This window comes from Paenibacillus sp. XY044 (assembly GCF_002257645.1).
GTDB lineage: Bacteria > Bacillota > Bacilli > Paenibacillales > Paenibacillaceae > Paenibacillus_AQ.
This window is the reverse complement of the sequence record NZ_NQMO01000001.1, coordinates 1,037,414-1,095,084: the sequence shown is the minus strand read 5'-3', so window position 1 is coordinate 1,095,084 and position 57,671 is coordinate 1,037,414. Positions and strand designations below refer to the sequence as shown.

General features: G+C 53.6%; 42 protein-coding genes and 1 other annotated feature (2 of these 43 running past the window's edge). Of the genes, 5 read left to right on the top strand and 37 right to left on the bottom strand.

Features of this window, described 5'->3' with window-relative positions; translation table 11 throughout:
* The 14 genes from CJP46_RS05160 to CJP46_RS05095 form a co-directional block, all read right to left on the bottom strand.
* Nucleotides 1–854, bottom strand: the 5' portion of a protein-coding gene (locus tag CJP46_RS05160; protein WP_094594496.1) for a zinc-dependent alcohol dehydrogenase. It extends 148 nt beyond the left edge of the window; only the first 854 of its 1,002 coding nucleotides appear in the window; the start codon lies at nucleotides 852–854; its stop codon lies beyond the left edge, outside the window.
* Between the two features lie 18 nt (nucleotides 855–872).
* Entirely contained in the window at nucleotides 873–3,140 is a 2,268-nt protein-coding gene (locus CJP46_RS05155; RefSeq protein WP_094594495.1) for a helix-turn-helix transcriptional regulator, read from the bottom strand.
* A gap of 43 nt (nucleotides 3,141–3,183) precedes the next feature.
* Nucleotides 3,184–4,047 (bottom strand): carbohydrate ABC transporter permease, encoded by an 864-nt coding sequence (locus CJP46_RS05150; RefSeq protein WP_094594494.1) that lies wholly within the window; start codon nucleotides 4,045–4,047, stop codon nucleotides 3,184–3,186.
* Entirely contained in the window at nucleotides 4,041–4,970 is a 930-nt protein-coding gene (locus CJP46_RS05145) for an ABC transporter permease (RefSeq protein ID WP_094594493.1), read from the bottom strand. The genes CJP46_RS05150 and CJP46_RS05145 overlap by 7 nt, the downstream gene beginning before the upstream one ends.
* Nucleotides 4,971–4,992: 22 nt before the next feature.
* Nucleotides 4,993–6,615 (bottom strand): extracellular solute-binding protein, encoded by a 1,623-nt coding sequence (locus CJP46_RS05140; RefSeq protein WP_094594492.1) that lies wholly within the window; start codon nucleotides 6,613–6,615, stop codon nucleotides 4,993–4,995.
* A 263-nt stretch (nucleotides 6,616–6,878) separates the two neighbouring features.
* Nucleotides 6,879–7,967 carry a dihydrodipicolinate synthase family protein gene (locus tag CJP46_RS05135; RefSeq protein ID WP_094594491.1) on the bottom strand — a complete coding sequence of 363 codons (1,089 nt, stop codon included), beginning with the start codon at nucleotides 7,965–7,967 and terminating at the stop codon, nucleotides 6,879–6,881.
* Nucleotide 7,968: 1 nt separating this feature from the next.
* A complete protein-coding gene (locus tag CJP46_RS05130; protein ID WP_094594490.1) occupies nucleotides 7,969–8,985 on the bottom strand; it encodes an NAD-dependent epimerase/dehydratase family protein in 1,017 nt (338 codons plus the stop codon).
* 420 nt (nucleotides 8,986–9,405) lie between these two features.
* On the bottom strand, nucleotides 9,406–10,770 hold the full coding sequence (locus tag CJP46_RS05125) for a helix-turn-helix domain-containing protein (protein WP_094595076.1): 1,365 nt from the start codon (nucleotides 10,768–10,770) through the stop codon (nucleotides 9,406–9,408).
* Between the two features lie 23 nt (nucleotides 10,771–10,793).
* Complete coding sequence (locus CJP46_RS05120) at nucleotides 10,794–12,998, bottom strand: DEAD/DEAH box helicase (RefSeq protein ID WP_094594489.1); 2,205 nt, start codon at nucleotides 12,996–12,998, stop codon at nucleotides 10,794–10,796.
* Entirely contained in the window at nucleotides 12,995–14,314 is a 1,320-nt protein-coding gene (locus tag CJP46_RS05115; RefSeq protein ID WP_094594488.1) for an ATP-binding protein, read from the bottom strand. Before CJP46_RS05115 ends, CJP46_RS05120 begins: the two co-directional genes overlap by 4 nt.
* Before the next feature lie 5 nt (nucleotides 14,315–14,319).
* The gene (locus tag CJP46_RS05110; RefSeq protein WP_094594487.1) at nucleotides 14,320–15,990 is read right to left on the bottom strand and encodes a TerB N-terminal domain-containing protein; all 1,671 of its coding nucleotides are present in this window, start codon (nucleotides 15,988–15,990) and stop codon (nucleotides 14,320–14,322) included.
* A 426-nt stretch (nucleotides 15,991–16,416) separates the two neighbouring features.
* The gene (locus CJP46_RS05105; protein WP_179281035.1) at nucleotides 16,417–22,668 is read right to left on the bottom strand and encodes an S-layer homology domain-containing protein; all 6,252 of its coding nucleotides are present in this window, start codon (nucleotides 22,666–22,668) and stop codon (nucleotides 16,417–16,419) included.
* Between the two features lie 277 nt (nucleotides 22,669–22,945).
* Nucleotides 22,946–24,004 carry a Gfo/Idh/MocA family protein gene (locus CJP46_RS05100; RefSeq protein WP_094594485.1) on the bottom strand — a complete coding sequence of 353 codons (1,059 nt, stop codon included), beginning with the start codon at nucleotides 24,002–24,004 and terminating at the stop codon, nucleotides 22,946–22,948.
* Between the two features lie 12 nt (nucleotides 24,005–24,016).
* Nucleotides 24,017–24,907 carry a sugar phosphate isomerase/epimerase family protein gene (locus CJP46_RS05095; RefSeq protein WP_094594484.1) on the bottom strand — a complete coding sequence of 297 codons (891 nt, stop codon included), beginning with the start codon at nucleotides 24,905–24,907 and terminating at the stop codon, nucleotides 24,017–24,019.
* A gap of 121 nt (nucleotides 24,908–25,028) precedes the next feature.
* Here CJP46_RS05095 and CJP46_RS05090 point away from each other — a divergent pair, with 121 nt between their 5' ends.
* The gene (locus CJP46_RS05090) at nucleotides 25,029–25,916 is read left to right on the top strand and encodes a helix-turn-helix transcriptional regulator (RefSeq protein WP_094594483.1); all 888 of its coding nucleotides are present in this window, start codon (nucleotides 25,029–25,031) and stop codon (nucleotides 25,914–25,916) included.
* 159 nt (nucleotides 25,917–26,075) lie between these two features.
* Here the strand turns inward: CJP46_RS05090 and CJP46_RS05085 are convergent, their stop codons facing one another.
* The 5 genes from CJP46_RS05085 to CJP46_RS05065 all read right to left on the bottom strand — a co-directional run bounded on the left by CJP46_RS05085 (nucleotide 26,076) and on the right by CJP46_RS05065 (nucleotide 30,583).
* Nucleotides 26,076–26,189: a sporulation protein YjcZ gene (locus CJP46_RS05085; protein ID WP_094594482.1), complete on the bottom strand. Its 114-nt coding sequence runs from the start codon at nucleotides 26,187–26,189 to the stop codon at nucleotides 26,076–26,078.
* A gap of 114 nt (nucleotides 26,190–26,303) precedes the next feature.
* A complete protein-coding gene (locus CJP46_RS05080; RefSeq protein ID WP_094594481.1) occupies nucleotides 26,304–27,029 on the bottom strand; it encodes a ThuA domain-containing protein in 726 nt (241 codons plus the stop codon).
* Nucleotides 27,030–27,080: 51 nt separating this feature from the next.
* Nucleotides 27,081–28,685 carry an extracellular solute-binding protein gene (locus CJP46_RS05075; protein ID WP_094594480.1) on the bottom strand — a complete coding sequence of 535 codons (1,605 nt, stop codon included), beginning with the start codon at nucleotides 28,683–28,685 and terminating at the stop codon, nucleotides 27,081–27,083.
* A 40-nt stretch (nucleotides 28,686–28,725) separates the two neighbouring features.
* Entirely contained in the window at nucleotides 28,726–29,643 is a 918-nt protein-coding gene (locus tag CJP46_RS05070; RefSeq protein WP_256992190.1) for a carbohydrate ABC transporter permease, read from the bottom strand.
* Nucleotides 29,644–29,659: 16 nt separating this feature from the next.
* A complete protein-coding gene (locus CJP46_RS05065; protein WP_094594479.1) occupies nucleotides 29,660–30,583 on the bottom strand; it encodes an ABC transporter permease in 924 nt (307 codons plus the stop codon).
* A gap of 280 nt (nucleotides 30,584–30,863) precedes the next feature.
* Here CJP46_RS05065 and CJP46_RS05060 point away from each other — a divergent pair, with 280 nt between their 5' ends.
* A complete protein-coding gene (locus CJP46_RS05060) occupies nucleotides 30,864–32,588 on the top strand; it encodes a cache domain-containing sensor histidine kinase (RefSeq protein WP_094594478.1) in 1,725 nt (574 codons plus the stop codon).
* Nucleotides 32,589–32,602: 14 nt separating this feature from the next.
* Complete coding sequence (locus CJP46_RS05055) at nucleotides 32,603–34,207, top strand: response regulator transcription factor (RefSeq protein ID WP_094594477.1); 1,605 nt, start codon at nucleotides 32,603–32,605, stop codon at nucleotides 34,205–34,207.
* Between the two features lie 17 nt (nucleotides 34,208–34,224).
* Here the strand turns inward: CJP46_RS05055 and CJP46_RS05050 are convergent, their stop codons facing one another.
* From CJP46_RS05050 to CJP46_RS05015, 7 genes are all read right to left on the bottom strand, one after another.
* A complete protein-coding gene (locus CJP46_RS05050; RefSeq protein WP_094594476.1) occupies nucleotides 34,225–34,554 on the bottom strand; it encodes a hypothetical protein in 330 nt (109 codons plus the stop codon).
* Between the two features lie 270 nt (nucleotides 34,555–34,824).
* Nucleotides 34,825–35,406: a restriction endonuclease gene (locus CJP46_RS05040; RefSeq protein WP_256992189.1), complete on the bottom strand. Its 582-nt coding sequence runs from the start codon at nucleotides 35,404–35,406 to the stop codon at nucleotides 34,825–34,827.
* 177 nt (nucleotides 35,407–35,583) lie between these two features.
* Nucleotides 35,584–36,489 carry an RNA polymerase sigma factor RpoD gene (gene rpoD / locus CJP46_RS05035; RefSeq protein ID WP_373557971.1) on the bottom strand — a complete coding sequence of 302 codons (906 nt, stop codon included), beginning with the start codon at nucleotides 36,487–36,489 and terminating at the stop codon, nucleotides 35,584–35,586.
* A 392-nt stretch (nucleotides 36,490–36,881) separates the two neighbouring features.
* Nucleotides 36,882–37,835, bottom strand: a complete 954-nt coding sequence (locus tag CJP46_RS05030) for a LacI family DNA-binding transcriptional regulator (protein WP_094594473.1) — start codon at nucleotides 37,833–37,835, stop codon at nucleotides 36,882–36,884.
* A gap of 91 nt (nucleotides 37,836–37,926) precedes the next feature.
* Complete coding sequence (locus CJP46_RS05025; protein ID WP_094594472.1) at nucleotides 37,927–38,604, bottom strand: VOC family protein; 678 nt, start codon at nucleotides 38,602–38,604, stop codon at nucleotides 37,927–37,929.
* 14 nt (nucleotides 38,605–38,618) lie between these two features.
* Nucleotides 38,619–40,295, bottom strand: coding sequence for a glutamine--tRNA ligase/YqeY domain fusion protein (locus CJP46_RS05020; RefSeq protein WP_094594471.1), 1,677 nt, complete (start codon nucleotides 40,293–40,295; stop codon nucleotides 38,619–38,621).
* A gap of 69 nt (nucleotides 40,296–40,364) precedes the next feature.
* Nucleotides 40,365–40,629: a binding site (T-box leader), on the bottom strand.
* An 85-nt stretch (nucleotides 40,630–40,714) separates the two neighbouring features.
* Nucleotides 40,715–41,797, bottom strand: coding sequence for a glycoside hydrolase family 172 protein (locus CJP46_RS05015; protein ID WP_094594470.1), 1,083 nt, complete (start codon nucleotides 41,795–41,797; stop codon nucleotides 40,715–40,717).
* A gap of 196 nt (nucleotides 41,798–41,993) precedes the next feature.
* Between CJP46_RS05015 and CJP46_RS05010 the strand changes: the two genes are divergently transcribed.
* Nucleotides 41,994–42,896: a helix-turn-helix transcriptional regulator gene (locus tag CJP46_RS05010; protein ID WP_094594469.1), complete on the top strand. Its 903-nt coding sequence runs from the start codon at nucleotides 41,994–41,996 to the stop codon at nucleotides 42,894–42,896.
* A gap of 36 nt (nucleotides 42,897–42,932) precedes the next feature.
* Here the strand turns inward: CJP46_RS05010 and CJP46_RS05005 are convergent, their stop codons facing one another.
* From CJP46_RS05005 to CJP46_RS04965, 9 genes are all read right to left on the bottom strand, one after another.
* Nucleotides 42,933–44,012 (bottom strand): glycosyl hydrolase family 18 protein, encoded by a 1,080-nt coding sequence (locus CJP46_RS05005; protein WP_256992188.1) that lies wholly within the window; start codon nucleotides 44,010–44,012, stop codon nucleotides 42,933–42,935.
* 42 nt (nucleotides 44,013–44,054) lie between these two features.
* Entirely contained in the window at nucleotides 44,055–45,824 is a 1,770-nt protein-coding gene (locus CJP46_RS05000; protein ID WP_094594468.1) for a polysaccharide deacetylase family protein, read from the bottom strand.
* Nucleotides 45,825–45,860: 36 nt separating this feature from the next.
* Nucleotides 45,861–47,738 carry a glycosyltransferase family 2 protein gene (locus CJP46_RS04995; RefSeq protein WP_094594467.1) on the bottom strand — a complete coding sequence of 626 codons (1,878 nt, stop codon included), beginning with the start codon at nucleotides 47,736–47,738 and terminating at the stop codon, nucleotides 45,861–45,863.
* Between the two features lie 9 nt (nucleotides 47,739–47,747).
* Nucleotides 47,748–49,070, bottom strand: coding sequence for a nucleotide sugar dehydrogenase (locus CJP46_RS04990; protein WP_094594466.1), 1,323 nt, complete (start codon nucleotides 49,068–49,070; stop codon nucleotides 47,748–47,750).
* A gap of 40 nt (nucleotides 49,071–49,110) precedes the next feature.
* Nucleotides 49,111–50,562, bottom strand: coding sequence for a polysaccharide deacetylase family protein (locus CJP46_RS04985; protein WP_094594465.1), 1,452 nt, complete (start codon nucleotides 50,560–50,562; stop codon nucleotides 49,111–49,113).
* A 102-nt stretch (nucleotides 50,563–50,664) separates the two neighbouring features.
* A complete protein-coding gene (locus tag CJP46_RS04980) occupies nucleotides 50,665–50,847 on the bottom strand; it encodes a hypothetical protein (RefSeq protein ID WP_094594464.1) in 183 nt (60 codons plus the stop codon).
* A 275-nt stretch (nucleotides 50,848–51,122) separates the two neighbouring features.
* Nucleotides 51,123–52,838, bottom strand: a complete 1,716-nt coding sequence (locus CJP46_RS04975; protein ID WP_094594463.1) for an alpha-keto acid decarboxylase family protein — start codon at nucleotides 52,836–52,838, stop codon at nucleotides 51,123–51,125.
* A gap of 178 nt (nucleotides 52,839–53,016) precedes the next feature.
* Entirely contained in the window at nucleotides 53,017–53,796 is a 780-nt protein-coding gene (locus tag CJP46_RS04970) for an alpha/beta hydrolase (RefSeq protein ID WP_094594462.1), read from the bottom strand.
* Between the two features lie 165 nt (nucleotides 53,797–53,961).
* Entirely contained in the window at nucleotides 53,962–55,380 is a 1,419-nt protein-coding gene (locus CJP46_RS04965) for an aminotransferase-like domain-containing protein (protein ID WP_256992187.1), read from the bottom strand.
* 131 nt (nucleotides 55,381–55,511) lie between these two features.
* On the opposite strand from CJP46_RS04965, the gene CJP46_RS04960 reads away from it, so the two are divergent.
* Complete coding sequence (locus CJP46_RS04960; protein ID WP_094594460.1) at nucleotides 55,512–56,444, top strand: DMT family transporter; 933 nt, start codon at nucleotides 55,512–55,514, stop codon at nucleotides 56,442–56,444.
* A 122-nt stretch (nucleotides 56,445–56,566) separates the two neighbouring features.
* On the opposite strand, the gene CJP46_RS04955 is transcribed toward CJP46_RS04960, so the two are convergent.
* Both CJP46_RS04955 and CJP46_RS04950 read right to left on the bottom strand, forming a co-directional pair.
* A complete protein-coding gene (locus CJP46_RS04955; RefSeq protein WP_094594459.1) occupies nucleotides 56,567–57,157 on the bottom strand; it encodes a TetR/AcrR family transcriptional regulator in 591 nt (196 codons plus the stop codon).
* 65 nt (nucleotides 57,158–57,222) lie between these two features.
* On the bottom strand, nucleotides 57,223–57,671 hold the 3' end of the coding sequence (locus CJP46_RS04950; RefSeq protein ID WP_256992186.1) for an alpha/beta fold hydrolase. The gene runs 595 nt beyond the window's last position; 449 of the gene's 1,044 nt are visible here — the last part of the coding sequence; the start codon falls outside the window, past its right edge — the gene reads right to left on this strand; the stop codon is at nucleotides 57,223–57,225.

The following is a 57,671-nucleotide window of genomic DNA, read 5'->3' as shown; positions in this document are numbered from 1 at the left end:
GCAACATTTCTGCCCTCGGTCCACCGCACATAACCGATCGGATAATCCCGGTTATCCTTCTCGTATCCGCTGTCATATCTGCCGGGTCCGCCGGCCCGGGAGATAAGCACCTGCGCCTCCTTGCCGAACATCTGCCCACGGGAAAACGTGGTGGTCAAGTCGCCGACGACCACGATATTGCCGCGGTCGCGGATCCAGTTGAGCGACCGGTTGATCAGTTCCTCACCGGGCCCTCCTGCGCACAGGACGACGCTGTCCGCCCCATGGCCTCCCGTGAGTAACAGCAGCTGCTCCTCGAGCTCTTCATGCCGGGTATACGCATGACGGACTCCTTGCTCCTGCAGCATCTCCACACGCTGCGCGTTCAAATCGAGCGCTGCGACGCGGAATGCCGCTGCCGAGGCGATCTGGGCAATAATCTGGCCCAAAATGCCGAGGCCCACAACCACCGCCGACTCCCCGAACCGAAGATCTGCCGTTCGCAGAGCATGAATCGCAATCGCTCCAAGGCCCGCGAAAGCAGCTTCCTCCAGCAGCACGTGATCCGGTACCGCGGCCACCAAATTGGACGGAACCGTGAGCCGTTCCGCATGCCGGACGTAAGGAGCTCCATAGCAGGCCACCCTTTGTCCTGGCAGCAGGCCGGTCACGCCTTCGCCGATTTCCTCAACGATGCCGGCCGCGCTGTACCCGAGCAGGGACGGCTGATCTCCTCCCTTTTTTAGAAAAGACAGCTCCGTGCCGGGACTAATGGCAGAATACACGGTCCGGATCCGGACATGCCCCTTCTCCAAGGGCAGGTCTTCCGTATCCGTGATTACAATGCTTCCTTGTAAAGCCGCAACGGCTTTCATGATGATCGTTCGCTCCTTCTACCCCTCCCCCGCCATTTTCCGGTATTCGCTGGGGGAGATGCCGTAGTATTTTTTGAACGTGGTGGTAAAGGTTGACGCATTCATGTACCCCGTCTTTTCCCCGATTTCCGATATGTTGTAATCGGAGTTCTTCAGAAATTCACGGGCATGCGCCAGCCGTACCTTGTTCAGGTATTCGACGTAGTTGATCCCGAACGTTTTCTTGAAATAATTCGAAAAGTATTTCGGGCTCGTGTCCAGCACCTCCGCCATATGGTCGAGGTACAGATTGTTCATATAATGAAGTTCGATGTACTGTGAGATGAAAGCCGGATTCAGCTTGCTCTTCGGCTCGCCGCCGCGGCTGCCGGCAACCCGCTCCACTACTTCAAGGAGCGCCTCCGTCATTTCGCCGTGATCATAAGCCTGCTCTACTCGCTGGATGAACCGGGACTCCAGCTGCATCAGCTCCTGGTCGCCTTCGGCCGTTGCTCTGGCCGGCTTGATCAGATAGAGGAACATGCTTTTGACCACATGGGCCAGATGGTAATGATGAATGTTCCGGCGTGCATTCTCTTGAATAATGTCCTTCGCGATTTGAATGCTCTCCCCGGTCAATCCGGCCGTCAGGCAGCGGGCCAAATGATCCATTTTTTCCAGAGGAAAATAAACGTCACCCACATACTGCACAGCTTCAATATCGATAACAGACTGCGCTTCGTCCTGTACGCTCCGGTAGAGCATTCCGTTCATGATATCCTGGTAAGCGGAATGGAGATTCGGGACATGAGCCTCATAGAACTTACTGACATAGGAGCGGAGCGCATATCCAGAGAGCACATCCTGGCTCGCTTCCTGAATTAAGGCAGCCCAGTAGGACATCACCGTCTGCCGGTCTCCGCCCTCCGGTATGCCCAGCAGGACAAGAAAACTCATTTCCCGCTTGTGAAACACCGCCGTATAACCAGTCCCCGCCATACTGCCAAGGCCCTTGCGAAGCACATCGATGATGTGCCGGGGTTCTATAGACGCATGGGAACGATCCCCCTTCTTGGAAAGCCTTATATCTAGGGATGCCATCACGAAGCAGCGGTCCCGAAAGAAATACGGCTCGTATTTCAGGACCTCCCGCTCGATGTCGCTTGAGCGCTCGCGTTTTTCCAGCACTTGCAAGAAGGCGTTCCTGCACATATCGACCTCAGCTCTCTCCATCCGCTGCTTGAGCGTTTCATTTTCGCGCTGGACTTTGACAATGCCGCTGTGGATTTTCCGGAAGTCGTTACCTTTTACGCGGCCCTCTCCGAACAGCTGAAGAATGCCTTTTACCGGCAGGTACAGATAGACGCTGAGCAGCCCCGACAGCAGCACCGCGCTGACAATGGCGATAACCATAATGAACCGGCTGCCGCTGGCCACCGTATCGATATTCTGGAATTGATAAGGCATTTTATCAATGTAAATGAAATCGTTATAATCCGACTGGTACACATGATACTCGAAGTCACCGCGGGTCAGCGAGTCTTCCTGAGACTGGTTAAAATAGACGTCGTTCAGCACTTCCACCAGGTCCCAATTTTTTTCCGTGCTGAGCACGATTTTCCGGTCGCCGTCCAGCACGATCATCGACGATCCTGGGATCATGGAGGACATGTTCACATGCTGCAGCAGCTTTTCCGCATTGATCAGAATAATCACGTTCTTATCCGACAGCTTGTATTTGTTGCCGTCCATGACGGCGATCAGCTGCCTGCTTTGCGGTTTGGAGCCTTCCGTTTGCATCATATAATCGGCAGCGGGAAATACCGTAAACGGACGTTTGGATTTGGAAAAGCTGCGCCAATACGAGGCATTGTACGTGTCGTGCCTGTACTTGTTCTGGAAGAGCAGCTTCATGTCGCTCGTTCCATTGGCCGTAATGGCCAGATCCTGGTTATCGTAAAAAACGATGACGTCTTCGATATAATCGACGGAAGAAATCAGCGACGCCAAATTATCCTGCAGATTATAGACCTGTGCCATGTCCATGCGGCCGCCGTCGCCGGATTTGACAGGATCAAAGGGCAGTCCATGGATCGTAAAAATCAGATTATTGACCGTCGTAAAGCCGCTGTCGAACGCCTGGATGATATTTTTAACGACGAGCCGATTGTTTTGCGTGACTTTGTCATAGATGCCGGAAATGGATTTTTTGTAAACGACATAGCTTGATGCCGACATGATCATGATGACTAACAGCAGAGAGCAGAAGATTTGCAGTAGTCCCCGGTTCGCAAGCAGCCGATTCATTGGCGTCACCTCTCATGATGACAACTATTCCACATCCGTCCGCTTAACCCTTCTCGGAACCTAACATGACCCCTTTGGCAAAATACTTTTGCGCAAAAGGATAGATCAGCAGCACCGGAATCATTGACAGCACGATTGTGGCGTTCTTGACCGCCTGCGGCGCGAGGGCCGCCCGGTCCACGAGTCCGGCATCGTTTTCGCTGTTGAAAATGAGCATGTCGCGCAAGACGACCTGAAGCGGATACATCTCCTTGTCGTTCAAATAAATGAGCGGAAGGAAGAAGCTGTTCCAGTGGCCCATGAAAAAGAACAGGCCGATGGATGCCAGCGCCGGCTTGGAGAGCGGGATGACGATACGGAACAGAATCCGCGTCTCCGATGCGCCGTCGATGAGCGCCGCCTCCCGGATCTGCGACGACATGTTTTCATAAAAGCTCTTCAAAATGATCAGCTCCATCGTCCAGATCGCATTCGGCAGCACGAGCGACCAGACCGTATCCGTCAGACCCAGCTTCTGAACGACGATGTACGTGGGGATAATGCCGGGATTCAGGAACATCGTGACAATGATCCCCAGCATGAACACCCTCCGCCCGAAGAAATTGGGCTGCGACAGCGGATACGCGGCCACCGCCGTAAACAACAGATTGATGAAGGTACCCAAAGCCGTATAGTAGATGGAATTCAGATAAGCCCTGGGGATCGTGTTGTTGCTCAGCACTTCTTTATAGGCATCAAGATTAAAGCCTTTTGGAAACAGGAACACTTTGCCCTGAATGACCGAAGCCGTGTCGCTGAACGAAATGACCGTGATGTAGAGCACCGGATAGAGCGTCGCAATCGCGATGCAGGCCAGGATCAGGGCGTTGACGATGCCGAAAATCGATGTTTTGCGTTCTCCTACCATAGCCCTTTCCCTCCGATCTTCCGGCTGATCGAGTTCGCGCCAAGGAGCATCGTCATGGCCACCAGCGCTTCAAACATGCCGACCGCGGCGGCATAGCTGTAATTGGATTCGAGCAGCCCCTTCCGGTATACGTACGTCGAGAACACGTCGGCCACGTTGTAGGTCATCGGATTGTACAGCAGCAGCACCTTCTCGTAGCCGATTCGGATCATCGAGCCTGTTTTCAGGATAAACATAATGAGCATTGTCGGCATGAGCCCGGGAATCGTGATGTGCCGGATCATATGAAACCGGGATGCGCCGTCAACGCGGGCCGCTTCATACAGCGTCGGATTGATTCCCGCGATCGCGGCCAGGTAGATGATCGACTCGTAGCCAATTGTGCCCCAGATCTCTGAAATAACGTAAACCGGACGGAACCAGCCGGGATCGACGAGGAAGTACTTCTTCTCAAAGCCGAACGCGGCCAGCAGTTGATTGAGCAGCCCGTTCGTCGGCGACAGGAAGTCAATGATCATGCTGCTGATAATAACGACCGACAGAAACGCCGGCAGGTAACTGAGCGTCTGCACCGATTTCTTGAACCACTTGGTCCGGACTTCGTTCAGAAGGATCGCCAGCATAATTGGAAACGGAAAGCCGAAGATCAGCGTGTAAAATCCAAGCAGCAGTGTATTTCGGAAAAGCATCCAGAAATCCTGATTGCTGAAAAATTTGATAAAATGCTTCAGTCCGACCCAGTCGCTGCCCATTACGCCGGTAAATACGCTGTAATCCTTAAAGGCGATAATCAAGCCATACAGGGGACCGTAACGGAAAATGATATAAAAGAGGATACACGGAATAAAGAGCAGCAGCAGTTCACGGTCCCGCCGGATATGCTTTAGCGTTCCGGTCAAACGTCCCTTGTTCGGTTTCTTCATAGGTCTTCAAATCCTCATTGATTTATTTCGCCGCGTCATAACGTTTTTGGGCATCGTTATAAATCTTGATCAGATCGTCCAAGCCCTGCTTGGCGATTTGCTTCTTGAAATTTTCGAACTGCGCGTCGCCATAAGATTTATCCAAAATGTATTTGGCGTTGAATTCCTCGGACGCTTTCTGGAGCGACGTTTGCAGCTCCGCAAGCGTCGAAATTTCGTCGTCCGTAAAGTTCAGGATCGGATCCATCGGCTCTCTCTTGTCTTCCTTCATGATTTTATCCTGGGCTTCCTGCTCTTTTTCGGAGAACTTATAGTACACGCTGCGCTTATCCGGTCTGAGGTAAGCTCCTTCCAGCCACATGCCGTAGCGGTCTTCCAGTACGCCGATGTCGACGAGCGGGAGATCTTTGAGCTCAGGATATACCGGGCGGCCGTCCTGCCCCCATTCGAAGTTGACCCCTTCCACGCCGACAGTCATCAGTTCACCGCCCGAAGGACTGGTGAGGTAATCCAGCAATTTCAGCGCCACTTCCTTGTTCTTGTTGTTGGCGACCGCAATACTGAAATCGGAAACCTTCGGCAGGGTTCTGACGTTTCCTGTAGGCCCAATCGGGTTTGCGTATCTCAAGTCGTATTCCGGATTTTTATCCTTTACCTGGTTGTAGAACAAGTCGAGTCTGCCGATCCAATCCCAGGTGACAAACGATTTGTCGGTCGTCATCTTCGTCGTCCAGGAATCCTGAGTATCCGTCAGGAACTCGGGGTCCATCAGCCCTTCGTTGTACAGCTTTTTCATAAAATCAAGCATATCCTTGTGCTCCGGCTGAACCGTCGCATATTTCCACGTTCCGTCCTTTTCGTCGTAATACGCCGGATAGTTGTCTCCATTGCCAATGCCCCAGCCGAAGGACCAGTCTCTGAAGATATTGGCCAGACCTTTGGAAGCATACGGATAAGAATCCGGGTAAACCTCTTTGAGCTTCTTCAGCGCCTGGTAAAATTCTTCCGTATTCGTCCATTCCTTGATGCCGTTCTTGTCAAAAATGTCTTTGCGGTACAGGAAGCCGTGATTCACTTCCCGGTTGAGGTCATAAATCGGCCAGGTGTAAATATTGCCGTTCTCGTCGCCAAACGATTTAACGACCCAATTGTTTTCCTGCAAATACAATTTGGAGAAGTTCGGCAGCATGTCGGCATATTCATTGATCGCGACCACGCCTTTTTGCTGGCCGATTTTTTTCAGCTCCGCCGGCTTCAGCCCGATGAAGATGTCCGGAAGTTTGCCGGAAGCCACCACAACCTTTAATTTGTCCTGGTACGTTTGCGGGGAATAAGTTTGAAACTCGACCTTGATCCCCGTACGCTTCTCCAATTCCTGGACGATCAGCTTGTCGTCGCCGATTTTGGCCGAGTTGCTCGATAACATAAATTTAATCGTCGTCGGCTTATCGACCAGCGGCAGCTTTAATCCGCCCGTATCGCCATACTGCTCGGTGCTGCTTCCGGCTCCGGCGCCTCCCGTTGGTGCAGGTTCCGCTGCCGGTGCTGCTCCTTCATTGGAAGTTTTGCTTCCACCGCTGCAAGCGCTGAGTACGAAGATGAGCATCGTGACTGCCGCAACCATACTGATCCACTTTTTTGCCATACCCTTTCCTCCTTCATGTTTTGGGGCTCATCCTGGGAGAGTGATGAATTTCGGTGTTCATGATTCACCGGTAATCCCATCATAAAAACGCTTCCACTTGCGGTAAACAGCGTGATTTCCTTGAGCTTGGAATTTACCGAACCATGAGCACCGAAATGGCTAAAAATGCTGCTGCATCAAGCTTTTGAGCGGTGTGGAAAATGCTAAATCGGTAGAAATATATCAAATTCTCCGCTTTCGGGATGTCAGGTTTTTATCATTTTCTACGCTTGATTGGATTTGGCTTCCAGCCACATCTTCAGATGCTCACGGACAAAATCGTCGTCGTGTAGATGGGGATAATCCCGGTAAATCCGGTCGATCTCTCCCTCTTGCCCTGGAGAAAGCGTCTCCTCTGGATTCAGGCACCAGATCCCTCGCATTAATCCCTGCCTGCGCAGCACTTCGTGAATGCCCGGGATGCAGCCGGCGAAATGGTGGGCCGGATCGAAAAACGCCGCGTTGGCGTCGGTCACCTCCACATTCCGGCTGAGCCATTCTTCGGGGAGGGTGCCTCCGCTGCGAACCCGCTTGATTTCCTCCAGCAGCTCTACGGCTTTTTGCGTCCAAACTGCCCAGTGCCCGAGCAATCCGCCGACAACCTTTTTCTCCACCAGTTCACCGTCTACTCGGAACCGGTATGTCGTGAGAAGATCATTGATAATGTTATCGTCATTGCCCGTGTAGAGGGCAATTTCGTCGCGGCGGCTGGAATAACAGACGGCCCGGGCAACGTCGAGGGTCTGATACCGGTTGAACGGTGCCATCTTTATCGCGATGACGTTCGGGATCTCGGCGAATTCCCGCCAGAATTCGAAGCTGAAGATTCGCCCGCCCACGGAAGGCTGAAGATAAAATCCGATGACGGGTATCCTTTGAGCCACTTCCCGTGTGCGCTGCAGCAGCTCTCCCTCACTCAGGCCCATAAGTCCACCCATGCTGAGCAGACCCGCATCGTAGCCGAGATTTCGGGCGATTTCCGCTTCCTTGAGCGCTTGGTCTGTTGGGCCGCAGATGCCAGCCACCAAAATGAAGGGGCGCTGCAGCTGTGCGCTCTGGACCTCCTCGGCCGCCAGCCGCAGGACAGGCTCGAACAAATCCACGCCGGGGTCCCGGATTTCAAACTGGGTGGAATGAACGCCTACGGCGATTCCCCCGGCGCCCGATGCCATATAGTAACGCGTCAATGCCCGCTGATGCCGCTCATCCAGCTTCCGGTTTTCATCCAGTGCCAGCGGGTGGGCAGGGATGACCAGCCCTTCATGCAGTGCTGCGATCTGCTCTGCGGTTAACACGTGCTCCGGCTTATTCATATCAAAACTTCCCCTTTCGTTCCTGAAAATGCGTAGGTTTACTCCAGGTCGTGCCGCCCTGCTGGACCCAGTCCGCGACCCAGTCGATCATTTGTAAAAGGGTTACCCGCGGATAGCCGAACAGCTGATGGGACTTCGACGCGTTGCTGAGCAGCGCATTATCCGCTTCCGTCCCGGTAAATACCACTTCTTTGCCTAAACGGCGCGCCAACTCTTCCGCCGCCCAGCGGATCGACATCGTTTCCGGGCCCGTCACGTTGATGATCTGCGGCGGGTTCGTACACTGGGTCAGGCAGCGCAGCGCCATTTCGTTCGCATCCCCCTGCCAAATGACATTGGCGTAGCCCATCGTCACATCGACCGGCCTTCCTTCGTTGACGGACTTCGCCAGCTCTAACAGCACGCCGTACCGCATGTCGATCGCATAGTTCAGCCGGTAAATCGCCATCGGCGTGCCGTTTTGATGCGAGAAATACTCGAAGATCCGCTCCCTGCCGAGGCAGGACTGCGCATACTCCCCGACCGGCTCCGGCGCCGTATGCTCGCTGGCTCCGCCGCTCGCGACCTGGGTGAAGGGGTACACGTTGCCGGATGAAAACACAACGATCCTGGAATCGCGGTATTTCTCGGCGACCCTGCCGGGCAAATAGCTGTTCATTGCCCATGTAAAATACTCCTTTCCCGTCGTTCCGAATTTATGTCCGGCCATAAAAATGACGTTCGGCACGTCGGGCAGCCGTTGGAATTCCTGCTCATTCAGCAAATCGCACGAAATCGTGGTCACCCCGGCATCCTCTAATTCCTTGCGAGTCTCTTCATTCGAGAAGCGCGATACCCCGATGACCTTCTTGTTCATGCCCCCCATACGTATCGCATTCGCGGCCAGTCTGGCCAGACTCGGACCCATTTTGCCACCAACGCCTAGCACGAGAAAATCCCCGTCGACGGACATGAGGTCGGCAATGAGCGCTTCGGACGGCTGGGCCATCCGCGCTTCCAATTCGGCTACACTTTTCATCCTTGTTCATCCTCCCATTCAATCGTTTTCCACTTCATCATAAAGACTCGGCCTATATAAAGACAAATCTTTTAATCGTCTTTAAATTAGCAGGATTTTGGCGCAAAAAAAGCGGTACAGGTTCATTGCCTGTACCGCTAGGGTTCTGAATATTTAGCTGCTCATATCACTAAAGCCTGTACCGCGAAGCGCTTGGAATTTAGCGATCCCACTATAGACTTAACACGAAGGGTGTTGAATTTTCGTTGATCACACTATAGATTGACCGCAAAGGACCATAATCTCAGCTGGTGCCCACTGTATAGTATCACCGGAAACGGCCTTGTAGAGTTTCGTGGGTATCAGCGATGGGATAACCTTCTCATTTCGTTCCTTGAATACTCCATGTCTAAGTGCTCAAAGCTAATTACGACTTACCGCTTAAGACGAAGACTTGTCCAAACATGAAAACCTGAAAATTTGCCGCGGACGCCCGCGCGGCACCTTCTCCATGCCGGCAATCTCTACCAGTCCCTGGTCGATCCACTGCAGCAGCAGGCGATGCGCGCTCCGCACCGTAATGCCGAGCAGCGATGCCAGCTCATGGACCTTATAATCGGTCTGGCCGTATTTAGCCCGGTTGTGAAGCAGCCGGCTCAAATAAGCGCTGGTCATTCCGGCATCCTCCGCATTTTTCATCAGCTCTGCATCGGTGAAAGAAAGCACTTCCCGCACCGGGTCGGCCATCTCCAGCGGTCCGATCAGCGTCTCATCTTCCCGGACGATAAAGCAGGCATTGCCTCCTGCTTCCTTCGCCTTGCGCATCGCTGTTCGGGCGTGGGTGCCGGCCAGGCTGGCCGAGCGGCCGAAGCCGATCCCGATGCTTAGCGAAACGCCGTGCGTCGTATTGACATCCTTGGCCAACGGGATCGTCTTGTATCCGCCGCTTTCGCGCTCAAAGATGCCCCGGGTTGTAAAGAAAAGGTATTCGTCTCCGCCCGGATGGGTCAGAAATCCGTCCAGCGATTCCACATAGTCGAGCACCATGCGATGGATGTCCAGCTTTAGTTTCTGGACCTCATGCTCATTGCTCCGCTGCATAGCGACGCGTTCGAAATGGTCGACGTTGATCATCCCGACGACGATTTGTGACTCCTTGCTGCGCCGTGTCTCCGTCGATAGAAGCGCCCTCTCGAGCGCGACGACGATATCTTGATCGGAGGGAAGCAGCCATTCGGAGGGGATGCCCATTTCCTCCAAGCGCTGAGCCACGGCATGCTGTCCTGTAAAGACAATAGAGCAGCCGCCGGATTCAAAGCTGGCTTGATGGAATGCGATCAGCTTATCCGGAGACGCATATACCGGCCCGTCATACACGCTCCATCGCTCATCGGTCATCCCTATGTCCCTGCAGGCTCTGCGTACCATCGTTTCAGTGAGCGTATCCACCGAGATTCCCCGGTCAAGCAGTCCCCGCTGATGCGCCGTGAACAGCGCTTTATAGAGGCTCGCATCGGTTAACGGTACGTAGTGAGCAGGTACGGTTATCCGTGGGTTCTCTTTGATCTTCCTGTGCGACAACGGGTCGGACAGGAGCAGCACCTCCGTCTCCTCGGCTAACCCTTCTGCCAGCACAGCCGCATCCGCCGTATCCTCAAACACCCGGGGAACCGCTTCAAAAGACGGAAACGTCTCGATCACGCGCAGGATCTGTTCAACCAGTCGTTTGGACCCGATGATCCCTATCGGGATTTGATGGGCGGCCTCCGGACGACGAAAAGAATGGCTTTCCTGGTTAGCTGACATTTCAAGTCCCCCGTTCGAATCCATTAGGAAGATATCTCCGAGTGGTGGTCCTCCAATATTCCTTCTCTCAGTCCCTTGAGGTCAAGCCCGTCGACGACAAAAGCGCGGCGAACCAGATCCGGAGCCACAAATTCATCGTACTTGCCGAGGTACGGGGCTTCTTCCGGTGCGAGGAGCTGTTCTTCTCCGCACCGGGCGCATTCCGCCGCGATCGCCTGGATCAGCGTGCCGGCATCGCTGTTGCCGGCCACGTTCATGTAGTAAGGCTCCATCGGCACGATGGATCTCAGGGAGAGGCGATCCGCCAGATGATGCTTCAGCATCCGCTCCAGCGTGCGGAACTGCTTGCTGCCGACCCATGGCAGCACAAAGAGCGAATCGCCGCCGGCCGGAATGACGATGTCGCGGAGCAGGCCGCTTTCCCTCGCGAGGCGGCGGGCACGTTCCAGACGATTCACCGCCTGAGGCGACAAGTACGGATAAATCGCGGAATCGGCAAGCACTTCTCTCATTTTCCGCATCACTTTCGTATGGACGTCGCCACCGGAACCAAGCCACAGCGTGTCCACCTTGCCTTTAGCTGCCTTGACGTAGACCGCTTTGTGCTTGGTGTCCACCTCCACCACTTTCCACAGCTTACCGGCCAACGAGAAGCAATAGCCGGGCGGCGGAACCGTCGTGATGGAGCCGATTTCCTCGGAGCCGTTGTACACGACATGTTCCTCATCATCCTTGAATACCGCATAGAAACGGTAGTTGTTCACGATCTTCTCACCCGTGAGCCCGATGATCAGGGTCTGTTCTTCGGTCCACTGGATGTGATCGGTTTGAATGAGATAGCTCAGAAAAACTTTGAACTCATCAGGCGTCACATGTGTGAATGAAGGAAGCGTAAGGACCGCACGCGCCAATTCAGATGGTTCGGATTCCCCCATGCTTTTCAGCATGCTCATCGTCTGGTGGTACAACGTCCCGACAGGCATCCGCCGGATGTCATGAGGTTCCACCCATTTATAGCGCACATAGAGTTCAATGACCGCGATGGCACGGAGCAAAGTCCAAGGCATTCTGGCCGGGAGCGGCGCATCCTCATCTTCTTCCTCCTGTACGACAAACATCATTTCGGAAGCGGAATCGCCCCTGCGTCCGGACCGGCCAAGCCGTTGGACGAAGCTGGATGCGCTGTACGGTGCGCCGAGCTGCACCACCCGCTCCAGCTCTCCCAAATCGATGCCCAGCTCCAGCGTCAGCGTTGCCGCCGCCACGGCCGGTCCCGGCCCGATTTTCAGCGCGTTTTCGGCTTCTTCCCGCAGCATGGCCGAGATGCTGCCGTGATGCACATAAAATACGTCCGGCTGGCTGCGCCTCGCCGCAACTCTGCGCATTTCCAGCGTCGTCAGCTCGGCATCGGACCGGCTGTTCGTAAAAATCAGCGCCTTCTTCAGGTGCGTCGTCTCGTAAATATACTCGTAATACGCTTTGCGTGCGTTTTGCAGCTGCTCTGCCTGCTCCTCGTCGCGCGCATCGGGAAACGAGAAATGGTCGACCCGAAGGCGCAGCTTGCGGCCGCCCGGCGATGTGACCACGGATACTTGCTCGGGACTCCCCGCACCGAGCCAGGCGGTCGCGGAATCGTAGTCGCTCAAAGTGGCGGACAAGCCCACTCGTCTAGGATGGCAGCCCGCCATCCGCTCTAACCTAGTGATCTGGCTCAGCACCTGAATACCCCGGTCTGCGCCCATAAACGCATGGACCTCATCAATAATGATGTATCTGAGGTCCTGAAATAGCGCCGGGATCGCATTCGGCCGGTTCATCAGCAGCCCTTCCAGCGACTCGGGAGTAATTTGCAGAATGCCCGAAGGATTTCGCATCAGTTTTGTTTTCTCCGCCTGAGATACGTCACCGTGCCAATGCCATACCGGGATCCGCGATTCGATCAGCAGGTCCTTCATCCGCTCAAACTGGTCGTTAATGAGCGCCTTGAGCGGTCCAATGTACAAAATCCCCACAGACTTCGCGGGCCGCTCGTGCAGTTCGGACATGGCCGGAAAGAAGGCGGCTTCCGTCTTGCCGGAAGCCGTTCCCGCCGCGATCAGCAGATGATTCCGCGTATCGAAGCAAATGTTCAGGGCTTCCACCTGGGCCGGCCGAAGCGTCTCCCACCTTTTTTTGTAAATATATTCTTGAATAAAAGGAGCCAGCTTGTAAAACGGGTTACCGCTCATAGTTCGAACTCCGCCAAAAAGTCGCTGACTTCGTCAGGGTCGGCATCCGCCGGTTTCACGCTGCGCTCGCCGACCAGCTGATCAAAGGTGATACCCGGATTCTGATGAAGGGTATGAAGCAAATCCATATAATCCCGAATCACTTCGCGCGGGGTTAGCAGCTGATCCGCTCCGAGCCGCCCGGCCGCATTTTCCATGAAAGTAATGATTTCGCCGCTGCCTATTGCAGGCTCATATCCATAATGCATGGCATGAATCCGCGTCAGCTTTTCCAGCAGGATGAAAATTTCTTCGCTCGACAGCATCTCCAGCTTAATAATGGGTCCGGAGTAATTGGCGAAGCCGCTTCCCGCATACCTGCCTTCGATCAGTCGGGAGCGCAGCGCTTCATAGCTGAAGAGCCCCCTGCGCTCATCTTCCACAAATTGCGGCGTTCCCCCGATAAAGATGCCGAGATGCTCCGCCTTCCCCTGCATCGTATCATTAAACATCGTCAGCATTTTCTCGTAGTTGCTCTGCCGGGAAACGCTGTTCGTAATTTTGTACAAATTGACCGCTTCGTCGATAAATAACAGCAGTCCTTTATATCCGATCTTCGCCGTGAATTCCGCCCACAGCTTCATATAATCGTACCAATTGTCGTCATCGATGATCACGCCGACCTCAAGCTCACGGCGCGCCTCCGTCTTGGTAGGGATTTCCCCGCGAAGCCAGCGAAGCGCCGCCTGCTTGCGGTCGTCGTCACCCAGCTTATAGCCGTTCCAGTAGACTGACAGCACCTTGGCAAAATCGAACCCATGCACCAAGCTCTGCATCTGTGAAGTCACCGTGAAAATCCGCTGCTCCACCTCTTCATTCAGTGCGGCGTCATTCGGACGAAGCCCCTTCTCCTGCATCGCGGACTGCTGCAGGCCGGCGATCCACTTCTGCAGAATCGCTTCCAAAGCTCCCCCGTCCGGCCGTGTACGGGTAGACAGATGGGTCATCAGCTCGCGGTACGTGGCCAATCCCTGGCCTTTCGTTCCAACGAGCCGCCGTTCCGGAGACAAATCGGCGTCCGCCACGACAAAGTCGCGGTCCATCGCATAATTGCGGAAAGTCTGAAGCAGGAAGCTTTTTCCGCTGCCGTAACGGCCGGTAATAAATTTGAAGCCCGCTCCCCCTTCGGCGATGTTATCCATATCCCTTAAAATCGCGTCCACTTCCGCCCGGCGTCCCACAGCGACATGCTCCAGCCCAACGCGGGGCACGACGCCTGCCGTCAGCGAATTCATGAGCGCAGTGGTCAGCCTTTTCGGTATTTTCACTTCATTCATTCGGTTCATCCTTTCAAGTTCTCAAAGCAATCCATATATTCTTCGGCGATTCGGTCTCCGTCAATGACCAGGTCGCCAATCGTTTCCATGGCCGCGTCATTGATTTCATCGATGATGAGGCCCGGCATCGTCCCGTAACGGTCAGCCACCTGGATCAAGTCCGTATCCGGGGACGATCCTGCCAAAGCCAGCAGCGCTTCCAGCTGATACGATGACAGCATTTCTGCAAAATGGGTCCATTCCGCATCCAGCCCGGAGGTGTCCCACGCTACCGAGTTGCCATTTGTTGTTAAGGCGGATTCTACAAGCACTGAATCAGTGCATGCCAGATTATCTTCCGCTTGGAACTCGGACTTGAGATCAGCGGCCGGTACGGGAGCCGCCCCCTCTTCAGCGATGAGGCCAGCAGCCAGTACGGATGCCTTCATCTCTTCAGAGCGGAAGCCATCTTCCGATACGGTTGCCGGTTCCTTTACAGGTGGATCTGCATCGGCTGCTCTCGACTCTAGCGGAAGGATCTCCTCCGTCCGGTCCTTCTCTTCCGACATGTCCAATGCTTCAACGGTAAGCATGCCCCGGACATATTCGGTGTCCTTTTGCAGAGAAGCGAGCTTGTCCGAATCGATCACAATCGCCGGTCTGTCCTCCTTCGGGCCGCTCAGCTCCCGTTTCAAATAAAGGTCCGCGAGGCGCTCTATCGAGGGGTCGATCCCGACACCTCTCAGACGCCCCTTGAATCCGCGCAGCTCCCGCAGTTTATTTTCCGTGTAACGGATCATCTGCGTCACCCAGCTCCGCAGCGGAGCATGATTCCGTATAGGAACGGTGGTGACCGGAAGTAAACGCCCGTATAAACGGGCATCGTACACCGCTCTGTGGAACAAATACCTTTCGGTCGTTTTTGGCGGTATGTCCGGGTTGAACAATTCCATCCATGTTTCGTGTTCCTTTTCGCGCAAATACCCGGCAGCCAGCGATACGATCCGCGGAACGTGATGCTCCATATCCCCTTGGCCGATTTCCAGGTAAAACCTGCTGCCCTGCACATCGTAATCGCTTAAGATAAGCAGCAATTCCATCGGAATCTGCAGCGGTTTTTCCTGGAACAAACGCACGAGCTCCAAATCCATCAACTCATGGGACAGCAAGCTGCCTGCCTTTTGCGTTATGCGAATCAGCGGAATATCGAGCTTGTGAATCAGCACAAAATCGGCAATCCATTCCTTTAAATAATGATCCAGCCGGGTGAACTTGTCCCGGTAAGCCGTCCAAATCTCATCCAGCAGCCTGTATCCTTCCTCGGGATCGGACCAGCCGACTTGTTGAATCAACTCATAAATGTATATGAAGACATAGGACAGATCCGTATGAGAATAACGCCCCTGCCGTACTTCGCTTCTCCAGTAAAAATACCATTTTCGCTGAGCTTCGGACATTTGTTGATAAGTCGGCCAATAGCTCATAAAAGGAACATAAGGGGCCGGATCGCCAACCTCATCCGCTCTCCCGATCGCTTCTTCTGCAAAGGCCTGTTCCCGGCTCTCCATACTGAACGTTATGGGTTTAGACGAAGTGATGGCGGCAGGGTCCCGGGCGGGAATGCGCAATCCTTCACCAACATCTCCGCCCAGGTCGATTTCCGTAAATTCAATGGGTCCTCTTTCGTTATTTTTCACTTGTATCCATCCCTAACCGGTGATTTCCAAACTAAATGCGAACCAGCCTTTCTAGATTGGCAATACTAGCAGATTAACAATACTAGCAAAATTAGAAATACTAGAAAGACTAGGTAATTAAAAATTATTATATCATGGCAGCCCCGAAACTTTATGGAAATGCTTCTATTTCCACAACGATGTGCTCCTGTGATCCAAGCTTCTCATGTACCTCCCAGGTCTTCAGCTATCTTACTGTCTTTCGTTGAACACTGATTGCAAACGGCCCAGGCTCTTAACATGTTCACACACGTGCTACTCTGATTATAGAACGCACGTTCGCCGGATTCAAGACCGGAAACGCACGCAAGCCGGCGCCAAAAACTCTGGCGCCGGCTTGCGGCTGGCTGGAGGCTGAACCGCCGCCTTCCGCCTCGGGTATAAGTGCTATTTTTGCGCGATGAGCGTGTACATCATCTTCGCCGTCTCCGCACGGGTGACCTGCCCCTGCGGATCGAACTCGCCGCTGCCTTTGCCGTTCATCAGTCCGAGCTGACCGGCTTCCGTAACGGCCTGCTTAGCCCAACCTGACACGTTTTGCATATCGGCAAAGCTGCTGGACGCAGCCGATTCGCCGCTCCAGTTCATCGTTTTGGCCAGCTTCACCAATATGGATGCAGCCTCCTCGCGGCTGATCGGATCCTGCGGTCTGAACTTGCCGCCGCTTCCTTGGATGAGTCCGAGTTTTGCGGCCTCAGCCACCGCGCCGGCGTAATAGCTGCTCACCGGAACGTCCGTAAAGGTCGAACCTTCCGAAGCTTGTGGGTCCGTGCCCATAACTCGCATGGCCAGCGTGAGGAAATCCGCACGGCTGACGTTCAGCTTAGGCCCGTACCGGTTCTCGTCGAGTCCGTTGACCAGGTGTTTGGCCGCCAGCTTGCCGATGTATTCGTCCGCCCAGGAGCCGTTCACATCCGCAAAGCTTTTGTGATACTCAAGTACAGCGTACGGACCAAGATGGTCCGCGGTAAAGCTCACGGTGCCGCCGCTGAAGTGACCGCCGAGATATTTAGGCTGGCCGCTGCCCAGTTCATAAACCCCAGCGTAATCGGTATCCAGTTTCTGCAGCTGCTCAGGGGTGAGTTTACCCTCGACCGTAATGGGTCCGCTCAGATTCTGAATCTCGGATTCCGACTGCCCGTTGACCTTGGCCAGACTGAGAGTGTACACCGGGCCGGCAAGACTGTAGTCGGATTGGGAGCCGATCGCATCCCTGACAGCCTGGTTGGCTGTGCTGTTCATCGTCGCATCCAAACGCAGAACCAGCTGCTGGGCAACAGACAGCGAACCTGGCCACGATGCCGCTGGCACCGTAACGGTCATATCCGGTCCAGTTACGATCAGAGACAGACCGTTTTCTTTGGCCTTGGCCACGCTGGCTGCAGGCAGGGACAGGGAAGCCGCCTGTTGTCCTTGTCCAGTCGTTCCGTCGAGCGTGATGACGATTTTTCCATTCGTGCTTTCGGTCATCGCTTGGTCCAATGCTTTCGCGTCGGCCTGATAGCTTCCGTTCGTGCCCGGCTTCAGTACCACGGTTCCCTTATTGCCGCCCGTTCCCGGAACAGAAGGCGTTTCAGGCGAAGTGGCATTTCCGTTGCCCGGTTGTGACGGGGCTGTTCCGCCGCCATTCCCGCCGCTGTTGCCACCGTTGTTGCCTCCATTGTTTCCACCGTTGTTGCCTCCGTTACCCCCGCCAGGATTTCCGGAATTGTTTTTCCCGGTATAGAAGCCCCAAATATCGGAGAGCGTGCTGCCGCTGTGAGCGTCTTCCGCTTTCACGTACCACTGCTGGTAGCTGTTCGCGGGCAGTCCGTTCCATGCGACAGATGCCCGAGACCCGCTGGCCACATCTTGGCTGCTTCCGATTTCGCTATCGGTGTACACTTTGACGCTGATGTAATCCGTCGCAACCTGCTTGGTTTTCGGCTGGAGATCCAGGTCCAGGTCAAACTCGTCCTTGCCCGGATTTTCCTGTGGATCATAGTAGTTATAATCGTTCAAATATGGCGAATACGTTTTGATGTGAAGTTTGTTGTTCTTCATATCGAACTGCATGAGACGGATGTAACCCAGCCCGCCTTCAGGCGCTCCCTGGTAATCCGCAAGCATCTGATAGACGTTACGGTCAGGTACGCCGTCGCCGTTATCGTCGAGCTCATCCACCTTCAGCTCCGCGTCGTGATAATGCCCGGACAGCGCGGCGATGACGTTCTTGTTCGGCTTCACGACTTTTTCGAAAATTTGGTCCGCAATCGGCGCACGGTTATTCGATACGAGCATGTACTCATGCAAGCACAGGATCGCTTTACGTTCCGGATACTTGGAAACCACTTCGTTCATCCATTCGATTTCTTCGTCCCCGAGACCCCAACCCATGTAGACGATGATAAAGTCGTTTCCGTTTGAGGACACCAGATCGTAATGACCGCGGTTGTTATCATAAGAGCCGGCAAACGTCGAGTTGTTCTTGAACCGGTCCTCCCCGAAATACTCCTTGAACTTCGTATAATCGTTGTCCTGATGGCCTACGTCGTGGTTACCAGCCAATACGCCGTAAGGAATGCCGGCATTCTCCAGCACCTTCATGTCCTTGTCGGCTTCGACCCACTGATACTCTTCATAGGATTTGTCGACGACGTCGCCCGTGTGTATGACGTATTGAATATTCATTTTTTCCTTCTGGGCAGCGATCCAGTTGACGATATCCTGATAGATCTTCGGATAGCTTTGCGAATAGTACTGGGTGTCGGACATCCAGACGAACGAGAAGTCGTAAGGATCTTCCTGCTCCGGCGAAGGTTTGGTGCCTGCTCCAGCACCCTCCGCCGCCGCGGCGATTTCGTCCTGAATCATGACGTCGATCGCTTGGCCGGACGCATAATCTCCCGCCTGCACGGTCGCGTTCAGTTCAAAATTCCCGGTTCCCGCGATCACATGGTCGAGCTGGATCCATTTGCCCTGCGCGGGGCTCCAGGCGTACAGGCTGACCTTGCGGCCTTCGAGCGATTTTCCTTTCCAGTGGATATCCACGCGGTCCGTCGCTTTCACGGTAGGATCAAGCTTCACTTCGAATCGTTGGTAAGGAAACTTGTCCACCGATTCGTTTTCCAAATATTTGCCGTCTTCCGCACTGATTTTGGCGTAGTCTCCCGGGTTCATTTGCGTTTCGCCGGTAGGAGCCATTTCCTTCGGAGGCTCGGACACTGAAGCGTTCAAGTACCCGGTAAAGTCCTCCGTCCGGTTGCCATCGTATTTATACCCTTTGTAAAAGAGCACGTTCATCGGGTCCTGGTTCGGGTCCTGCACCTTTACGGTCAGATTTGCGCTGCTTCCAAGGTTCGTCTGCCCTTGCTGCGGGCTGATCAGCTCCGGTGCCAGCGGGTTCTCATCGGGAACCGTGAATTTCACTGTCTTCGTGCTTTCATTGCCCGCAGTGTCCACTGCATGAATGGTCAGCGTATGCTCGCCGCCTTTCAGCGATCCGGACGAAGTTTGATAAGGCAGCTTGATGCTCTGATCGTCCAGCTTCACATCGACCTTGTCCACCCCAGCGAAGGCATCCTTAATTTCGGCATCCAGCGTAAACTCACCGCGATATTCCTTGCCGTCTTCGATAGATGGGTTGATCTCCGGAGGCGTGTTGTCCACGATAACGGTTGACTTATATTTATCGGTTCCGTTCGTCACCGTAATTTCGTGCGGTCCGTCTTCCGCTTCCAGCGTATTCCAGGCGTATGCCTTGGACTTCAGCTGGTCGGCGGTCAGGTTAAACTTGAACCCAACGGACTCGTTCTTCCCGGCGGAATCCCCCATTTTGATCACTTGATCCTTCAAGGCATAGGCCGGATCCCAAATTTCGGTTCCGTCCGCCAGCACGAGCCTTACGTTTTTGATCTCAAAATCGTCCTTGTTCTCTTCCGGGCGGTCGTCGAACGGGCCCGTTTTCGAACCGGCGCGCACATAAATGATGTTGTCCTCGTCAGCCTTGAGACGATCGGCGCTGATCGGGAACGAAAGCGTCGTATACGTTGTGATCGGGTCCAGGAACGTATACAGGATCGACTTGTCTCCGAGGCTAGCTGGTCCCATCGTCACTGCATTTTTGAAATAGTAGTCGACATTGACCGCATCGAAAACAAAGTAAGCGTCATGCTCCAGTTGAGTGAACGTGCTTCCATCCGCAACCGGTTCGCCGTCAATGCTCAGCTCCAGGCTGCCTGACCCAAGGGCTTCGGCCGTGCCTTTAATGGTGCTTGTCCCCTTGATGACCTGCTGATCCTTCACGTTCAGCCGCAGCGGAGAAGAGTCCGGTCCGCCCGTAACGTCTACTTTGACCACGTCGGATTTCGTTTCGTTCACGCCATCTGACGCGGCAAAATAATACTCGATGTATTTTCGGCCGATTAATTCGGCAGAGGACAGCTTGTAGTGGTACATCGTATCGTTGAAGTCCTCGGACAGGTTATGCGATGTATACTCGCTCTGCTTGTCGGAGCGCACGTATACCTGAACGGAACGGACTTCCTTGTCGTCCTGCGCGTCGGCGATCAGCCCAAGGCTCTTGGACTGATCGATTTCCCGTACCTTGGTGACGTCTTCGATCGTCGGAGCATTGGTATCCTCTTCCTGATGAACCGGCTCGCTTGGAATTTGAGAGGCCGCGGCCGATCCCGGGGATGCCGCTTGGGTTCCGGTGCTTGCCTTGATCATGGTTGTGCTGCCGTTCTGCGGGTATGCGTAATGCAGCCCCATGTTTTCCTTGGTTTCGTCCCCTTTGGTGCCGTTTTCGTACAAGGTATCCGCGTCATAATATGCCGCAGAAATTTCCTTGCCTGTATTCGTTTTAATGACAATCGCTCGGCGTCCGGAATTGGACATCCCGTCGCTTTGAATCATAAACAGGTTTTCGTTTTCCACCAGAGTCGTTTTGTAGAAATCGTTGAATTGTTCCGCCGTGTAAGACTGGTTGGCGCTGTTTTTGATCCAGAAAACGACCGTTCCCTTGGATGGGATCACAAAGTCTTCCTTCGTCGATGGCCATACGACATCACCGGCCGTCCCTTTATCCGGGTAGCGGTAATACAGCTTATAGTTTTTAAAAGATACCGGCTGGTCCGTATTGTTGTACACTTCAATCGCTTCATACGCGTCGGTTGACGTTCCACTCACGTTCGTGGTGTTTGGAACCAGCTCCGTGACCAGCAGCGGAGGTGCCTTGGCCGGGTCAAATTCAGGCAGGTTCACCTTGGCGGAGTATTTTTTCTCCGTCTGGTTGGCTGCGATTCGATAATCGATTTGGGACTCGACCAGCGCCGCGGCCGGAATGGTCGCCTTATAGTCGCCCGTACCCTGGGCGTCCGCCATCGGGATCACCGTGTATCTCGCTTGGCCAGGCGTTTTGTAGAGCAGCTGCACAGGGGCCGGAGAGCCGTCGCTGTTCTTGCCTGGATTCTCGACATGGGCCTGAATCTCGAGATCCTGCACTTCGACGGAAGTTGGCGGCGTATGAGTGATGACCGTCTCGCTTCCTTCCGGCACCTCAACTGGAACGAGCTGCGCGGAATCAACCGTTCCCGGTGTCGCCGGGGTTTGTCCGGAAGCAGGCATTACCGCCATTTGCACGCTGCCTTCCGCAGGGTGCTGAAACAGGATACCCTGATTCATCTTAACGTGCTGGGCTTCATAAGATGCCGTCACGATGATGCTGCCCGTGCTGTCCTTAATGGACAGTGTTCTGCCTGCGGTGTTGGCCATGCCACCCCCGCCGTTGATCCGGAACAGGTTCTGGCCATCCACCAGATGGCTGCCGTAATTCCCATTAAACGCTTCCTCGGTCTCATCTTTGTTGCTAGCGTTCATAATCCAGAATACTGCCGGGCTGTGCGCGGGAATGATCATATCCCCGCCATTGACCGGCGTCCAGTTGTCCTTATTATTGTAAAAGAAAGAATAGTCCTTGAAATTGATGTCCTGGTCCGTATTGTTATAAACTTCGACATATTCGTAAGCATCTGCTGAAACACCGTCCACGTTGGCTGTATCCGGAACCATCTCGGTAATCAGCAGCGGGAGTCCGGCTGCAGCAATGTTCGCCACCCCATCCTGCCCGGTGCCTGGTTCTGTTTCGCCGCCCTTTATAGGCGCGCTGTAGGCTGCTGTCTTCAGCACTAAGGACTGCCCGTCCAGCAGCGAAATCGAATAATTCAGCATGGAGCCGTGCAGCGCCTCTGCCGGAATGATTGCGTCGTATGTATCCTGCTTGCCTTCAGCCTGTACGAAAGGTACCGATGCTTCGGCGTTCCCGTCCACCGCATACTTCACGACGCCTGACCAAGAGGCCGCGGCTGTTCCTGTAATGACGACGCTCACCGTGAAATCCTGAGCGGCCAAAATTTCAGCTGGAGCCTGATGATCGATCTGCAGCGTATTCTGCGCCTCCTGGCTCTCCAGTGATGTCCCCTTGTTCGTACTGTTGTCCGCTGCCGGGACGGCGGGATCATTTGCCGGCTCCGCCGTAACGACAGGCGCCGTTTGATCGCCCAGGCCGTCGGCGTAGCTGACGGGTGCCGCCGCACTGATCAGCATACTGCCGAGCATAACGGCGGACATGCTGCGCTGCAGCTTACTTGTCCTCTTCAATGGGTAAGTCTCTCCTTCACTCATGAAATGTTGTCTGCATCCTGATGTCTGCATATTTCAGTGTAGTGAGCATTTGTTTACAGCATGTCAATGGAATGTTAAGGGATCGTTAACCCCATTAATTTTTCAGTCCGGTAAAGCAATAAACGATGCACCTAACCCCGCAGCATAACAAAAAAAGGACTGCGGCCTAAGCCGACAGTCCTTTGCTGTAGTCACGATAGCGATGAAATTGATGTTGACAATCCATAACCCTTGATAGGTTGGAATCAAAGAATCAAGCCTCGACGGGTGCACCGGCTTCCATCACTTCCCGGATCTGCACCTTGCTGCCCGTCTTGGCGCTTTCCAGCGCGGCCAGCACCATGGCCATGCTGTAAATGTTGTCGCTGCAGTCCGTTTCCGGCTTGCGCCCTGCCTCAAGCGCCGCGAACATTTCATCCAGGCAGCCATGATGAAAGGTGTTGCGCATAGGATCGAGCACTCCCGGCACGCGCGTATATTCGCGGATAAATTTGCCGTCCTGATCCTCTTCGGACACGACTTCGGCATAAGGCTCACCGTGCCCGTCCCAAACGGCCGTGCCCTTATCTCCTGTGACGCGCCAGGAGGCCTCCCAGGATGTCGGCATCCCCTCGGCGCACCAGGAGCCGCGGTAATTGAAAACCGTGCCGTCGGACATCTCAAAAATACAGATGGCCATCGCATTCCCCGCATACCAGGAGCCCGGTGGATTGAATTCGTGGCAGTATACCGAGACCGGATTGGCTCCCGTGATGAGGCGGGCCTGATCAAATGTATGGATCGCCATGTCCAGAAGCAGCGGGCTGGCCATCGCTTCGCGGAAACCGCCGAAATGGGCGCCGATAAAAAAGTCCGCGCCGACAAATCCCATGCGCCCGATAGCACCTTCGGCAATCAGCTTGCGGTAAGCACGGATGCGCGGGTCGTACCGCCGGTTCTGCATTACGGCATGCGTGCGCCCGGTCCGCTCCGCGATCCGGACTATATCGAGGCAGTCCTCCATCGTTTCAGCCAGCGGCTTCTCCGCAAGCACGTCGCAGCCCAGCTCCAGAGCTGTCGCGCTCACTCCATGATGGCTTGAAGGAATGGTCACGTCAAAAACCAGATTCGCTCCCGAAGCTTGAATCGCTTCCTTCACATCCGTAAATACCGGGCAATTCAGCGACTTGCGCTCAGCCAGCGCAAGCGCCGCTTCCTTTTTAATATCCACCAATCCGACGATCTCGGTATCTTCCCGGCCGACTGCATAATCGACCCAGGTATTCGCCATGCCGCCGCATCCCGCGACGACGACTTTATACTTCACAGTCATCTGCTTCTCCCCCTACGCCGGATTCGGGACGAAATTCCCGCCCCGGCAGCGTTTTAAATAATTCAATGCGTGAACCTGGCCCGTCATCTCCAGTTCTCCCTTGTAAACCGGATCATGCCAGCCCTCGATGTCAATCGTTCCTTGATATCCGTTCTGCCGCAAAATGGTGATAATATCCGACCAGTTGCTGTCCCCGAATCCAGGCGTCCGGTGCCAGACGAACGGCTGATTACCGTGAACGCCATGCTCCCTGACGACATCCCATGCGATCGTAGCGTCTTTCCCATGCACGTGGAATACTTTCGGGGCCCATTTGCGCAGCTGCGGTATCGGATCGATGAGGCTGACCATTTGATGACACGGCTCCCATTCCAGCCCGAGATTGTCCGCCGGCACAGCATTGAACATCATTTCCCACGCAGCCGGACTATGAGCGATATTCCAGTCCCCGGTCCGCCACGTGCCGTCCATATCGCAGTTTTCAAAAGCCAGCTTGACGTCTTGATCCGCCGCCCGCCGCGCCAGCTCTCCGAATACCTCTGTAAATTTCGGGATGGATTCGTCAATCGGACGTCCCGTCAAACGGCCCGTGAAACCGGATACAATTTTGGTGCCGAATAAATGGGCATGATCGATCAGCCGTTCCCACGTCGCCAGCGTATCCGCATTATTGCCTTCCCCCGTCAAGGGATTGCCGAACACGCTGATGGCGGATATGACAAAATCATGCTCATCCGCCAGCTCCCTCATTCGTGCAGCAAGCTCCTTAAGATCGGTATTGCCCGAGGTTTGCCAGAAGGTCAGATTAAACGATTCAAAGCCGTGCTTGACGATCTGCGGGATCACCCGGACCGCGTCAGCGCCGCCGACCAGCGTTCCGATTCGCATGATGTTGGTTTCCATTATTGTGATCACTCCTATATTGACATATAGTATTCGTAACACCACCATTATAGCGGGGAGATACGCCGTTTTCTCTAACCGATCTTGTGGAATACTAGTCTGATTTTGAGGGGGTGTAGACATGACTTATCCCAGGGACCTATGGGAAAATACCGCGCTGGAAAATACGGCTTATCCGTTTCAGCTATTTCAGAACCGCTGTACAGCCGCCCGCGCCGGTCACTGCATTTTGTACCTGCATTGGCATGAGCATTTTGAACTGCTCATCATGAAGCGCGGCAGCGCCGTTATCCATATCGACAGCCGTCCATACGCGGCAGCTGAAGGGGATGTCCTCATCATTCCCGGCGGGAGCCTTCACGTAGGCTACTCCCTCGTCGAAGGCGACGTCCATTATGACTGCATTGTCGTCAATGCTTCCCTGTTCAATGACTGGCTTCATGACCCCATACATATTCAATACGTCGCCCCCTATCTGGAAGGCAGGCTTCGATTCCCTGTCAAAATAAACCGCCTTGACGAAAGGCACCCCGGATATTCGGCCCACTTGGAGGAGATCATCCGGGAACTTAGCTCCAAGCCTCCGGCTTACCAGTTGACGGTGAAATCCAGGCTGCACCTCTTCTTGGCGTTAATGGCCAGAGAGAACAAGCCGAGCACGGTCGAAGCAGAGCCGCACAACGCTTATTTTCCGAACCGGGAGAGTTTTAAGCAGCTGATCCGGCATATCGAATCGAACTTTTCGGATAAAATGACCGTCGAACAGGCGGCCAGGCAGGTCAGCCTAAATCCGTATTATTTCTGTAAGCTGTTCAAGCGGTTGACGGGACGCACCTTTATTGAATACGTCAATATCTGTAAGGTGAAGGAAGCACGCCGTCTTTTGACCGAAACCAACGATTCCGTGACGGAAATCGCTTCCCGTGTAGGCCTCGAAAATCCGAATTATTTTACGAAGCTATATAAAAAGTACATGGGAACTACGCCCACCTATGAAAGGAAGCTTTAAAAGGGGCTGGGCCCTGGTGCCAAGACTCGAATGGATACAGGTTATTCAGGCGTGACCCGCCTGCAAATTTACGTAATGATGATTATGTAAACCCCTTGGGAAGCAGGCGGCAAGGCAACATGTTAAAGGGCTTAGCCGATGGCTAAGCCCTTTGAGAGATTAATAGATAAATGCCCGGGTGATAATGACCAGGAGAATGAACAGAACGAGAATGGCAGCTACGCTGTTTCCCCACAAGCCGCCGCCGTATCCAACACCAGCTACTTCACTCATGAGCGAGTCCCTCCTTCGCATCGGAATACATCACATTCTATGATCCGATCCTGTGAGAGGAGCGGGCTAAGAGGAAGGCAGCGGCCAATATGTGCTGTTGTAATGCAGGGCTCTTTAACCCTTAACCTGTATAGGCTCCAGCGGCTGCCGGTTACCGTAGACCGGAGCCGCCGCTCCACTGGGGGCAGCCCATTGAACGGCGTTCGTAATGACCCGCTGAATTTCCTCGTTATGATAAGTCGGATAGGTTTCATGACCTGGCCGGAAGTAGAAGATTTTGCCCCGTCCCCGGTAGAACACGGCTCCGCTACGGAATACTTCACCGCCCTCGAACCAGGACACAAACACCAGCTCATCGGGTGCCGGGATGTTAAAGTGCTCCCCGTACATCTCCTCTTTCGGCAGCTCGATATACTCGCCAAGACCGGCGGCAATGGGATGAGCCGGGTTAATGACCCAAATCCGTTCTTTGTCGTCGGCCTCACGCCATTTGAGCTGTCCGGTCGGCGTACCGAGCAGCCGGCCGAATATTTTGGAGGCATGGCCGGAGTGAAGCACGATCAGGCCCATTCCGTCGATGATCCGGCGGTAAACTTTGTCCACCACCGAATCCTGAACTTCGTGGTGCGCAAGGTGGCCCCACCAGACAAGTACGTCCGTCTGCGCAAGCACCTCATCGGTTAATCCGTGCTCCGGTTCATCCAGTGTCGCCGTTGCGGCTGCAATGCCGGCTTTCTCCAGAAATCCGGCAATCGTGCCATGGATCCCCTCCGGATAAATTTCGCGTACGGCAGCATGGCGCTGCTCATGACGGAATTCATTCCAGACCGTAACTTTCATCGTTCAGCACTCCTTCGGAAGCCGATGCCGATGGTCTGGATTCGTCCGGCGCTATTTTACGCTGTTGTAACGCTCGTAGGCATCCGTCCGGATGGTCACCAGCCGTTCCAGACCCATCTCACTCAGCTTTTTAATGTAAGCGTCCCACTGCTCGTCGATACCGCCTTTCGTAATCCACTGTGCGCGGTTCGTCCGGACATACGTATCGATATCGGTCGTGAGCGTCGGCAGCTCCTGAAATTCCTCGGCGGTGTACATGACATTCGGGAACGGGGTCGTAACGTAGTCCTTGCCCAGCTTGTCGATGGTCAGCTTGAGGCCGTCCCCGTTGCTCGGGTCAAGGATAATATTTTTCTCAAAGCTTGGGCTCACGTATTTCGGGCCAAAATCACGGACGGAGGAGTCCCAATACCACGCGTCCGCACTGGTGCCTGCCGGCGGGTTCATCAGGGCATAGGTGCCGTCATCATTTTTCTTGATTACCGTGTCAATGGCGCCCCAGAAATTCTGGATGCTGGCTTCGTTGGTATAGAACTGGTCCGCCCAGCGTGCCGCCGCTTCCGGATATTTGCACGTCGTCGTAATCAGCAGCTCGTTGCGCCGGTAGCTTAGTCCGCTCGGATCGCCCACTTGATAACGCTTACCATCCGGTCCGGATATCGTCGGGATCGTTACATATTCGTCCTTCCATTTGCCGAAAACCGCATCCGGCGTCCACTGATGGGTAAAGCCGACCAGCGAGACGTCCGGATTTTGCTGTTTGGCCGTCAGCATCGTATTATCCTGGGTAAACAGTTCCTGGTCGATCAGCCCTTCCGCGAACAGCTGATGCGCCCATTTGATCGCTTCCTTATATTCTTCGGACGTTGGATAATACACCGGTTTGCCGTCTTTGACCATCATGCCGGTACCGTTCAGGTCCGTGATTCCGAATGGATTGAGCAGGTCCATGCTGATGTCGCCGGAGCCGCTGTACGGAATTTCGTCCTTTTTGCCGTTTCCGTTCGGATCGTTCTCTTTAAAAGCCTTCAGGACTTGATGCAGCTCATCGATCGTCTGGGGAACCTGCAGCCCAAGGCGATCGAGCCAGGTTTTGTTGATGACCGGCTGATTTTGCGTCACCGGACGGGACGGCAGCCTTGCGGGCAGGGAGTACATCTTTCCGTCCGGGAAGGTGCTGAGCTTCTTCAGCTCTGGCGATTCCTCCATGGCCGCTTTCAAATTCGGCATATATTTGTCGATATCATCATCCAGCGGCCGAAAAAGGCTCAAATTATTCACGATATCCGAGTCGGAGAAAGCGATGTCTCCAAAGACGATATCCGGCAGCGTACCGCTGGCCAGCATAATCGATTTCTGCTCGCCCCAATCGTTGGAGGACATGACCTGCCAGTTGATCTTGATATTTGTTTCTTTTTCCAAATTTTGCAGCCAGGTGTTCTTCGTGAATGTGTCGCCCATGTTACCCCACCGGACGGTCAGCACGTTCAGCGTGATCGGCTCCTTCACGATCGGAAGGCCCGTTTGGTTGAAGCTGTCGCTGCTCTCGGCGGTGGTACCGCCGGAATCACCGCCGCTGCATGCCGTCAGACCGACCAAAAGCGTCGACACCAGCCCCAAGGAAACCAACAGTTTACCGGCTCTATTTTTTCCCATCCCAGAAATCCCCCTAATATTTATTAAATGGCTTTGCCGTTTATTCCTTGACCGCTCCGATCATCACCCCTTGATTGAAGTACTTCTGCACGAACGGGTACAGGCACATAATCGGGAGGGTCGACACGATAATGACCGAATACCGCATCATATTTGCCAGCCGCAGCGCGATATTGGCCGCTTCCCCGCTGCCGAGATTCGACTGCATTTGGTTGGTGATCAGGATGTTCCTCAAAATTAACTGCAGCGGATACAAATTGGGATTCTTCAAATAAATCAAGGCGTTAAAATAGGAGTTCCAGTAGCCGACGGCGATCCACAAAGCGAGCACGGAGATGACCGCCTTGGACAGCGGCAGCACGACCAGGACATAATAGCGCAGGTTGCCGCAGCCATCGATCTGGGCCGCCTCCCACAGATCCCCCGGAATACTCGTCTGGAAAAAGGTCCGCGCAACGATAATGTCGTACACGACGACCGAGAATGGCAGCACCATTACCAGAAAGGTATTGTACATGTGAAAATCCCGAATCGTCAGAAAGGTCGGAATCAAACCACCGCTAAAAAACATCGTGAAAATAAAAAACAGGGAAATCGCTTTGCGGCCGACCAGGTCTTTCCTGGACAGGGCGTAGGCGGCCGATACATTCACGATCAGCCCGATCGCCGTGCCGACGACCGTGTAGAGAATGGTATTGCGGTACCCGATCCAGATGTTTTCATGCTTCAGCAGCTCCTTGTATCCATCGAGCGTAAAGCCTCGCGGAAACAGCCATACTTGACCGTTGCCTACGGCTGAGGGGTCGCTGAAGGAGGCAATCACAATAAAATACAGCGGATAGATGAGAATGATCAGCAGCAGCACTGCGACAATGTAGAGCAGGACTTCCAGAATGCGGTCGGAAGACCGGCTGCCGCCCCTTCCGGTTGCGGTGCTTGCCGCCTGTATGACTTCCACAGGGTTGTTCCCTCCTTTACCACAGACTGTTGCTGCTGAGCTTTTTGGAAATCTGGTTTACGAGAATCAGCAGCACGAAGTTGATCAGCGTATTAAACAGGTTGATGGCCGATGAGAAGCTGTACTGGCTGCTGAGCAGACCGATTTTGTACACGTACGTGGAAATGACTTCGCTGGAAGAGATGTTCAAATTGTTCTGCATCAGATACACTTTCTCAAAACCGACGCCCAGCAGCCCGCCCATCCGCAAAATAAACAGGGTAACGGCCGTCGGAATCAGCATCGGAATATCGATGTAACGAATTTTCTGCCAGCGGCTGGCCCCGTCCACGGTCGCCGCTTCATAGAGGCTCGGATCCACGGCCGACAGCGCCGCAATGTAGATGATGCTGTCCCACCCCGCATGCTGCCACACGTCCGACCAGACGTACACGCTGCTGAACATCCCGGCCGATCCCATGATGTTTGGGGCTTCCGCACCGAACAGCCGGTAAATGCTGCCGATCAGCCCGGTTCCCGGGGATAACAAGATCAGCATCAAGCCGACCATGACGACGGTTGAGATAAAATGAGGCATGTACGTCACGGTCTGAAAAAACCTTTTAAACCGGTTCGCCCGCATCTGATTGACCATCAAGGCCAGAACGATCGGAATCGGGAACGTCACGATGCTGTACAGGCTGATGATCAGCGTATTTTTGATCGTGACCGTAAATTGGTAGGAATGAAAAAATTTCTCGAAATATTTCATCCCTGCCCAGGGACTTTCCATAATGCCAAGCGCCGGACTGTAATCCTTGAACGCGATGAGGACGCCGTACATCGGCTTGTAGGAGAACAGCAGCAGCAGTACCGCCGCCGGCAGCAGCAGCACATACAACCCCCAATTTCTCTCAATTCTTCCCCAGGTTCGCCGAACGCCGGATATCTCTGATTTCAACGCAGGTCCCCCCCTCTCTCCTTTCTTTTCGGAACAAGACTCATTATAAATGGACTTGGAGGGCTAAATCGGACCTCTTGCCGCCGTTATCCGGACCCCCGGGCACAGCATTGCCCGTCCGGACAGCCGCGCTGACCGTCCGATCCGGACGTAAGGATGTCACTTTCCGGACTTTTGGACCCGATGAGGCGTATTTTGCATTTTGTTACAGTCCAGGGTTTTATATAATGGGAAATAAAGCGCATTCAAAATCAGGAGGAGGCGGCGAAGCAGAAATTTCATGCGGCTAATCATCCACCGTACCGGTAAACCTTATCCGGTCAAACATTACGTGAACATGCTGATTGTCATTTTATTTACGGCGCTGGTTCTCGATTTTATGATCAGCTATGCTTCGATCTCGATCGTTAAACAGCAGTCCGGCCGAAGCCTGCGGGACACCGCCGATCTGTACATCAACCGGATCAACCATGATTTTGCCTACATCAATCATTACATGGGCTGGTCGCTGGCCAATGACCAAATCATTGAGACGATGGATGAGAACGCTACCGATTCGGCCGAATTTCTGAAGTCCAATACCCAGCTCCATCAGCGCTTTACCGAGCTTCAGAAAAACTACGGTCAGGCTTACCATTTTTTCATCTATCTGAAGAACAAAGAATTTTTTCTGAACTGTGCTCCGTTAAGCATCGGTTATCCCGATTACACGGAACTGAAGCGGCAGATCATTGCCTTCGCCGAGGACAAAAACGTATACGATAAGTTTTATTCCCACTGGACGCCGATCCTTGTCGAGAATAAATATTATATTCTCAATATCGTCCCTTACCATGACCGGTATTTGATCTGCCTGATCTCCGCAGACGAGCTCATCCGCCCGCTGCAAAATATCGACATGGGGAAGAACGGCGCCGTCTCCCTCGTCGATGAACAGGGAAGAAATATTTCCACGCCGATCCGCGTGGACGAGACACGGGAGCTGGAGGCCGCCAGGCCTTCCCCCTTCGGCCTCGCCTACTCCCGGGCGGCCGTGACCAGCCGGTTTTCCGACGCCTCATTCAGCGTTCAAATGATCGCCAAATACGGTACTTTTGAGAAAATTATGATCGCCCAGCTGGTCATTATTCTGCTGGCGCTGATGATCGCCATCGTGCTCTGTTTGGTGATGCTCTATTTCAACAAACGGGTACTGCGGCCGATCCAGCGCTTCTCGGATACGCTCGCCACGTGGAACGACGAAAGTGGCCCATTGGATTTTAAAAACAGCAAGATCATCGAACTGGAGCAGGCGAGCCAGCAGTTCAAGCATCTGATTGAGCAAATCCGCCGTTTCAAGATCGATATGTATGAGCAGGAGCTGGAGAAGCAGCGGATCCAGCTGGATTACATGAAGCTGCAGATCAACCCGCACTTTTTTCTCAACTGTCTGACGAGCATGTACAGTATGGCCCAAATGCAAATGTACGGGGAAATCGAGCAGATGGCCATGTCTACGTCCAAATACTTCCGGTACATATTTCAGAATGGGCATAATTTTGTGCGGCTGCAGGATGAAATCGATCATGTCCGCATTTATTTGGATATCCAGCGGCACCGGTACAGGGACGCGTTTGCCTATCATATTTCCCAAGATGCGGGAACCGAAGATATCTGCATTCCACCGCTCGTGCTGCAGACCTTCATTGAAAATGCTGTAAAATACGCCGTCTCGCGAGTCACCGAGGCGAGCATTACGCTATCGGTCAGCAGGGGGACGGATCCGGAGCTTGCCCTGATCACGATATCGGACTCGGGTCCGGGTTTTCCCCCGGACATTTTGGAGCAGCTCAAACATCAGGAGCCGCTGAACGCAGAGAACGGCAACCGGATCGGTATTATGAACACGATACAACGGCTTGCGCTGCTCTACAAGGGCCAGGCAGACGTTTCCTTCTCCAACCTTGAGGGAGGAGGTGCGGTGGTAACCATAACCATTCCGGCAGCACCGCCGGAAGCCATCTAATAAGGAGGAATCGCATGAACGTCCTGCTGGTGGATGACGATTATTTTGTCGTAACTGCGCTCGAAAGCAAAATCGACTGGAAAGCACTCGCCATCGAGCAAATTCATACCGCTTATAATGTTTCCCAGGCGAAGGAAATATTGCAGCAGCACCCCGTGGACATTCTCATTTGCGATATCGAAATGCCGCAGGGCAGCGGGCTGGAGCTGCTCGCCTGGATCCGGGAAGAGCGCTACCGGGTGCAGGCTATATTCCTGACGAATTATGCGGACTTCAACTACGCCCAGAAAGCGATTGAGCTGCAGAGCTTCGATTATTTTCTGAAACCGATCGAGTTTGACAAATTGGCTTTGATTATCCGCAAGGCGGCAAACAAAGCGAGCGAAGAACAATCGATTGAGGAGGCGGCTCGTGAGGGACTGCTGTGGAAAAAAAACCAGAACCGTCTGCTGGAGCTGTTCTGGCGCAAACTGATCACGGGCAAAAGCTTTCCTTCGGAACCCCAGGCCATTCAGCGCGTCATCGAGGAGCAGCATTTGACTTACCGGCTGTCAGACCGGTTTATGCCCCTGCTCATCAAAGTGTTTCCGTATGACGGGAGCCTTGGCAAAGACGACAAAGACCTGTTTGATTACGCCCTGCTCAACGTGCTGAACGAGCTGCTGCGGAATCCCTTGTACAAGGTCGAAACGATATTGGAATACATGGAGAATCATTGGATCGTCATTTTACAATGGAGCGCAGAACCCGCAGCCGATCACATCGAAGGCACTTGCGCCTCCCTCATCTCCAAAGCCAACCGGTTCCTGAAGTGCGATGTATACTGTCATTTGGGACTCACGGCGAGCTTAGCGGCGGTACACCCCATGATCCGGCAGCTGATCCATGTCAACGAAGAAATGATCAATAGCCGCAATCAAATTTTCCATCTCGATCAACGCCCGGTTGACGAAGCGGTCTACGTCCCGCCCAACCTTGGGCTGCTGGAAACCCTGCTGAGCGAGGGGGATGCGTCCGCATTTTGCGCGGAGACGCGCCGGTACCTGCATGAATTGACGAAGCACCAGACACTGAACGTATCCGCACTCCGTCTGTTCCGGCTTGATTTGATGCAGATGGTGTACTCTTTTCTAAAACAGCGGGAAATCCAGGCCCATAAGCTGTATGCCGGCAGTACGAATGATCAACTGTTTATGCTGTCGCTCCAATCGATCGAGGATATGGAACTGTATATCGCCTATCTGGTCGATACCGCACTCGCGTACCGGAAATTTGCGGAAAAGCCCAACTCGGTCGTGGAGGAAATCAAACTTTATATCGGCAAGCATGTCGGGGATGATCTGACGCGAAACAGCCTGGCTGAAACCGTCTATCTGAACCCGGATTATCTGGCGCGTTTGTTTAAAAAGGAAACCGGCGTGCCGTTAGGCAACTATATCATCGAGACCCGCATTCAGATGGCAAAGCACTGGCTCACTACGACGCAAATGCCCGTTCACATGGTCGCCGGAAAGGTAGGTTATGCCAATGATTCGTATTTTTCCAGGCTGTTCAAGCAGGAATGCGGCTTGACGCCTTACGAATATCGGCACCGGCAGCAAAAAGACCGCCTGGGATAGGCGGTCCCGGTTTCGATTTATTCATTTCGACCGATGGTATTCAGTCCGGCGATCATAGAAGAAACATGCTGCCGGGTATCCGCGGTGCCGCAGTCATAGATCATCTGGTAAATCTGCTTCAGACATTCATCGTAGCTGTCATTCGGATGATCATGATGGTAAGGAATGCCGGGTGCGGGGGTACGGATCATGGCATCGATGTCGGACTCCTCCATTTTGTCAAAAAGATCTCTTAGCCTGACGATCTGTTCGTCCGTTGCTTCGACTTCCAGTTCATAAGGGGCTTGACCCTGATCCGGGAAAATGCTTTTTGCCTGAACAGAGATATAATATTTTTTCTTATCCATATCAATATCCCCTGCCCCAATTATAATATAACCCCAATAGAACCGCTCCTAAGATCATGATAAAGGGAGCTAACCAATACAGAATAATAATCGGATTGGAACGCATCGGATGATTCAGGACTTTTTCGCTCGCATCGGAGTTGTAAATTTTGTTTTGCTGTTTACGCATAATAACGATGGACATAATCCCTCCAATGATGAGGGCAGCTATTCCCAATATTAACAAAAAGCCTAACATTCCTTTTCACCTCGCCAATAGTTCTGTTGAGATTATTCTTTCAACAGGATCTCGTAATTATTCTGTTCCATTGAAACTTCGGTTTCGGATCCCCCTACCCACACCTCTACCAGTCTGTCTCCATTGTACAGCTCGATGTTCAGTTCATCGGCATATTGGTAAGCGCTTGCCGTAAAATCCCCGGTCGTCGCCACATATCCGCCTACGGCACCGCGCTTCACCATCTGGGAATGGACCACGGCAATGGGCCTGTAATCCACCGGATCCCGGTCGTCGGCACAGACAGCCAGTCCCAGGTACAAGCCATGATCGGTGTGCTCCTCAATATCGATTCCGTAATTGCGCGATGCGCGGGTAACATAGGTTCGTCCTCCCCTTACGGTTTCCATCATTTCGGCGACAAACGCCTCAAACTCCAGGGACCTGTCCTCTTGATCCTCACCCTGTTCCTTTTTATATCGATGATATAAGCCGATCCTTAGCGTTTCTTTCATTTCATCATGGGTTGTCAGCGCATCGATCGCACTGGATCTGTAACGCATCAACAGCCCTTTCTGCCGAAGATAAAGCAGCAGCCAGCAGACGTTGGTCACGATTAATATGCTGATGATCACAATCTTCCAACCTCCTTCTATGAAAATCAGTGTATCCAGCGCCGATCGTTTTCAGACCTTCACGCCGCAACGAACGAGAAAAGCTGCCTGCGGTTGGCACCTGCAGACAGCTTTAAAATGAATAGGATGACTATTTAATTGAACGAAAATAGAAATGAATTCGCCAGGGTCTATCCTTTACTCGATGTAATCCTTCAAACGTTTGCTCCGGCTCGGGTGTCTCAGTTTCCGCAGCGCCTTCGCCTCAATCTGGCGAATCCGCTCCCGAGTTACGCCGAATACTTTGCCGACTTCCTCCAGCGTGCGCGTCCGGCCGTCTTCGAGGCCGAAACGCAGACGGAGCACGTTCTCTTCCCGCTCTGTCAGCGTGTCCAGCACATCGCCCAGCTGCTCTTTCAGGAAGGTGAACGCCGCAGAGTCAACCGGCGCCGGGGCATCATGATCCTCAATGAAGTCTCCCAGCTTGGAATCATGTTCGTCCCCAATCGGCGTTTCGAGCGAAACCGGGTCTTGGGAAATTTTCATAATTTCACGGACCTTCTCCACGCTGAGTTCCATAGCTGCGGCGATTTCCTCTACTTCGGGTTCGCGTCCCAGCTCCTGAACCAGCTGCCGCGATACGCGAGCCAGCTTGTTAATGGTTTCAATCATATGGACCGGAATCCGGATCGTTCTTCCTTGATCGGCAATGGCCCGCGTAATCGCCTGTCTGATCCACCAAGTGGCGTAAGTGCTGAACTTAAAGCCTTTCGTATAGTCGAATTTATCTACGGCTTTGATCAACCCCATGTTGCCCTCCTGGATCAAATCCAAAAGTTGCATGCCGCGGCCCGCATATCTCCGCGCAATGCTGACAACCAAGCGCAAGTTCGCCTCAACCATAATTTTCTTGGCTTCCTCGTCCCCTTCGACCACGCGCTTGGCCAGATTGATTTCCTCTTCTGTGCTCAGCAGGCCGACACGGCCAATTCCCTTCAAGTACATACGCACAGAATCATCGTTCTTCATGCCCGTCGGCAGCATCTCGACGTCAGCGAACGAATGATCTTGCTCTTGTCCTTTCGATTCGGCTGGATTTCCCATCACTTCATCGCGTTCACGCTCTTCCATCATCCTGTACGTTCCTCCCCCTGAAAATAATCTCTCTGTATCGCTTGATACGGCTTTCTGAGGTCTAAAAAATATTGACAATCACCAATCGTTGTGATACGATAAATGATAATAATGTGAATAATTTTGGAGTACACATTATAATATCATATACGCAACTACATTTCAATATGTTTCATAGAATTTAGGATTTTGGATGAAATTACATAATAAAGACCCTTTGGAGTAGCTTCGATGTTCTCCTTCGGGTCTTTTTTGGTTTTCAGCTGTGCTGAACATTCTATAATTGCAAATCGCAAGAAAAACTTCCGCTAAACGCGGTCTGTCTTCTTTGAGATACATCGATAGACGTTTTACTTATGGATTTATCCGGAAGAGGACCGGTATATGATCCGGTACGGGATTCGCACCTTTCCTCTGGGCTCACGGGTCACGAGCCCAAAAGCTTCTTCCCCTACCCGGAAGAGCTGATGGTCTACGGTGGTGAGCTGAAGGACTTGGCCAATCGGTTGATTTTCCTGTCCGACGATCACGATGTCATCCGGTATCCGCAGTCCGGCAGAGAGCACGTATTGATGGATCCCGGCCGCCACCTCGTCCCCGTTGGCATATACGGCGGTCGGACGCTCTTTTCCCTCGACAATCTGACAGGCTGCCTCTATTCCATCCACCATCGTCGTGCATCCCTCAATGCAGCGCCCTGGCGGTATTTCCCCAAAAACGTCCCGGTAAGCCTGCATCGTCAGCCGGGTGCTGATGCTCGCATCCCCTCTTGCCGTCGTGAATGCAACATCGGCATGTCCATTGTTTTTTAGGAAACGGAACACCTCGAGTGTCGCGGCGTACCGATCAATGTAGGCGCAGCCGATTTCCTCGAATTCCGTATATTCGCAGGCTACAATATGTCCATATCCCGTAAAGGGGATAATGGACGGCCAATCGTTAGCACGGGATGTGATAATCATGCCGTCGAGCAGTTTATTTTTCAGCATAGTCAAATACTCAATCTCTTTCCCCGGATCATACCGGGTTGGAAGCACCGTCACCGTGTAATCTTCCTCTACCGATCTGTTCAATACGCCGCTAAGCATCCGGTCGAAAGCCGGGTTGTTGTTGTACGGGATGATCACACCGATGTTGCGGGTACGGCCACGGATCAAATCGACCGCATTGCGGTTTGGCGTGTAATCCAGTTCGTCGATGGCTCGCTGCACGGCGGCTCTTTTCTCATCGGAAACATACGGATGCTGGTTGAGAACCCGGGACACCGTGGATACCGAGACACCGGCTCGTCTGGCGATTTCGTGAATGTTGGCCATAACTCCCTGCCTTTTGACTTTGTCTATTAGAATTGTTCCTTATTATATCACGACGTCCCCGGACTTCACCCCGCAGAAAAGTGCCGGTTAATTATCGAGACTGAATATCGTACTGGTCTGCCTGCAGCAAAAGTTGCCCGCTGCTTTGTGCCTTCATAACAACCCGCGCCCCGCTCACAACCGGTGCCCTCCCATCCGGAAACCAGGGCCGATTGCGGTTCACTACAATCAACAGGCCTTCAGCGTCGCCCATGGCAGCAAATTGCCGTCCGTCACCGCTCCACATGGAAAGTCCCAGCGTCGCTTGGATCCGTTCCACCGCGGCGGCCACCTCATCAACAGGGAGCCCAATTTCACTGATCCGCAGCAGCTGGCTGCTTGTGAAAACTCCATTTGCGTCGTTATCAAAGGAATGATGGGCAATGAATTCAATCAGATTCTCATCGGGATCGTAAAAATACAGGGCATCGGCATTCCAGTTATCAAAATGGAATTGATCCCCGTCTTCATTGCGGAACAGCGTAATTCCACGCTGAGCGACCCATTCTTTCGCACCGCCAAGCTGATTGGTCGGTATCGTAAAGGCGATATGATACATTGAATTTTCGCCTGGCGTTGCCGCCTGTTTCAGAATAAGCTGACTTTCACCCGCTTGGAATGTGACCCTGTCCGCCTGTCCCCCGGCCAATGGAAGTCCGAGCTTCTCGCCGTAAAACTGCTTCATCTCTGCAAAATTCTGCGTATTAATCGTGAGTTCATGAATTTTCATCGTAGAAAGACCTCCTAGTGTTTTTTCCACCCATCTTTGAGTGAAACGATCCGATTGAACACCGGTACCGGCCCGGCCAGATCTTTGTGATCCAGGCAGAAGTAACCTTGGCGGATAAACTGGTATTTGGCATCCGGCGAAGCCGTTTTCATCCATGGCTCCATCACGGCATGACTGAATATGATTCGGGAATCAGGAGACACCAGTTCCGCCCAAACATTATCCGATTCCGCCACAGATGCAGCATCTTTCAGAAGGCTGCCGTACAAGCGGATCTCGGCGGGAATGCCATGTGCGGCAGAAACCCAATGAATCGTCGATTTCACCTTTCTGCCGCTGAACCCGGTACCGCTTTTCGTCTCAGGATCGTACGTGCAGTGCAGTTCCACCACTTCTCCCGTCTCCGGATCTTTGACGGCTTGATGGCATTTTAAATAGTATGCCCCCTTCAATCGAACCTCGCTTCCCGGATACAGGCGGTGAAAGCCAGGTACCGGATGTTCCATAAAATCCTCCCGCTCGATATACAATTCTCCGGAGAAGGGGACGTCCCTGCTGCCGAGCGTCGGATCGGCGTCGCTGTGGCTGAGATGCAGCATTTCCGCCTGATCCTGCGGATAATTCGTAATGACGACTTTTAGCGGATCAAGCACGGCCATAACAGGGACGGACTTCTCCTTTAAATCCTGGCGGATAAAGTGGTCCAGCATCGCGGCATCCACCGTGCTGCTCAGCCTCAGCATGCCCACTTCATGCATGAACCTCCGGAGGCTTTCCGGCGTGACGCCCCTGCGCCGCAGCCCCTTCAAGGTCGGAAGGCGGGGATCATCCCAGCCGTCGACGAAACCGCCTTCGACCAGTTCCCTGATGTACCTTTTGCTCGTGACCATGCCGGACACGTTCAACCGTCCGAATTCCCGCTGCTTCGGGGGTTCCGGCACTTCGAGCTCGCGGAGCACCCAATCGTACAGGGGTCGGTGATCCCTGAATTCCGCGGAGCACAGCGAATGCGTAATGCCTTCGATCGCATCCTGGATCGGATGGGCAAAGTCATACATCGGATAAATGCACCAATCACTCCCCGTCCGGTAATGCTCGGCGTGGATGATGCGGTATAAGGCCGGGTCCCTCAAGTTGATGTTGGGCGAAGACATGTCGATTTTGGCCCGCAGCACCTTGGCTCCGTCCGGGAATCTGCCTTCCCTCATTTGACGGAACAAGGACAGATTGTCTTCCACCGACCGCTCGCGGTAAGGACTGTTCCTTCCGGGCTCCGTGAGCGTACCGCGATATTCGGTCATTTCTTCCGCTGACAAATCGCAGACATAGGCTTTTCCTTTACGGATCAGCTTCAAAGCCGCTTCGAAAATCTCTTCCGCGTAATCTGAGCCAAAGTACACCGGCAGATCAAGACCAAGCCACCGGACATCCTCCCGGATCGCCTCCACATATTTCATATCTTCCTTCAACGGATTCGTGTCGTCAAACCGCAGATTCATTGTCCCGTGGAATGCTTCGGCAATCGCTGCGTTCACGTGAATCGCATAGGCGCTTCCGATATGCAGGTAACCGTTCGGCTCTGGCGGAAACCGGGTCGCGATGGGCCTTGAGTACGCTCCGTTCTCCACGTCCTCCATCACGGTTTTCGTCAAAAAATCCACCATCTCTTCTTTTCTAACCTTCTCTTCCATAAACTGCACCCTCCTGCTCGCAAAAATCAAAATGAAAACAAAAAAATCCCGCCTCCAAGACGCTGACGTCTTGGGGACGAGATTTTATTTCGCGGTGCCACCCCGGTTCGCGGATCTATCGCTACATCCGCCTCTTCGGGTACGGCTTGCCTGCATGCTTATACCCTAGCTCTGTAACAGGAGCTCCTGTCGCACCATCCGGAGACATGAGAGTCCTTCTTCCGATGCGCCGCTCGGAGGCTTGTTTCAATGACGGACGGCCTGCTCCTTCACAGCTGCCGGAGCTCTCTGCAAGGCTGTCCGCGTCATTTACTCTTCTCTTCACCGCGTTTTCATTCCGTTATGATTTTGATCATCTTAACACCATTTTCGGCCATTGTAAACCGCATTATGCACGCGAGATCGGAAAAGGGAGGAGATTAAATGACCTCCAGTCCATCATTATCCGGCAGCGGCGGATGCGCCGTATGCGGCTCGGACTGATACCAGAAAGCGACGGACGCGATATCGTCCTGCAGCGGCAAATAACGGCCGCCGGAACGCCAACCGAGCGCCTGGATCGTCACCTTCAAGTCCTCTTCAAACCGGATCGGATCCATGACATGCCAGCGGTACATGCCGAATCGCTGCTGGCTCCGGTACAGGCCGTCCGGCCTGATTTGCTGATGAAAGCCCAAATAAGCGGTAGAGTATGCGCCGTACTGGCCTTGCGGATGCTCAAAGTTCCAGGCGCCGCCAAAATAGTCCTCGGTTCCGGTGCCGCAAATCGTCGGGAAGTCGCGGTCGCCGTCCATAAAGAACTTGATTTCGCCTTCTCCCCACCATCCGGTGTTGTTGACTTGCCAGGCTATGTAGGTGCCGACGTACTGGCCTCTCCCCTTCACGCCATCCAGAAGCACGTGATCCTGCTTATACGGCAGAGGATTGCTCCGGCGCCAATGGGCGTGAAAATAGGCCGCATCCTCCGGCACCTCGGTCAGCGTATAAGTGAACTGGTAATACAGCACCACGGGTTTGTCCATTCGGTTCTCAACGGTAACCCGAGCCTTCCTGCGGAACGGCATGACCCAGTAGCAATTCATCCCGCCGGCGGGATTTACCGCCACAGGCAGGGAGTTGACATTGCTCCGTTCACACCAGCCGTTGCAGAAAAAGTCGCCGACAGGCACTTCTACGGAAGGCTCCTTTTCATCATCCCAGTAAAAGCGCAGGATCAGATGCCGCCAGCTGTCCGGAAAGCAGGTCAGCCAAATATGCTGAATGGCCCCGGGTCCGTCGATATCCGCGGCCGTAAACTCTTCGCCCGCCTTGATCTCCACCGAAGGCGATAATTTCCATCCCTGACCCAAATCCCGGCCGGCATTCGCTCCGGTCCCCTGGGTAGCCATTCCGCCCTGTCCCTTGGCTCCCGTAAAATTTTCCGCGCTGATCGATCTTGTCTGAGCGGAGGACATCCGGAATAAATTGCCCAGCCCCATGTTCAGCCCGTTAAATGGTTCCATGTTCATCTCTCCTGTCATCTCTCAAATCGGTTGTTCATTAAAGCGGTTACAAGTCATTCTACAGACGTTCCCCCTCCATATCGATGTTGGGACTTGTTATTTGTTATCCATTCTTGCTATTGTCAGAATAAAGAACCGCTGAAAGAGAGGATTCCCGGAGCATGGGATCATTCAAAGGAGGGAGCTATCAGAGCGTATGGACCGACAACAGCTGCTGCAAGCCTTGTCCCCCTATGTACGAAGGGCGTGGCACCACAAGGTTGACCGCATGAAACTGGCGCCGCGGATCATATTTGATTACGAACTGCTGTATGTTGAGCAAGGCGAGCTCGACATCCGGATTGCAGGGGATTCATTGACCGTGTATCCAGGCGATCTGTTGCTGTTTAAGCCCGGAATTGAGCATGAATTTGTCCGTTCCAGAGGCCCCTGCTGGATGCCGCATATCCATTTCGACGCCCTGCATTACGAGGATTACGAGGACGTCCCGATCAACTTCAAGCTGCGGGCGGATTGCAGCCCGCAAGAGCTTTCGTGGATCCGGCCGGATTGGCTGGGTTCCGCGCTGGAGATTCCCCATCTCATCCGGGTTCAGAACTATGCGGAAATTCATCAGAAGCTGATGCGTCTCATCTACGCCTACGAACGCCGGGATGCTGAATTTCCTTTGCTGCAGAAATCTCTCGTGCTGGACATTCTGTACCTGATGATCAAGGGCCTGAAGGCTGCCGGGCACGGCCAGCTATTGCTGCATCAAGCTGCGATGGAGCGGGCGGTTACCCACATCATGGAGCATTACGATTCGGTGATCCGGCTGGAGGATTTGTCCAAAATGGCTTGTCTGAGCCTCTATCACTTTTCGCGCGTATTCAAACAGACGTATGACGTATCCCCGCACCAATTCCAGATTCGGTACCGGATGGAGCGGGCCAAAGAGCTGATGATGTACAGCCGTCTGTCCCTGCCCACGATCGCCGAGCAGGTTGGGTACAGCAGCATTTACGCTTTCAGCAAAGCTTTTAAGTCCGCCTGCGGCATCTCTCCGAAAAAATACATGAGCACCCATGCCTCCATGGGTGCTCATGAAATCCATTATTAAGCCGCTGGCGCTTAAGCGCCAGCGGCTTCTTCTTTACTATTTTGCCGTTTCGGCAGCTTGAACCAGCTTATCCAAAGTACTGCCTCCGAGCTCCCCCAGCCTCCATACGGCCACATGAGTGATTCCTGCTTGACGCAGTGTGTCGATCCAGGAAGTCAAGGTTGTACCGTCCGCATACCACACCGTATGCCTCGCGTTCTGATCGTCGGTGTACTGATAGTGCAGGCTCCCGCTGGCCGCGTCCCGTTTCAGCTCCGAACCGTTCGTATATCGAATCCGGACGGCCTGCTGTTCGGTGACTGCAGCCACTTGATCCCCATGCCAGTCAAACCCTCCGGCCGCAATGGCGATCGCTTTATCGCCCGGAACCGCTTTTATCCGCTTGGCCAGCTTCTTCAGAAAGTCCTTGTCCGCTTTGGGTCCCGGCCCGCTGTGCGTACCGTAAAGATTGTACGCCATCATCACGTATTCGGGCCCTTCGGGCAGCGTAAGCGTTTCGACGGGAGCACGGGATTCCAGCACGATGCGGAGCGATTTCCCCTTGGCCTGCAGCCGCTCGTACAATTCCCGGTAAAAAGCGGTCATGTGGCCCCAGTCCTTGTCCTGGATGCGCTCATAATCGATCTCCACCCCTTGAAACGCGTATTGATCGAGCAGGGCCTCAATCTCAGCGATATGCTTCTCCCGCCCTTCCTTCGTGGAAACCAGCCGCGATACCAGCTCCGGGTCTTTTGGGGACTCGCTGCCATCCTGGCGCACGATATCGTTAACGAGAGTCAAGTCCACCTCTCCGATGTCAGCGGCCTCCGCCGTTTCCCGGATTCGTGGAAGCCCCTCCTCGAACGCCTTCGTAAAATAAAGGCGGTCCGATTCATCAAAATAAGCGGCAAACGCCTGAAGGCGGTGTAGAGCTTTACCCAGCTCCCCTGCATCCGTGAGCCCGGGCTCCCACTGCCAATCCACTACCCATGCTGTAAGGTCCACAGGGATCTTGGCCGGTGGAGGTGCTGTCTGTACGGCCGGGCGCTTCTCCCAAATGCTGAACCCGACCAAAACGGCCACGATGACAAGCACCAACGTTATCCATGCGGATTGAGCCATTTGCTTCATACGCATCTTCTAAATCTCACTTCCATTTCGCTTAGAAATTGCTTTCCGTCAGAACGTATCGATGGCCCAATCGATCGTCGCATCCATCGCATGCTCGACCTGTGCCGTGATTTTTCTCCAGCCGAGCAGCTTATTCGTATACCACACCGAGGTTTTTCCGTCCACCGCATTGCCCGTTGTCACAGCAATATCCTCGAAGATTCCGTCATAGATGTCGTCCTTGGTGTTTTGCGGACTATAGGCTGATCCCAGCCCCACGGCGCCACCCTTCAGCGAAGGAGCAATCGAAGCTTGCAGAACGGGCTGCCCATCTACGATGACCTCAAGCCGATCACCCGACAGTTTCATCTGAATCTGCCGGGTATTTTTGATGTTAACGGGATATTCATCCTCGTCATCGGACTTGGCGCCTGCCTGTGCTTCCTCCAAGGAATACACCGTCGCCTTGTCAAAGGCGCGGTCTTCCGAAGACCACTTGACCGGATTCAGCTTGTATTTGCCCAAGACGGCCACCGGCGAGCCGGAAAGCTTCTGCTCCACCTGGATTTCATTGCGGTCCAGCGTTACACGCACGTACTGCTGCCCGTCTCCAGGGTCCCTCAAGTAAAAAGATTGTTTGCCGACCACGTTGCCGGAAACCTTGGCGCTTAAGGTGAAATCCACCGGTGCTACTTCTCCTTGATTCAGCAAAAGCTTGCCTTCCCCGCCCGGCGGCGAAGTCAGCACGATCCGGTTATCCTTGAATTCGGCGGCGCCTCCGGCCAGCTTCCACTGCCCGGACTGCTTCCGGTCTCCGGTTACGTAAGTCATCTGCTGACCGCTGTCCTTGCCGATTTTCATCAAGAGATGGTTGGTTGACCAGTAAGGCTCAGGCTGCACGCGGCTCAGGTTATATACATCCTGCGAAGGACCGTTGAACGCACTGCCTTCCAGGTTAAAATGCATCTGAAACAGCGAACGGATATCACGGTCGTTCACATCCGCCACAAGCGGGTTCATGCTCCCGTACAGGGCGTTCGCATGCATGATCATATAGACACCGGGCACAAAACCGAGCTTGTCGGTATAGACCGTATCCATCAGCTGATAATCTTTGCTGATCCGCTCCTGCATCGTACCCCGGTCCTCGAGCGGTATCATATTTTCATCGCGGATAAAATCCATGAGGTAGTGATTATAGTGCTCAATTTCTTCCTTGCTGTTTAGCTTGTTTTCGTCTTTGACGCCGATATAATTGCCGTTTTTATCGAAAATATTGATGTAGGTCAAACGGTAACCGTTAGTCCCCATTTCCCAATAGCCGCTTTTCATCATGCTGCGAAGTTCCTTGGGCTGCACGAATTTATGATCCCCGTCCCCCATTTTGTTTGCATAGGTGAGGAAGGTGGCCTTATCGTTGTATCGCTCCAACAAGGGCTGGGCATAAAGACTGGAGTCGTTGCGCCCGTCCTCAAAGGACAAAAACAGTGCTTTGTCCGGCAGTGCCTTTCCCTTTTGATAGAAATCGAGTATATCCTGCTGCGATACGGTGACATAGCCTTGATCATGGAGGGTTTGAAGCTGGGCTTTAAGCTGTTCTTTATCGATCAGAATCGGCGTACCGGTACGACTGACCCCATAATAAGACAGGGCGACGAACCCGCTTCGATTATGCCAAGCCGACTTGTCCGGTTCGGCGTAGCGATCGGTTCTTGCGACGGCTTGATAGATCAGAACCACGACAATGACTACCAAGAAGAGCTGAATCCAGGTTTTGATCCACTTCCGCCGGTTTTTGCGCTTCACGTTGAACGCATCGCTGCGTTTTCCTTTTTTCATCCTGCATCCTCATTTAAATTCCACGGTTCCGCCGGTTCACAGCGGCACTTCCGTCTTCGTATTTTTTCGGTTTTTTCTTGCGGCTTTTTTATTTCTCGCCTCAATGTCCTGCGGCGTTTCCCTTGTCCCCCAGGTCGATTTCCAGAAGGTGAACCAGGCGACCGGCATTTGCCAGAGCAGCACCATTTCATAGAAAAAGCAAAAGACGAAGCCGAATACCCACAGCTTGCTTTTACGGAACAAAAGATGGGCCAGACTCATCAGCAGGGACATCAGCAGAAGCCCCATTAAGAACGTCCCCGGAAACACATGGTGGAAAATGGGCACATACAGCAGGTTGTAGAGTACGATCAGCGGCGCGGCGATCGGGACGATGACGCCGATGTAGAAGAAGAGCACCATAAACGGTTCCTTGCGCCAAATAAATCCGGCCGCCCTTAATGACTCCCTCAGCCAGGAACGTTTCCAGCGCATCTGCTGCTTCAGAAAGACATTCATCTCCGATGGAACGATCGTCGAGCAAATCGCCTTATCCTGGTACCCCGTCCGGTGCGTCTTCAGAATATAGTTGGTCATACTGCGGTCGTCGCCGAAAGTAGCCGGCTGCCCCAGAAATTTTTGGTTCAGCCAGGCGTCGGCATGCTTCAGTACGAGCCTCTTCTTGTAACAGGAGAGCGGCCCCGATAGGCAGGTGACGCTGTCAAACCAGGACTCCGCTGCTTTCATGATACGGAATGCGATGTAATAGCGCACCGTCTGAAGCTTGGTAATGGAGTTGGTATACTTATTCTCCACATCCGTCCGGCCGGCGACCCCGCCCATCCGTGGATCCTGGAACGGCTGCACAAGATGCTTGATGGCCTGCGGGTCCAGAAAACTGTCGGAATCCACGAACACGACCAAGTCGTGCTTCGCCATCCGAACCCCCTCGACCAAGGCTTTCCTTTTCCCCCCGTTTTCGGGGAGGATATGCATCCGCAGCCGCTCTTTGGTCTGAAAACGGTCGGCTTCCTGATAAAGCAGGTCGATCGTCTTCTGAATCTGTTCCGCAGACCGGTCAGTAGAACGGTCATCCACAACGATGACCTCCAGCTTGTCCACCGGATAGTCCTGATTCATACAGCTGATGATCGTCCTGTGGATCCACCTCTCTTCGTTGAAGCACGGAATAATGATCGATACGCCCGGCGTATAATCCGGATTTACAGGCACGTCCCGGTATAAAGTTCCGAATAAGTACCTCGTCAACAGAAACGCCGCGGCGATCAGGCTGTATAAATAAAGCAGGAAATTGTACTTAAAATAGATGATACTCTCTGCCCGCAGCAGCAGCACGAAAACGGCTGCGAGCAGCAGCAGCCCGCTGGCCGTATACACGGAATACCCCCAGCGTCTGCGCTGAAAATATTCATGCAGCGGTTTGACGAACTCAAAGGCCGCCATCGGAACGGCATCCCTGCCCGTTCCGCGTTCAAAGGTCCGGACGACGACCCCTTCGATGTCCACCTTGGATTCATACCCTTCCGGCATGGTTCCTGCCGGAATTTCAAAGTGCATGGACACTTTACTGCCCGGCTGGATCTGATCCGTCGTCAGCGGCAGTTTCAACAGGAGGCCCGTCGAAGAGATATCGGCCGCTTTGGTTTTCAGTTTTCTTCGACCCTTTCCTTTCCCCCAGGTCAGCAGCACGGGAAAATCCGCCTCGTACCGGAGGCTGAGCTTCCGCATCCTTTCCATATAATCCGAACTTAAATGTTCCGCATCGTTGTCCCGCGATCCTCTCCGGTCAACCGAGCTGCGGATTTGTTCCGGGTCGGGAACTTGCGATAAGATCCGCCGGTCCGTCCGGGGTAAGGTGAGAACCTCATCCGTTTGTTTTTTCTTTCGTTTGAACACGATTCTTGTTTCTCCCATCTGCTCTCGTTACAGCCGCCAATAAATATATCCTTGACGCTCGAACTCCGCCTTGTCATAAACTCCTTTGACGTCCAGCAATATTTTTACCGAGTCCTTCCTGAACATCGCATCCATATCCGCATATCTCATGCCAGCAAAGCATTGATGCGGAACGGCCGTGACCAGTACATGAAGGTCCTGCAGATTCTCCATTCGCGACATCTCCAGCCCATACTCGGCGTAAGCTGCTTGTGGATCCACCAGCGGATCGACGATCAGAGGCTCAATGCCGTAATCCTGAAGCTCTCTGACGATATCCACCACTTTGGAATTACGGATATCGGAGCAATCTTCCTTATATGTCAGGCCGAGCACGCCGACCTTAACGTCGCGTAGGTCCAGGCGCTGTCTTACGAGCATCTTGATCAGCTGCTCCGCGACATATTTGCCCATCCCATCGTTGATATGCCGTGCTGCCAGAATGATCCGTGAGCGGATGCCGCTATCCTCCGCCTTGTAGGTCAAGTAATACGGATCGATTCCTATGCAGTGACCTCCGACCAGACCGGGAACAAAATTCAGGAAATTCCACTTCGTCCCCGCGGCGCGCAGCACCTCCTGGGTGTCAATGCCCATCTGATGAAACAGCATGGATAGCTCGTTCATAAAGGCGATATTGATGTCCCGCTGGGCATTTTCAATGACCTTCGCCGCTTCAGCCACCTTGATGCTTTCCGCCCGGTATACGCCGGCATCAATGATCTGTTCGTACATGCCGGCGATGATTCCGAGCGATTCCTCGTCCATACCCGAGACAATCTTGACGATATTGTCGAGCCGGTGAACGTCATCGCCGGGATTGATCCGCTCCGGCGAATATCCGACTTTAAAATCCTTCCCGCAGCGAAGGCCCGACTCCGCCTCCAGGATCGGAACGCAAATTTCTTCGGTTACGCCTGGATAAACGGTCGATTCATAGACCACGACCGCCCCTTGGCGGAGCTTCCTGCCGACCATGCGGCTCGCTGCTTCCACAAACCGTAAATCCGGCACGTTACCGCTTTGAACCGGCGTTGGCACGGCAATCACATAAAACCTGGCTTCGCTGAGCCGCTCTTCGTCCGATGTAAATTCCAATCCCGCAAATGCCGGGCTTATGTCATCCTCGGACATCTCCACATCCGGAGGGGCTTCCTCCTGCAGCCGGCTGATCTTGCCCGGGTTGACATCAAAGCCGATCACCCGTATCTTTTGCGAAAACGCCTGTGCGAGGGGAAGGCCCACATACCCGAGTCCAATGACCGCTACCGTATTGAAGACGTTCAGCACATTTTGATTTGGTTTTGACATATTCCATCTCCATCTATCTATCATTGACTGCTGAATTCCATTAATTCGGAATCCAATCGGACAGTTTCACGAACGTGTATCCTTGTTTCCGCAAGTTTTGAATGATGCCCGGCAGCGCCTCAGCCGTGTGGGTATCGTCCAGCGAATGCAGCAGGATTATTCCGCCGCTATGGCTTTGCTGGAGAACCGAATTCACGATTTGCGGAGCGGTGCGCTCCCGGTTCCAATCATTCGGATCGATATCGAAATCAACGATATTCCGGTAACCGGCCGCCGCGATAATCTTGGCCGTGCGGTCATCAATATCGCCGGTCGGCGGCCGGAACAGCATCGCAGGCTGTTCCTGGATCGCATCCGTAATGACGCGGTGCGCCTTGACCACTTCATCTTGCAGCTGCTTGACGCTGAGCTTGGTCAGGACCGGATGGCTGTACGTGTGATTTCCGACGTCATGCCCTGCTTGGGCGATCGCCCGCGCCAGGTTCGGATTTTTCTCCACACCGTCCGCACGCAAAAAAAACGTACCCTTCACATGGTACTGATCCAAAATATGAAGCAGCTTCGTGATCGTTTCGTCCGTGCCCCAATCGTCAAAGGTGAGGGCGATTTCTTTCTTGTCGGTTTTGTGGCTGTAGACGAGATTGTAATCTGCTTTGGCGTATTCCGTGTTATACTTCGCAGCCTGATAGCCTTGAACCGTGTCGGCCGGTTTACGTGCACCGCCCATGGTGATCAGCTTGTCCAGGGTAACAAAATGATACCCGGCTGCCGAAGCTTCCGCGGCGATCAGGTCTACCGATTCATTCAGGCTCCGGTTCTCCGCCAGGTCGATCGCCACAATCCCCCCGCGGTTGATGTATTTCCGGATATAGTTCTTTTTTTGCTGAGGGGTTTCCGTCTTCCAATTATGTAAAAACAGACTGTAGGATATGACCGACTGCTGTCCGCTCTGGGCTGCAGCCAGCCGAAGATCGTCGCTGATTGCCCCGGTTTGCGTCCTTACAAACTTCGGAGTGACCCCGGTTTGCTTGCGGATGACATCGTCGGCCAAATGGATTTCCTTGTAGATCTGTCCGTAATCCATCCGGCTCATGTCAACCGCATTCAGCGTGTTGTTCTCGATTTCATGTCCCCGGGACAAAATTTTGCGGGCGATATCCGGTTCCTCCGCAACCCGCATCCCCGGCAAAAAGAAGGTTGCTTTTATTCCGCGGGCATCCAGTTGATCAAGAAGCTTGTCCATCGTTTGGGCGTCTGCCATCCCGTTAAACGTTAAGGCAAGATCCTGGCTGGCCGTATATACCAGAGATACGGCTTGGCTCATTTCACCGGTATAACGCTGAACCGGCTTATCTGCCGCAGTCGTTTTCGTGCCGCCGTCCGTATCGCCTCTCCCCAACCAAGTGCATCCTGACAGCATGCTCAATGCTAAGACTGCGAGGACCAGCCATGCGGCGGATTTTCTGGGCGAAAAGTCTTTCATTACTTTCATAGATATGCTCCTTCGACACACTCTTAAGTCCTACAAAAAGAATAACGCGTAAACCCTATTTAACAAATGACAAAAAGATGTCAATTTTTCGACATCCGAACGTTAATCCCAGGTTCCCGGTTGGATCGAATCGGACTGCCGGTGCCTTCTCAATCGCTGAATCCCCTTGGAGTTCTCCGACTTTCGTTGTTCCAGCAGCAGTTTTACCCCTCTGATCAAATAACGGTAACGCAATTCATCCTCATGATTATGTTTACGCATTTCTGTAAAATAACGGTCTAACATCCTAATAACCACTCCAATTATCTATGTTTATAGAACTAGATTGAATGAACTAGAGTTTGCATTTAACCCCTGTTATAACGACCCATACGGCACGGCAACATTCATTTCTTTAGTTCATTCTATATAGTCTACAAGATTCGACTGTACAAATTCTGAACATGCCTATAGTCCCGGTCGCACAAGTAGATTTCAGCTTCATCCCGGATGCCTTGATTACAACAAAAAATGCTGCCTGGAAGTTCATCATGAACCTCCCGGCAGCACTCTCAATTGCTTTATTTCTGGCCCTTCTTTGCCTGTTCCTCCATGTAATCCCGCATCCGCCGCATATATTCCGGCGCATCCATCGGATCGGCGGCGATCATTTCGATGATGCAGAGCTTTCCGGCCCGCTCCCGGTCCGCCTCGGCGAACGCCTGCTCGAGCTCCCCGTTCGTCCGCACCGTCGCCGTAAACGCCTCACCGCCGAAGGCTTCGGCCAGCTTGGTGTATGACCAGCGCGGAATTTGGTTATAGCGCTGATTCTCCGTCTTCACGTTCAAATATTTTTCGATGGTGTATCCGTCATTGTTCAGAACGAAAATGATCGGCTTACAGCCGTAAAACAGCATCGAGCTGATCTCCTGCGCAGTCAGCTGTAGCGAGCCGTCCCCCGTAAACAGCAGCACCCTGCGCTCTGGGGCGGCGATGCAGGCACCATAGGCTGACGGCGTGGCGTAGCCGATCGACTGCCAGCCTCCCTGCGTAATATACGTGACGTTCCGGGGCAGCCGCACATAAGCCATGCCGTTATAGAACGTTCCGGTCTCGGCAATGACGACATCGCCATCTTTCAGCATGCGCTGAATCCTTGGATAGTATGTCGAGGCGAGCAGCGGCGCGCTGGGTTCACCGGTAACCTGATCATACGGAAACGCCGCCTTGCCGGCCGCTCCGCTGCCTTTATAGCCGATCTTTTGCAGTTCAAGCAGTACGTCGGCTGCCAGCACGTTCGGGAACTCCGCCCCTCCCACCTTGACCATTGAGGGCTGAATATCCACGGTTACGAGCGGATTCAATTTGGCGGTGTACGTGCCTGTGTTGCTGTCCGCCCATACCATGCCGACTGATACGACGCAATCCGCCTGTTCCACCACGGTTTGTACTTCAGGCGTGCCGAACGAACCTCCGTACACTCCGATATAGTTTGGGTGGGACTCATCGAACGCCCCTTTACCGAACATCATCGTCGCCACCGGAATATTCAAGGCGTCAGCCAGCTGGCGCACCGCCGTTTGAAGCCCGAAACGCATCGCCTTGACGTCGACCAGCAAAACCGGATTGCGCGCTCGATCAAGAAGCTGACGCGCCTGATTCGCCGCCGCTTGAAGGGTCGTCAGGTTGGACGACGGTCTTGGCGGTGTCGGCTCACCCCTTGCGATGACCGGCTTAGAGACCAAGTCGTCGGCGATCACCAGATAGACCGGCTTTTTCTTTTCCTTGGCAATCCGGATTGCGGTCGGAATTTCGATCTCGGCATTCTCCGGCGTGACGACGGCCGTGTAGGCCGTAATCGGCTCATACACCTTGCGAAAGACGTCAAAATTGCCGTCCATCAAGGTATGGTGCATCAGCTTATGTTCCTTCTGATCCTTGTCCGGCGGGGACCCGACGATATGGATCAGTGGCACATGCTCACTGTTCGCCCCGGCGACCGCGTTGCAGGCGCTGAGTTCTCCGACGCCGAACGTCGTAATCAGCGCCGATATGCCTTTGATCCTTGCATAAGCGTCTGCCGCGTATCCCGAGTTCAATTCATTTCTTCCATTGATAAATTGAATGCCGTTATACCGCTCCAGCGTATCAAGCAAGGTAAAATTATAATCCCCGGGCACGCCGAAAATTTCGGTGATTCCCTCGAGTTTTAAGCAATCAAACATATACTGGCCGAGGCTTTTCCCTGTTGTGCCGGAATTCAGATTGGCGTTTCCCATCGCCGTCATGTTTCCCATCGGTCGCTCACTCCTTATCCATTTCTTGGGCTGTTTCTGTATAACATTACCCTTTCCGTGGACAGGTTATTCTAGACAAGGATCCGAATCTCTGAGCTGCGAAAAGGAATACAAAAAAACAGACCTCGGCACATATCATATGCCTCGGTCTGTTTTAGCAAGTATCCCGATCCTCGAGTTATGCGTTGTTTTTCAGTGGAAGCCAGGCGAGCACGTCTTGGATCTTAGCGTCCCAATAACCCCATTCGTGGCTTCCCGGGCCTTCTTCGTATGTATAGTCGAGCCCCGACTGCTTGCATGCCTCGCGGAAAATGACGTTGTCCTCATACAGAAAATCCTCAGTGCCGCAGCATTGGTACAGCATCGGTTTCGGCCCTTCCGACTTTGCACACTGCTGCATCAGCCAGAACAAGTCCTCCTCACGGTTCTTTTCCGGCTTGTCGCCGTAAATCAGCTTATAATCCGGGAAATGGTCTGGTTCTTCCGGGGCTTTTAGACCGTTCATCGCACCCGACAGCGAAGCCGCGGCCGCAAAGCTCTCCGGTTTGCTTAGCGCCAATTTAAACGCTCCATAACCTCCCATGGACAGCCCTGCGACGAAATTGTCCTCCCTCTCCGCCGACAGCGGGAAGAAAGAGCGGGCAATGCTCGGCAGCTCCTCGCTGATAAACGTCCAGTACTTGTTTCCGTAAGCCATGTCCGTATAAAAACTGCGGTGCACCTGAGGCATCACGACCGCCAGTCCCGTCGATGCCACATAACGCTCAATTGACGTTCTGCGCAGCCAGATGGAATCGTCGTCCGACAATCCATGGAGCAGATACAGTGTCGGGTGCTTGTCCGCAAACGTATTGTTCTGCATTCCGATCTGATGTCGGGTCTGCTGCGGAAGAATGACCGTCATGGAAGTGCTGAGCTGCAGCACGTCCGAAAAAAAGTGACATTGAATCAAAGCCATGATATAAGTCCACCTCTCTATATTCGATCATTTGGAGCGTCTGCCGTTCCTTCCCGCCTGCTGAGCAGCTGGCTGGTCAGGTTCTGGTTATTCCGCTCCCTCCATTATTGTACCGTGTCAGTCCCGAAAGTTCATGACGATTTTTTCGATGCGGTGAAAGGAGGTCTATCTACCGTCCAACCTGCCCGCCAAGTCGGTCAGAAGCCGCATGCCCGTCCGAATCTGCTCCTCATTGACAAAGCTGTAGCTTAATCGGATCCAAGAGCGCATTTCGCCCTTCGGATCAAACACCGCTCCCGGAACGAACGAAACCGCTTCAGAGGTAGCGTGCTTCCATAACGTATCCACGGAGAGATAATCCGGGAGCTTCACCCACAGGTTGAGTCCGCCATGAGGCACAGTCCACTGCCAGCCGGAGTCCTGCAGCGCCCCAATCATCAGATCCCGGCGGATCTGAAGGGCAATCCGGAGCTTCTCCAAATGGTTCTGCATCCGCTCCGATCCGAAATAGTGCAGAAACAGCTTTTGATTGACAAGCGGCGAGCCGTTATCTGCAAGCGACTTCAGCGTTAACAGCGGCTGGATGACCGAGCTTCGACCTACCACGGCACAGATCCGGAGGCCCGGAGCCACGTATTTGCTGAAGCTGCTCAAATAGACTACCCATCCCTCCGTGTCATAGGTGAACAGAGGCAATGCCGGAGGCTCGCCGAAATAAATGTCGCGAAACGTGTCGTCCTCAACCAGCAGGCACTGATATTTCTCGGCCAGGGCGACGAGCTGCTTCCGCTGACCTGAAGGAACTGAATAGCCCGTCGGGTTATGAAAGGTCGGATTCATATAGAAAAAGCGCGGCTTGTACCGTTTCATCGTCTCCTCCACCTGGCCAAGGTCGTACCCGCCCGGCGAAATATCGACGGGGAGAAAACGGGCACCCTGCGCGCGAAAAATATCCAGGGCCGCGCTGTAGGTCGGCCGCTCCACCATCACGGCATCCAGTGGGCGGATGTAGAGCCGGGCCAGCAGGTCGATGGCCTGCTGCGCACCGGACGTGATGATCAACTCGTCCGCCGTCACGCTCACCTTCATCCGTCCGGTCATGTATTCGGACAGAAATTCCCTGAGTTCAGGATCCCCCTGCAGATCCGAATACGTGCCGATCATTTTCGGATAGCGGTCAAACACCTCTTTGACATACTGGGACAGATACAGATTGGGCAGCAGATTGGGATCAATCAGCGCCTGCGAGAATTGATAGACGGAAGGCACACGCTGAATGACGGACATCTCGTTCTGATAGGCTCGGGCCGCACTGGAGCTCTTTTCATAAGTTGGCAGTCCCATTATTTCATGCACTGGAGCGACATAATATCCGGACTTTTCCTTCACATAAGCCGTTCCTTCCTCCTTCAGCAGCTGGTAAGCGCGAAAAACGGTGAGCCGATGGACCTGCAGCTCCCCGGCCAGCATCCGGATCGATGGCAGCTTGTCATGGGCCGCAAGTTCTCCCCGCTGAATCCTTGCAACAATATGATCGTAGACCTGTCGGTACAGCAGCGGATGATCCTTTTGTGGCGACTGCAATTTTACATTCCCTCCGAACATGAAGTTGTGAGCTCATTATACTATAAACCCGAATTCATCTGTTCTGTTATCATGCATCTGTTCTGTGACCCTCCTTGTATGATGAGTAGACAACTAAAGGAGGAGTAAGCATGATACTTGTCAATTATTTGCTGATGTGTCTTATTTTTGGCACAACGTTTCTCGCCATCAAAATCGGGGTGGACGCAGCCGCTCCGCCCTTTTTCTCAGCAGGACTGCGTTTTTTTGCAGCCGGCCTGGCGTTGTTTTTGTGGATGGTTTGGCGCAAAAAGACCCGTTTCCGTATTCTGCTGCGCAAAGAAATGCTGCTGACCGGCATATTGCTGACGTTCGGCACCTTTGCACCGCTCTACTGGGCCGAGCAGCACGTTTCTTCCGGATCCGCCGCCGTCTTCTCGGCTACGGGTCCGCTGATGATTTTGCTCATCCAAATGCTGGTCTTCAAAGCAAAGAGCACGGCTCGGACCGTTGCCGGCTGCCTGCTCGGTTTTACGGGTGTACTGCTGTTGCTGCTGTCGGACCTCTCTTCCTCCGCCGGAGGCGCCTGGATCATCGGCGGTCTGGTCATCCTTGCCGGGGAAATCAGCTATGCCGCTGGAACGCTGTATTTGCGAAAAGTGATACAACGTTACCCCGAAGCGTCGCCCATTACGCTGAATGCAGCGCAGATGATGCATGGCGGATTCCTTCTGCTTGTGCTTTCCCTGCTGACCGAGCCCATTCATACCGCCGTGCTGCCCGCCGGTCCTGCGCTCGGTTCGCTCGCCTATCTCATCATCATCGGATCCATGGTCGCCCACAGCCTTTATTATTGGCTTGTCGCCAAGACGAATCCCGTTTTCCCGTCGACCTGGCTGTACATCTCGCCCATGATCGCCATGGCCGCGGGGGCACTGCTGTATCATGAACGCATCACATGGCTATCGGTCGCCGGCATGATTACGATTATAGCCGGAACGCTGATCACCAATATGGACAGCATACTGCGGGTAATCCGCAGGCCGGCGCAAGGAAAGGCGTCCGTTGCGGGTACGCGGCATTAGTGCGGTATCCTTTCTCAAACACACCGTTCAACTTTTATGTAATAGTCCATCCCACTGCAATCAAAAACGGCCGATCAGGGATCCCCCTGTCCGGCCGTTTGTCGTCTTTCCGTCATTCCGTTTTACCTTCTCAACATCCTCATCAGCATATCCGCTGACGGCGTTCCGTACGGCTTCTCATCCGCTTCCTCGACGATCAAGGCGTTCACGACGTAGAAATACCAATGAAGCAGCTCACGAGGGTCGCCCTCGGCAAGCTCCCCGGCTTCCTGTCCTTGCACAAACAAAGGAATCAGCGGCTCGATCATGGCATCCGCCGAATGCTCCTTTAAAATCGCCGCAGCGTCCTTCGGAATGGCGTCGAGGCTGCGAACGGCGCGGAGAATGAGCATAAAAGCGAATTTGTTCTCGCTGAGCATATTTTCCGTCAGCGCTTTAATTTGCTCATAAGGCGTCCCCGGCAGGCTCGGTACATTCCCCGTCTCTCTCCGTCCCTCCTCCATCAGTTCCTCGACGATGCTGGTAAACAGCTCATCCTTAGACGCGAAATAACGGTAGATCAGTCCTTCGCTGACGCCGGCTTCCGCCGCGATCATGCTGGTTTTCGTTCCTGCAAAGCCGCTGCGGGCAAAAAGCTTCATCGCGGCCTGCCGTATCTGACTTTTCCTCTCATCCCGGATATGGGCCAGCTGTTCCTTATTTAATGGCGACAATAGACTCCGAACTCCAATCTCTCGAAAATAATGTATCCCTATTGTACCATGACGTTCCGCCTGAATCACCGTGCTTGCTTCATTTCGGCATCTACGGCCAAAGGTCGTACCTTCTTCTGCAGCACGCCGAAAAACTGTTCCGGCCGTGAAAAGCACGCCAAATGGCCGGCCTTCTGGATGAGCACGAACTCTTTGTAAGGGGCATCGATGCGGTCGTAATACGCTCTGGCCGTTGCTGTCGGCGTAATAAAATCCGAATCCCCTTGAACTATGAACACAGGCAGCTCGAAGCGGTATCCGATCTGGTCAAAATCAAAACGGACCATGTCTTCATGAAGGGCTTCAGCGGAAAATTTCATCCCTTTAAACATATCCATCATATCCCTCATCGTATGTTCCGGAGATGACAGCATCGAAGGCATGATCAAATCCGTGATCATATTAGGGACGCCGCGAATCGCCTTCACCATAAGCCGATTGCGTGCATCGACATCCCCGCTGTTCCAGGCGGAAG

Bases quoted from the DNA above. Each gene is read 5' to 3' on its own strand.
- CJP46_RS05155 (WP_094594495.1), bottom strand. From the start codon at position 3,140: ATGAATCGGCTGCTTGCGAACCGGGGACTACTGCAAATCTTCTGCTCT.
- CJP46_RS05150 (WP_094594494.1), bottom strand. From the start codon at position 4,047: ATGGTAGGAGAACGCAAAACATCGATTTTCGGCATCGTCAACGCCCTG.
- CJP46_RS05145 (WP_094594493.1), bottom strand. From the start codon at position 4,970: ATGAAGAAACCGAACAAGGGACGTTTGACCGGAACGCTAAAGCATATC.
- CJP46_RS05140 (WP_094594492.1), bottom strand. From the start codon at position 6,615: ATGGCAAAAAAGTGGATCAGTATGGTTGCGGCAGTCACGATGCTCATC.
- CJP46_RS05135 (WP_094594491.1), bottom strand. From the start codon at position 7,967: ATGAATAAGCCGGAGCACGTGTTAACCGCAGAGCAGATCGCAGCACTG.
- CJP46_RS05130 (WP_094594490.1), bottom strand. From the start codon at position 8,985: ATGAAAAGTGTAGCCGAATTGGAAGCGCGGATGGCCCAGCCGTCCGAA.
- CJP46_RS05125 (WP_094595076.1), bottom strand. From the start codon at position 10,770: ATGTCAGCTAACCAGGAAAGCCATTCTTTTCGTCGTCCGGAGGCCGCC.
- CJP46_RS05120 (WP_094594489.1), bottom strand. From the start codon at position 12,998: ATGAGCGGTAACCCGTTTTACAAGCTGGCTCCTTTTATTCAAGAATAT.
- CJP46_RS05115 (WP_094594488.1), bottom strand. From the start codon at position 14,314: ATGAATGAAGTGAAAATACCGAAAAGGCTGACCACTGCGCTCATGAAT.
- CJP46_RS05100 (WP_094594485.1), bottom strand. From the start codon at position 24,004: ATGACTGTGAAGTATAAAGTCGTCGTCGCGGGATGCGGCGGCATGGCG.
- CJP46_RS05095 (WP_094594484.1), bottom strand. From the start codon at position 24,907: ATGGAAACCAACATCATGCGAATCGGAACGCTGGTCGGCGGCGCTGAC.
- CJP46_RS05090 (WP_094594483.1), top strand. From the start codon at position 25,029: ATGACTTATCCCAGGGACCTATGGGAAAATACCGCGCTGGAAAATACG.
- CJP46_RS05085 (WP_094594482.1), bottom strand. From the start codon at position 26,189: ATGAGTGAAGTAGCTGGTGTTGGATACGGCGGCGGCTTGTGGGGAAAC.
- CJP46_RS05080 (WP_094594481.1), bottom strand. From the start codon at position 27,029: ATGAAAGTTACGGTCTGGAATGAATTCCGTCATGAGCAGCGCCATGCT.
- CJP46_RS05075 (WP_094594480.1), bottom strand. From the start codon at position 28,685: ATGGGAAAAAATAGAGCCGGTAAACTGTTGGTTTCCTTGGGGCTGGTG.
- CJP46_RS05060 (WP_094594478.1), top strand. From the start codon at position 30,864: ATGCGGCTAATCATCCACCGTACCGGTAAACCTTATCCGGTCAAACAT.
- CJP46_RS05055 (WP_094594477.1), top strand. From the start codon at position 32,603: ATGAACGTCCTGCTGGTGGATGACGATTATTTTGTCGTAACTGCGCTC.
- CJP46_RS05050 (WP_094594476.1), bottom strand. From the start codon at position 34,554: ATGGATAAGAAAAAATATTATATCTCTGTTCAGGCAAAAAGCATTTTC.
- rpoD (WP_373557971.1), bottom strand. From the start codon at position 36,489: ATGGGAAATCCAGCCGAATCGAAAGGACAAGAGCAAGATCATTCGTTC.
- CJP46_RS05030 (WP_094594473.1), bottom strand. From the start codon at position 37,835: ATGGCCAACATTCACGAAATCGCCAGACGAGCCGGTGTCTCGGTATCC.
- CJP46_RS05025 (WP_094594472.1), bottom strand. From the start codon at position 38,604: ATGAAAATTCATGAACTCACGATTAATACGCAGAATTTTGCAGAGATG.
- CJP46_RS05020 (WP_094594471.1), bottom strand. From the start codon at position 40,295: ATGGAAGAGAAGGTTAGAAAAGAAGAGATGGTGGATTTTTTGACGAAA.
- CJP46_RS05015 (WP_094594470.1), bottom strand. From the start codon at position 41,797: ATGGAACCATTTAACGGGCTGAACATGGGGCTGGGCAATTTATTCCGG.
- CJP46_RS05010 (WP_094594469.1), top strand. From the start codon at position 41,994: ATGGACCGACAACAGCTGCTGCAAGCCTTGTCCCCCTATGTACGAAGG.
- CJP46_RS05005 (WP_256992188.1), bottom strand. From the start codon at position 44,012: ATGCGTATGAAGCAAATGGCTCAATCCGCATGGATAACGTTGGTGCTT.
- CJP46_RS05000 (WP_094594468.1), bottom strand. From the start codon at position 45,824: ATGAAAAAAGGAAAACGCAGCGATGCGTTCAACGTGAAGCGCAAAAAC.
- CJP46_RS04995 (WP_094594467.1), bottom strand. From the start codon at position 47,738: ATGGGAGAAACAAGAATCGTGTTCAAACGAAAGAAAAAACAAACGGAT.
- CJP46_RS04990 (WP_094594466.1), bottom strand. From the start codon at position 49,070: ATGTCAAAACCAAATCAAAATGTGCTGAACGTCTTCAATACGGTAGCG.
- CJP46_RS04985 (WP_094594465.1), bottom strand. From the start codon at position 50,562: ATGAAAGTAATGAAAGACTTTTCGCCCAGAAAATCCGCCGCATGGCTG.
- CJP46_RS04980 (WP_094594464.1), bottom strand. From the start codon at position 50,847: ATGTTAGACCGTTATTTTACAGAAATGCGTAAACATAATCATGAGGAT.
- CJP46_RS04975 (WP_094594463.1), bottom strand. From the start codon at position 52,838: ATGGGAAACATGACGGCGATGGGAAACGCCAATCTGAATTCCGGCACA.
- CJP46_RS04970 (WP_094594462.1), bottom strand. From the start codon at position 53,796: ATGGCTTTGATTCAATGTCACTTTTTTTCGGACGTGCTGCAGCTCAGC.
- CJP46_RS04960 (WP_094594460.1), top strand. From the start codon at position 55,512: ATGATACTTGTCAATTATTTGCTGATGTGTCTTATTTTTGGCACAACG.